The organism is Pseudomonas onubensis (genome assembly GCF_965653655.1).
In the GTDB taxonomy this organism is placed as follows: Bacteria; Pseudomonadota; Gammaproteobacteria; order Pseudomonadales; family Pseudomonadaceae; genus Aquipseudomonas.
Genome location: NZ_CBFHAZ010000011.1, coordinates 1 through 55324, shown reverse-complemented (window position 1 = coordinate 55324; position 55324 = coordinate 1). Strand labels below are relative to the sequence as shown.

General features: G+C 60.6%; 55 protein-coding genes (1 of these 55 cut by a window edge). 27 read left to right on the top strand and 28 right to left on the bottom strand.

The genetic code is table 11. The features are described from left to right. On the bottom strand, positions 1–432 hold the beginning of the coding sequence (locus ACTD9P_RS06240; RefSeq protein WP_438867067.1) for a LysR family transcriptional regulator. It extends 477 nt beyond the left edge of the window; only the first 432 of its 909 coding nucleotides appear in the window; the start codon lies at positions 430–432; the stop codon falls past the left edge of the window. A gap of 102 nt (positions 433–534) precedes the next feature. On the opposite strand from ACTD9P_RS06240, the gene tam reads away from it, so the two are divergent. Further along, the gene (tam, locus tag ACTD9P_RS06235) at positions 535–1296 is read left to right on the top strand and encodes a trans-aconitate 2-methyltransferase (RefSeq protein WP_438867066.1); all 762 of its coding nucleotides are present in this window, start codon (positions 535–537) and stop codon (positions 1294–1296) included. Between the two features lie 20 nt (positions 1297–1316). Here the strand turns inward: tam and ACTD9P_RS06230 are convergent, their stop codons facing one another. Continuing rightward, entirely contained in the window at positions 1317–1880 is a 564-nt protein-coding gene (locus tag ACTD9P_RS06230) for a cysteine hydrolase family protein (protein WP_438867065.1), read from the bottom strand. Between the two features lie 249 nt (positions 1881–2129). Here ACTD9P_RS06230 and ACTD9P_RS06225 point away from each other — a divergent pair, with 249 nt between their 5' ends. Both ACTD9P_RS06225 and ACTD9P_RS06220 read left to right on the top strand, forming a co-directional pair. Further along, positions 2130–3239, top strand: coding sequence for a DUF3182 family protein (locus ACTD9P_RS06225; RefSeq protein ID WP_438867064.1), 1110 nt, complete (start codon positions 2130–2132; stop codon positions 3237–3239). After that, positions 3229–3984 (top strand): alpha/beta hydrolase family protein, encoded by a 756-nt coding sequence (locus ACTD9P_RS06220; RefSeq protein ID WP_200432050.1) that lies wholly within the window; start codon positions 3229–3231, stop codon positions 3982–3984. The genes ACTD9P_RS06225 and ACTD9P_RS06220 overlap by 11 nt, the downstream gene beginning before the upstream one ends. 126 nt (positions 3985–4110) lie before the next feature. Here ACTD9P_RS06220 and ACTD9P_RS06215 read toward each other — a convergent pair whose 3' ends face one another. The 3 genes from ACTD9P_RS06215 to ACTD9P_RS06205 are packed head-to-tail and all read right to left on the bottom strand — an operon-like array spanning position 4111 to position 7095. Then, positions 4111–5067, bottom strand: a complete 957-nt coding sequence (locus ACTD9P_RS06215) for a lysylphosphatidylglycerol synthase domain-containing protein (RefSeq protein WP_438867063.1) — start codon at positions 5065–5067, stop codon at positions 4111–4113. After that, the gene (gene clsB / locus ACTD9P_RS06210) at positions 5057–6319 is read right to left on the bottom strand and encodes a cardiolipin synthase ClsB (protein WP_438867062.1); all 1263 of its coding nucleotides are present in this window, start codon (positions 6317–6319) and stop codon (positions 5057–5059) included. Before clsB ends, ACTD9P_RS06215 begins: the two co-directional genes overlap by 11 nt. After that, positions 6316–7095 (bottom strand): endonuclease/exonuclease/phosphatase family protein, encoded by a 780-nt coding sequence (locus ACTD9P_RS06205; protein ID WP_438867061.1) that lies wholly within the window; start codon positions 7093–7095, stop codon positions 6316–6318. The genes clsB and ACTD9P_RS06205 overlap by 4 nt, the downstream gene beginning before the upstream one ends. A 241-nt stretch (positions 7096–7336) precedes the next feature. Here ACTD9P_RS06205 and ACTD9P_RS06200 point away from each other — a divergent pair, with 241 nt between their 5' ends. Next, positions 7337–9445, top strand: a complete 2109-nt coding sequence (locus ACTD9P_RS06200; protein WP_438867060.1) for a mechanosensitive ion channel family protein — start codon at positions 7337–7339, stop codon at positions 9443–9445. Between the two features lie 120 nt (positions 9446–9565). Here ACTD9P_RS06200 and ACTD9P_RS06195 read toward each other — a convergent pair whose 3' ends face one another. After that, positions 9566–13813, bottom strand: a complete 4248-nt coding sequence (locus ACTD9P_RS06195) for an Lhr family helicase (RefSeq protein WP_438867059.1) — start codon at positions 13811–13813, stop codon at positions 9566–9568. A 167-nt stretch (positions 13814–13980) separates the two neighbouring features. Between ACTD9P_RS06195 and ACTD9P_RS06190 the strand changes: the two genes are divergently transcribed. Further along, positions 13981–14865, top strand: coding sequence for a sugar nucleotide-binding protein (locus ACTD9P_RS06190; protein ID WP_438867058.1), 885 nt, complete (start codon positions 13981–13983; stop codon positions 14863–14865). A gap of 112 nt (positions 14866–14977) precedes the next feature. On the opposite strand, the gene ACTD9P_RS06185 is transcribed toward ACTD9P_RS06190, so the two are convergent. The 5 genes from ACTD9P_RS06185 to ACTD9P_RS06165 form a co-directional block, all read right to left on the bottom strand. Beyond that, positions 14978–15676, bottom strand: coding sequence for an OmpW/AlkL family protein (locus tag ACTD9P_RS06185; RefSeq protein ID WP_017135983.1), 699 nt, complete (start codon positions 15674–15676; stop codon positions 14978–14980). Between the two features lie 233 nt (positions 15677–15909). After that, positions 15910–16431 carry a DUF3299 domain-containing protein gene (locus ACTD9P_RS06180; RefSeq protein WP_056861907.1) on the bottom strand — a complete coding sequence of 174 codons (522 nt, stop codon included), beginning with the start codon at positions 16429–16431 and terminating at the stop codon, positions 15910–15912. Positions 16432–16521: 90 nt separating this feature from the next. Continuing rightward, the gene (locus ACTD9P_RS06175) at positions 16522–17787 is read right to left on the bottom strand and encodes an ABC transporter permease (RefSeq protein ID WP_438867057.1); all 1266 of its coding nucleotides are present in this window, start codon (positions 17785–17787) and stop codon (positions 16522–16524) included. Between the two features lies 1 nt (position 17788). Further along, entirely contained in the window at positions 17789–18499 is a 711-nt protein-coding gene (locus tag ACTD9P_RS06170; RefSeq protein ID WP_169987430.1) for an ABC transporter ATP-binding protein, read from the bottom strand. A gap of 6 nt (positions 18500–18505) precedes the next feature. Then, entirely contained in the window at positions 18506–19117 is a 612-nt protein-coding gene (locus tag ACTD9P_RS06165) for a DUF2796 domain-containing protein (protein ID WP_438867056.1), read from the bottom strand. Between the two features lie 131 nt (positions 19118–19248). On the opposite strand from ACTD9P_RS06165, the gene ACTD9P_RS06160 reads away from it, so the two are divergent. Continuing rightward, complete coding sequence (locus ACTD9P_RS06160; RefSeq protein ID WP_438867055.1) at positions 19249–19590, top strand: hypothetical protein; 342 nt, start codon at positions 19249–19251, stop codon at positions 19588–19590. On the opposite strand, the gene trxA is transcribed toward ACTD9P_RS06160, so the two are convergent. The 4 genes from trxA to ACTD9P_RS06140 all read right to left on the bottom strand — a co-directional run bounded on the left by trxA (position 19587) and on the right by ACTD9P_RS06140 (position 22903). Next, positions 19587–20459, bottom strand: a complete 873-nt coding sequence (gene trxA / locus ACTD9P_RS06155; protein ID WP_438867054.1) for a thioredoxin — start codon at positions 20457–20459, stop codon at positions 19587–19589. The genes ACTD9P_RS06160 and trxA overlap by 4 nt on opposite strands. A gap of 73 nt (positions 20460–20532) precedes the next feature. Beyond that, positions 20533–21534 carry an Abi family protein gene (locus ACTD9P_RS06150; protein WP_438867053.1) on the bottom strand — a complete coding sequence of 334 codons (1002 nt, stop codon included), beginning with the start codon at positions 21532–21534 and terminating at the stop codon, positions 20533–20535. Positions 21535–21797: 263 nt separating this feature from the next. Beyond that, a complete protein-coding gene (locus ACTD9P_RS06145) occupies positions 21798–22451 on the bottom strand; it encodes a class I SAM-dependent methyltransferase (protein ID WP_438867052.1) in 654 nt (217 codons plus the stop codon). Beyond that, the gene (locus ACTD9P_RS06140) at positions 22448–22903 is read right to left on the bottom strand and encodes a YbaY family lipoprotein (protein ID WP_138813653.1); all 456 of its coding nucleotides are present in this window, start codon (positions 22901–22903) and stop codon (positions 22448–22450) included. Before ACTD9P_RS06140 ends, ACTD9P_RS06145 begins: the two co-directional genes overlap by 4 nt. 140 nt (positions 22904–23043) lie before the next feature. Between ACTD9P_RS06140 and nrdR the strand changes: the two genes are divergently transcribed. The 11 genes from nrdR (at position 23044) to ACTD9P_RS06085 (ending at position 31257) form a co-directional block, all read left to right on the top strand. Next, positions 23044–23514 carry a transcriptional regulator NrdR gene (gene nrdR / locus ACTD9P_RS06135; protein WP_015886108.1) on the top strand — a complete coding sequence of 157 codons (471 nt, stop codon included), beginning with the start codon at positions 23044–23046 and terminating at the stop codon, positions 23512–23514. Next, positions 23511–24647 carry a bifunctional diaminohydroxyphosphoribosylaminopyrimidine deaminase/5-amino-6-(5-phosphoribosylamino)uracil reductase RibD gene (gene ribD / locus ACTD9P_RS06130; RefSeq protein ID WP_438867051.1) on the top strand — a complete coding sequence of 379 codons (1137 nt, stop codon included), beginning with the start codon at positions 23511–23513 and terminating at the stop codon, positions 24645–24647. Before nrdR ends, ribD begins: the two co-directional genes overlap by 4 nt. A gap of 47 nt (positions 24648–24694) precedes the next feature. Continuing rightward, positions 24695–25369, top strand: a complete 675-nt coding sequence (locus ACTD9P_RS06125; protein WP_438867050.1) for a riboflavin synthase — start codon at positions 24695–24697, stop codon at positions 25367–25369. Between the two features lie 15 nt (positions 25370–25384). Then, a complete protein-coding gene (gene ribBA / locus ACTD9P_RS06120; protein WP_219269456.1) occupies positions 25385–26476 on the top strand; it encodes a bifunctional 3,4-dihydroxy-2-butanone-4-phosphate synthase/GTP cyclohydrolase II in 1092 nt (363 codons plus the stop codon). A gap of 88 nt (positions 26477–26564) precedes the next feature. After that, positions 26565–27041 (top strand): 6,7-dimethyl-8-ribityllumazine synthase, encoded by a 477-nt coding sequence (gene ribH / locus ACTD9P_RS06115; RefSeq protein WP_003176356.1) that lies wholly within the window; start codon positions 26565–26567, stop codon positions 27039–27041. Then, a complete protein-coding gene (gene nusB, locus ACTD9P_RS06110) occupies positions 27038–27538 on the top strand; it encodes a transcription antitermination factor NusB (RefSeq protein ID WP_219269455.1) in 501 nt (166 codons plus the stop codon). Before ribH ends, nusB begins: the two co-directional genes overlap by 4 nt. A 16-nt stretch (positions 27539–27554) precedes the next feature. Then, complete coding sequence (gene thiL, locus ACTD9P_RS06105; protein WP_438867049.1) at positions 27555–28520, top strand: thiamine-phosphate kinase; 966 nt, start codon at positions 27555–27557, stop codon at positions 28518–28520. Between the two features lie 57 nt (positions 28521–28577). Then, positions 28578–29303 carry a substrate-binding periplasmic protein gene (locus ACTD9P_RS06100; protein WP_438867048.1) on the top strand — a complete coding sequence of 242 codons (726 nt, stop codon included), beginning with the start codon at positions 28578–28580 and terminating at the stop codon, positions 29301–29303. Positions 29304–29432: 129 nt separating this feature from the next. Next, positions 29433–30050, top strand: coding sequence for a GTP cyclohydrolase II (ribA, locus tag ACTD9P_RS06095; protein ID WP_438867047.1), 618 nt, complete (start codon positions 29433–29435; stop codon positions 30048–30050). Beyond that, positions 30047–30466, top strand: a complete 420-nt coding sequence (locus ACTD9P_RS06090; RefSeq protein WP_438867046.1) for an MFS transporter — start codon at positions 30047–30049, stop codon at positions 30464–30466. Before ribA ends, ACTD9P_RS06090 begins: the two co-directional genes overlap by 4 nt. After that, positions 30463–31257 (top strand): cobalamin-binding protein, encoded by a 795-nt coding sequence (locus ACTD9P_RS06085; RefSeq protein WP_438867045.1) that lies wholly within the window; start codon positions 30463–30465, stop codon positions 31255–31257. Before ACTD9P_RS06090 ends, ACTD9P_RS06085 begins: the two co-directional genes overlap by 4 nt. Here the strand turns inward: ACTD9P_RS06085 and ACTD9P_RS06080 are convergent. From ACTD9P_RS06080 to ACTD9P_RS06055, 6 genes are all read right to left on the bottom strand, one after another. Then, positions 31254–33149, bottom strand: coding sequence for a TonB-dependent receptor domain-containing protein (locus ACTD9P_RS06080; RefSeq protein WP_438867044.1), 1896 nt, complete (start codon positions 33147–33149; stop codon positions 31254–31256). The genes ACTD9P_RS06085 and ACTD9P_RS06080 overlap by 4 nt on opposite strands. 157 nt (positions 33150–33306) lie before the next feature. Further along, positions 33307–35205: a 1-deoxy-D-xylulose-5-phosphate synthase gene (dxs, locus tag ACTD9P_RS06075; RefSeq protein WP_438867043.1), complete on the bottom strand. Its 1899-nt coding sequence runs from the start codon at positions 35203–35205 to the stop codon at positions 33307–33309. 110 nt (positions 35206–35315) lie between these two features. Then, positions 35316–36203, bottom strand: a complete 888-nt coding sequence (locus ACTD9P_RS06070) for a farnesyl diphosphate synthase (protein WP_438867042.1) — start codon at positions 36201–36203, stop codon at positions 35316–35318. After that, positions 36200–36442 carry an exodeoxyribonuclease VII small subunit gene (locus tag ACTD9P_RS06065; protein WP_003176346.1) on the bottom strand — a complete coding sequence of 81 codons (243 nt, stop codon included), beginning with the start codon at positions 36440–36442 and terminating at the stop codon, positions 36200–36202. The genes ACTD9P_RS06070 and ACTD9P_RS06065 overlap by 4 nt, the downstream gene beginning before the upstream one ends. Before the next feature lie 150 nt (positions 36443–36592). Continuing rightward, positions 36593–36961: a MerR family transcriptional regulator gene (locus ACTD9P_RS06060; protein ID WP_438867041.1), complete on the bottom strand. Its 369-nt coding sequence runs from the start codon at positions 36959–36961 to the stop codon at positions 36593–36595. Beyond that, positions 36900–37544 carry an NAD(P)H-dependent oxidoreductase gene (locus ACTD9P_RS06055; protein WP_438867040.1) on the bottom strand — a complete coding sequence of 215 codons (645 nt, stop codon included), beginning with the start codon at positions 37542–37544 and terminating at the stop codon, positions 36900–36902. Before ACTD9P_RS06055 ends, ACTD9P_RS06060 begins: the two co-directional genes overlap by 62 nt. 207 nt (positions 37545–37751) lie before the next feature. Between ACTD9P_RS06055 and ACTD9P_RS06050 the strand changes: the two genes are divergently transcribed. Further along, a complete protein-coding gene (locus ACTD9P_RS06050; protein WP_099547563.1) occupies positions 37752–38783 on the top strand; it encodes a PDDEXK nuclease domain-containing protein in 1032 nt (343 codons plus the stop codon). 59 nt (positions 38784–38842) lie between these two features. On the opposite strand, the gene ACTD9P_RS06045 is transcribed toward ACTD9P_RS06050, so the two are convergent. Beyond that, entirely contained in the window at positions 38843–42013 is a 3171-nt protein-coding gene (locus ACTD9P_RS06045) for a type III effector HrpK domain-containing protein (RefSeq protein WP_438867039.1), read from the bottom strand. 616 nt (positions 42014–42629) lie between these two features. On the opposite strand from ACTD9P_RS06045, the gene ACTD9P_RS06040 reads away from it, so the two are divergent. From ACTD9P_RS06040 to ACTD9P_RS06005, 8 genes are all read left to right on the top strand, one after another. After that, positions 42630–43211 (top strand): YjfI family protein, encoded by a 582-nt coding sequence (locus tag ACTD9P_RS06040; protein ID WP_438867038.1) that lies wholly within the window; start codon positions 42630–42632, stop codon positions 43209–43211. A gap of 17 nt (positions 43212–43228) precedes the next feature. Beyond that, positions 43229–43927, top strand: coding sequence for a PspA/IM30 family protein (locus ACTD9P_RS06035; protein ID WP_438867037.1), 699 nt, complete (start codon positions 43229–43231; stop codon positions 43925–43927). Positions 43928–44140: 213 nt separating this feature from the next. Then, complete coding sequence (locus ACTD9P_RS06030; protein ID WP_438867036.1) at positions 44141–44701, top strand: rhomboid family intramembrane serine protease; 561 nt, start codon at positions 44141–44143, stop codon at positions 44699–44701. Positions 44702–44773: 72 nt separating this feature from the next. Beyond that, positions 44774–45808, top strand: coding sequence for a potassium channel family protein (locus ACTD9P_RS06025; RefSeq protein WP_438867035.1), 1035 nt, complete (start codon positions 44774–44776; stop codon positions 45806–45808). After that, a complete protein-coding gene (locus ACTD9P_RS06020) occupies positions 45795–46469 on the top strand; it encodes a DUF2491 family protein (RefSeq protein ID WP_438867034.1) in 675 nt (224 codons plus the stop codon). Before ACTD9P_RS06025 ends, ACTD9P_RS06020 begins: the two co-directional genes overlap by 14 nt. 15 nt (positions 46470–46484) lie before the next feature. Next, positions 46485–46913, top strand: coding sequence for a DUF350 domain-containing protein (locus ACTD9P_RS06015; RefSeq protein WP_056861936.1), 429 nt, complete (start codon positions 46485–46487; stop codon positions 46911–46913). Positions 46914–46931: 18 nt separating this feature from the next. After that, a complete protein-coding gene (locus ACTD9P_RS06010) occupies positions 46932–47645 on the top strand; it encodes a DUF1190 domain-containing protein (protein WP_438867033.1) in 714 nt (237 codons plus the stop codon). A gap of 12 nt (positions 47646–47657) precedes the next feature. Further along, complete coding sequence (locus tag ACTD9P_RS06005) at positions 47658–48815, top strand: glutathionylspermidine synthase family protein (RefSeq protein WP_438867032.1); 1158 nt, start codon at positions 47658–47660, stop codon at positions 48813–48815. Between the two features lie 139 nt (positions 48816–48954). On the opposite strand, the gene ycaC is transcribed toward ACTD9P_RS06005, so the two are convergent. After that, positions 48955–49587 (bottom strand): isochorismate family cysteine hydrolase YcaC, encoded by a 633-nt coding sequence (gene ycaC, locus ACTD9P_RS06000; protein ID WP_099547568.1) that lies wholly within the window; start codon positions 49585–49587, stop codon positions 48955–48957. A 451-nt stretch (positions 49588–50038) separates the two neighbouring features. Here ycaC and ACTD9P_RS05995 point away from each other — a divergent pair, with 451 nt between their 5' ends. Further along, complete coding sequence (locus ACTD9P_RS05995) at positions 50039–50275, top strand: DUF6124 family protein (protein ID WP_438867031.1); 237 nt, start codon at positions 50039–50041, stop codon at positions 50273–50275. A 64-nt stretch (positions 50276–50339) separates the two neighbouring features. Here the strand turns inward: ACTD9P_RS05995 and fic are convergent, their stop codons facing one another. The 5 genes from fic to ACTD9P_RS05970 all read right to left on the bottom strand — a co-directional run bounded on the left by fic (position 50340) and on the right by ACTD9P_RS05970 (position 55058). Further along, on the bottom strand, positions 50340–51461 hold the full coding sequence (gene fic, locus ACTD9P_RS05990; RefSeq protein WP_438867073.1) for a protein adenylyltransferase Fic: 1122 nt from the start codon (positions 51459–51461) through the stop codon (positions 50340–50342). Positions 51462–51960: 499 nt separating this feature from the next. After that, on the bottom strand, positions 51961–52731 hold the full coding sequence (locus ACTD9P_RS05985; RefSeq protein WP_438867030.1) for a LexA family transcriptional regulator: 771 nt from the start codon (positions 52729–52731) through the stop codon (positions 51961–51963). A gap of 215 nt (positions 52732–52946) precedes the next feature. Further along, entirely contained in the window at positions 52947–53474 is a 528-nt protein-coding gene (gene ppa, locus ACTD9P_RS05980; RefSeq protein WP_003176323.1) for an inorganic diphosphatase, read from the bottom strand. A 93-nt stretch (positions 53475–53567) separates the two neighbouring features. Beyond that, complete coding sequence (locus ACTD9P_RS05975; protein ID WP_438867029.1) at positions 53568–54398, bottom strand: M90 family metallopeptidase; 831 nt, start codon at positions 54396–54398, stop codon at positions 53568–53570. A gap of 6 nt (positions 54399–54404) precedes the next feature. After that, on the bottom strand, positions 54405–55058 hold the full coding sequence (locus ACTD9P_RS05970; protein ID WP_056861943.1) for a DedA family protein: 654 nt from the start codon (positions 55056–55058) through the stop codon (positions 54405–54407). Positions 55059–55324 lie beyond the last annotated feature (266 nt).

The window sequence follows — 55324 nt, the reverse complement described above, 5'->3', positions numbered from 1 at the left end:
ATCCAGTTTTTCCTGCACCAGCGCGTCCAGCAGTTCGCCGGTTCCCGCTTCTTCCAGTACCACCGAGACCCCCACAAAGGCCTCGCGAAACCGCCGCAGCACGCTGGGCACAAACGGGTGCAACGCCGCCGAGCTGGTAAAGCCGATAGCGAGTCGGCCCCGTTCACCCCGCGCGGCACGGCTTACCACATCCGCTACACCCTCGGCCCGCGCCAGGATGTCACGCGCCTCGTCCAGCAACGCGAGGCCTGCCGTGGTTGGCCGCACGCCGCGGGGCAGGCGCTCCATCAGCACCACGCCTAATTGCGTTTCAAGACTTTGCAGCAAGCGCGTCAACGGCGGTTGCTGCATGCCCAGGCGTTCTGCGGCGCGGGTGATGTAGCCTTCCTCGGCAATAGCCACGAAGGCTTTAAGCTGGCGAAGCTCCAACATAGGGATACTTTCAAGGTATGGGAGGATGCCAATCCTGGCATTTGTTCTCATGGCTCACAAGACTTAGGCTGTGGCCATCTCTAACAAAGAAGGAACACCGCGATGACCTGGTCTGCCAAGCAATACACGATGTTTGAACAGCAACGTACGCGCCCGGTCCGTGACTTGGTCGCGGCCATTCCCAATACCGATGTGCGCAGCGCCGTCGACCTGGGGTGCGGCCCTGGCAATTCCACTGAAGTGTTGGCCGAGCGTTTCCCGCAGGCGCACGTTACAGGCATGGACAGCTCCGACGACATGCTGGTCGACGCCCGCAAGCGTTTGCCGAAACTGAATTTCGAGCTGGCAGACATCGGCGCCTGGAACCCAGGGCAGACATTCGATGTGATCCTCGCCAACGCTTCCCTGCAATGGCTACCTGACCACGCCACGCTCTATCCGCACCTGGTCGACCAACTGACACCCGGCGGCACCCTCGCCGTACAAACCCCGGACAACCTCGACGAACCTGCCCACCGGCTGGCCCGCGAAGTGGCGGCCGATGGCCCGTGGGCGGCAAAGATCGGAGCGGTCAAACACAATGAGAGGCACACCGCGAGTTACTACTACGAGCTGCTGAGCAAACATTGCAGCACCGTCGACGTGTGGCGCACCACCTATCAACACCCGCTGGCCGATCACGGGGCGGTGGTGGAGTGGTTCAAGGCATCGGCATTGCGGCCGTTTCTTGCGCCGTTGACCGACAGCGAAAAAACCGCATTCCTACAGCAATACCAGGCGCGTATTACCCAGGCTTACCCGGCCCTGGCTGACGGCACTGTATTACTGCCTTTTCCGCGTCTGTTCATCATCGCAACCCGCTGAGGGCCGTAAACAAGCGGTGGTCATTGCGCCGCCGCTTGCGCCTTCAAGTATTCATCCGTCGACACCACGCTGGCGTATCCAAAGGCCAGCGATGCCATATAAGCGCCATGCACCTGCGCCGCCGCAATCACCTGGCCATTGAATACCTGGTCGCGCGTTGCGCAGGCGTCGTGAATCAGCGTGACCTTGTAGCCCAGGTCCGCCGCAGCCCGCACCACGGCGTCGATGCACATATGGCTCATGTTGCCGACTACCACCACGTCAGTGATGGCGCGTTGTTCCAGCACGGTGCGCAGGTTTGTCCCGCGAAACGCATTCACAAAGTGTTTAAGCACCACCGGTTCGTTGCCCTGGTTCAGCACCTTGGCATGCAGGTGCGCGCCCTCGGAGCCTGGCGTGAAGAAGGGCGCGTCTTCGGCGGTGAACTCATGGCGCACATGGACAACGGCGTTGCCCGCCTGGCGAAACGCCTGCAGCAGTTGCGCAGCCTTGTCCGCCGCGGCCTCCACGCCATCGAGCGGCCACTTGCCCTCGGGGAAGTAATCGTTCTGGATATCGATGAGGATGAGCGCTTGCTTGGCCATGGGTGTCCTTATGATGGTTGGCAGTGCCTTGCATCTTAGCTGGCCCGTCGCCATCCACGCAGCTGCTTTGATGGAGGCGTCGTGCAGAACACCGTCCGTTTAAACCCCTGTCGTGCAGAATAAAACAGGCTTAGTGCCATCGCTGTGTCAGTAACTGTTTGATTTAACGGCCATCCTCCCCAGCCTTGCCTTGGCGTGATCCATGCAACCTTCCTCGCACACACATGGCAGGATCGCCAAGGGGGACGCATGACCCCGATTCAACGCAAAAAACGCGTAGTCGCCCACTCCACAAGAGAAGGGGCGCCGCAGCATGAGGTCGAAACCAATCGCGCCCTCGCGCGCTGGCTGGCGCAGATCCTTGGGCTTAAATTCGGCGGCAGCTATGACCCGCAGTTACACGCCGGCCTCGACTTGTACGTGTTGCCCACCCAAACCCTGGTCGGCTCCGACCAGGCGCGGGCGCTCAATGTCAAAGGGCCGGGCGATCTGTGGGGCGGTTATGTCGATCACGCATTCATCTGCACCAAAGCGATCACCCATGGCCTGTTAAGCCCTGACGCCACCGCGCCCGAAGGCTGGTCGCCGGCGTTTTGTGAGTGTGTGCGTACGGTCGTTCTCGACGGGCTCAGCGTGTTTGCCCTTGAAGACGCACTGCCTGCCGCCACGCGCTTGCTCTACGGCGGGCCGATCCGCATGAAACCGGTGCATGCCTGCGCCGGGCGCGGCCAGGAAGTTATCCATAGCCTCGACGAGTTCGAGGCCCTGCTGGCGCGGCCGCAAGCGGCGCAGTTGTTCAGTGATGGCGTGGTGCTGGAGCAGGATCTGCACGACGTCACTACCCATAGCGTGGGCCAAAGCTTTATCGGCGATCACGTGTTCAGCTACTGCGGCGAGCAATACCTGACCCAGGACGGGCGCGGTGAAGAGGTTTACGGCGGCTCGAGCTTGCTCGCAGTGCCCGGTGGCTACGACGACCTGCTCAAGCTCAATTTGCCCGACGATGTGCGCGAAGCGATCCAACAAGCCCAGGTTTTCGACAGCGCCGCCGATGAGGCCTACCCTGGTTTCTATGCCTCGCGGCGCAATTACGATATTGCCCAAGGCCTGGACAGTGACGGCCAACGTCGTAGCGGCGTGCTCGAACAATCCTGGCGCATGGGCGGGGCCAGCAGCGCGGAAGTCGCGGCGCTGCAGAGCTTTATCAATAACCCGGGCCTGCGGGCGATTCAGGTGTCTTCAGTGGAGACTTACGTGGATGAGCCACTGCCGGCGGACGCCATCGAGGTGTATCGCGGTCCGGCCGAAAACAGCGACTTTCTTCTCAAGTATGTGACGGTTGAATCTTATGACGGCTAGAAGCGAAAGCATTGCGATCGATATCGACGACGAACAGATGAGCGGCACCTTCCTGAGTCCCAAATCCAAAGTCCCCGGCGTGTTGTTTGTGCACGGCTGGGGCGGCAGCCAGGAACGCGACCTGGAGCGCGCCAAGGGCATCGCCGGCTTAGGCTGCGTGTGCCTGACCTTCGACCTGCGCGGCCACGCCGGCACCGGCATTCCCTTGTCGCGCGTCACCCGTGAAGACAACCTGCGCGACCTGCTGGCGGCCTACGACCGTCTGCTCTCACACCCCGCCATCGACACCTCGGCCGTGGCCGTGGTGGGCACCAGTTATGGCGGCTATCTGGCGGCGATTCTCACCTCATTGCGCCCGGTACGCTGGCTGGCGCTGCGCGTGCCGGCGTTGTACCGCGACCAGGAGTGGCTCAAGCCCAAGCGCGAGCTGGATAAGGCCGACCTGATGGATTACCGCAGCACCCTGGTACACGCCGAGACCAATCGCGCCCTGCATGCCTGTGCCAAGTTCAGCGGTGACGTGCTGATCGTCGAATCCGAAACCGACGACCATGTGCCCCATGCCACCATCATGAGTTACCGCGCGGCCTGCCAGAACACCCATTCGCTGACCCATCGGATCATCGATGGCGCCGACCACTCGTTGAGTGATCCGGTGTCACAGCAGGCCTACACCTCGATCCTGGTGGACTGGATTACCGAGATGGTGGTGGGGGAGCGGTTGAGCATTATTCAGTCACGCTGATGCAGCGCACTTTAGGCCGCTTTCGCGAGCAAGCCCGCTCCCACATTTGACCGAGTACATCCTTGAAATAGGGTCACCTGTGGGAGCGTGCTCGCTCGCGAAGGCGTCAGACCAATCACCCCAAATTCAAGCCGGTGTCTTCTTGACCCGCAACGCCTTGGCCTTGGCCTCCACCACCAGATACATCACCACCGCCACCAACAGCGGCAAAATAAAGTAGATCGCCCGGTAGGCAATCAGCCCTGCAAGCAAACTACCCCGCGACGCCTCATGCTGCATCAGCGCGATAAACACCGCCTCCAGCACACCCAGCCCGGCCGGGATATGGGTGATCACCCCGGCAATCGCGCTGATCAGCAGCACGCCCAGTACCAGCGGGTAATCCAGCTTGGCAGGCAGCAACGTAAAGATCACCGTCGCCATCAACGACCAATTCAACGCACCGAGTGCCAGTTGCAAACAGGCCATGCGCAACGACGGCAAGTTGATCTCGATGCCCTTGATCGACCACGCGCGTTTCTTTGCAAACTGGCAGGCCGCCAGATAACCCAGGCTGGCCAGCACCAACACCACGCCAATGCCTTGCAACGCGCCGCTGCTGACCTTCCAACCCGGCGGCATGCTCACTAAACCGCTGGTGAACACCACACCGGCCACGGCCATATAGCCAAACCAGTTGGTGGCCAGGCTCAGCCCAAGAATCTTGGCGATATTGCTGGTGCTCACCCCGAGCCGCGAATACAGCCGATAGCGCATGGCAATGCCGCCAACCCACGCGCTCAGGTTGAGGTTGAAGGCATAGCTGATGATCCCTACCGGCAGGATCTGCTTCCAACGCAAATCCTGGCGAATGTAGGTGCGGCCGATCAGGTCGAAGCTGGCGTAGACAAGAAAACTGCACAACGTCAGCCCGCCGGCGATCAACAGCGTGCGCAGCTTGAAGTCCGCCAGCGTCTGGAGCACTTCGCTCCAGTCGATGCGCCGCGCGAGCAGGGTGAACAGCACAATCAGCAGTACAAAGAACGCTATCGTCAGCGGTTTCTTCCAGCGTTTGAGCCGCGAGCCGCCGCTTTCAGTGCTCATGGGCCTGGCTCTCGAATGGCTTGAGGCGCGGTCTGTGTGCCGGCAGCCAGCCCGTCAGCGCGGGGAAGTGCCGCATCACATGGAACACCAAAAAGCCCACGGTCAATCGCCATAACCACAGGCGCGGCTTGCGCTTTTCCGGCATGGTCTGGCAATGATTGCGCGCCAGTGTTTCCAGGCTTTGGTACAGCTGTTGATTGAACGCGTGGTCACGAATCAGCACGTTGGCTTCCAGGTTAAGCGACAGGCTCAAGGGGTCCAGGTTGCTTGAACCCACGGTGCTCCAGTCGTCATCCACCAAGGCCACTTTGCCGTGCAACGGGCGCTGGCAATACTCGTGAATCACCACGCCATCCTTGAGCAAATAGTCATACAGCATGCGCGCCGCGAGCTTGGCCAGCAGCACATCGGGCTGGCCCTGCATGATCAATTGCACCTGCACGCCACGCCGCGCGGCATTGCGGATTTCACGCAGCAGGCGATAGCCGGGGAAGAAGTAGGCGTTGGCAATCACCACGCGTTTTTGCGCCTTGCTCAAGGCGTGTATATAGGCCTCTTCAATGTCATCACGGTGTTGCAGGTTATCGCGGTAAATCAGCCGCACCAGGCCGTCGTCGGTGTGCGTAGGCCACACCGATGGCCGTTGCTGGCGCCGTCGCCAGCCGCGTCGCGTGCGCACCTGGCGGCCACTTTGGGCGAGGGCGAAATGATGCAGGTCCGCCACGGCCGGGCCGCTCACTTGCACGGCATAATCCTGCTTGGCTTCGGGGCCGAAATCAGCCAAGTGGTCGGCAGAAAAATTGATCCCGCCGATAAACCCCACGGCGGCGTCCACCACCACAATCTTGCGGTGCAGACGACGGAACCAGTTGGTGCGAATGCCCACTATCTTGGCTGCCGGGTCAAACATTTGCACCGTCACCCCAGCCTCGGCCAGTTCACCGAGAAAGGCTGGGCTCAGCTCGCCGCAGCCAAACCCATCGAGGCTGACGATCACCTTTACGCCACGCTGCGCCGCCTCAATCAAAATGCCTTGCAGTTCGTGGCCAACCTTGTCTTCGAACAGAATAAAGGTCTCCAGCAAGATCTCCCGCTGCGCCTGGCGCATGGCCTCAAAGACGGCGGGAAAGTACGCCTCGCCGTTCTCCAGCAGCTCAATGCGGTTGCCCGGTTGCCAGCCGTAATCCAGGTCGCGGGCCTTGGCATCATCCGGCGGCTGGTCGGTGGCGATGTGTTCCACGGCGACACTCATAGCTCAATCTCCACCGACAGCGGCACGTGGTCTGACAGATGGGACCACGGCCGCGTCGTCAGCGCCTTGGGGTTATGCACCTTGAGGTTGCGCACATAGATGCGATCCAAAGGCAGCAACGGCAAGCGCGCCGGAAAGGTGCGCGCCGGTTTGCCATGGGCCTCGATAAACACCTCCCTGAGCCCGCTCTGGCTCAGGTCGGCCTTCTGGCGCCAGTCATTGAAATCACCGGCGACGATCAGCGGCGCGTCAGCCGGAATCTCGGCGATGCGCTGCTCCAGCAGACGCAATTGCTGCTGGCGATGCACTTCGCGCAGGCCCAGGTGCATACAGATCGCATGCACCTCCTGGCCGCTGCCCGGCAAGCGCAACACGCAATGCAGCAGGCCACGGCTTTCATGGCCGCTTTGGGAAATGTCGAGGTTGTCGTAGCGGATGATCTGGAATTTGGACAGCAGCGCGTTGCCGTGGTCGCCATGCGGGTAAACCGCGTTGCGGCCGTAGGCGAACTGCGGCCAGATGCTGTCGGCCAGAAACTCATATTGCGGCATCTTCGGCCAGTCGCTGTAACGCTGCGGGTGCCGCTCATGGGTGCCGTGGATTTCCTGCAGGAACACCATGTCGGCACCCACGCTGCGCACCGCCTCACGCAACTCGGGCAGGATAAAGCGTCGGTTCAACGCGGTGAAACCCTTATGGATATTCACCGTCAGCACGGTGAAGCGGGTGATGGCGGTGCTGGGCGTAACGGGCACCCAGTCGGCAATCGCAGCCATGATCGCTCCTGTGGATAAGTAAAGGGTGAAGCCTGTTTTATTGGCTGATGTTATTGGCTGACTGCGGGTGTTGGGAGAAAGTTTCGAGTGACCTACAGGCGGTGCTGTTAACCGATCGTTCCCACGCTCCGCGTGGTAACGCCGCCCGGGACGCTCCGCGTCGCTTGAACGCAGAGCGTGGGAACGATCAGCGCTCAAACCCGTCAGTTCCTTACAGACCCTGCTGAAGGAGCCCGGTGTTTTGCTGAATCTAAAGACTGCATTACTGCTCGTCGCGCTGTTGGTGTGTGGCAACGGCGCGCTGCAAGCCGCGGCCGCGGCGCCTGCGGCAGCTGAGGCTCCAGCCAAGCCGGAGTTGCTGGTCGAAGGTGGCCTGCTCGGCGCCATCAGCTCCAGCATTGACGATGTGCAAGACAAACTCGACCTCAACCAGAACCTCATCGACGCCTGGCGCCTGCGCGCCGACCGAGCGGCGAATGAGGTCGGGCGGCTGGTCGATCAAACCGCCCAACGTTCGCCGTGGAGCGTGGCCGGGGACTTCCTGCTGCTCTCTGGGGTGTGGGTCGGTGCCTTTGCGGTACTCACGCTGCTCGGGCGTTTTAGCGTGCAGCGCCTCGGTCGGCGGCGTTTCGTTGCACAGCGCGAGCGTCTGCAAGGCGTACTGGGCTACGTGGTGCCCTACACGATCCCGGCCCTGATCTGCCTGCCGCTGACGCTTTACGTCAGCCACTTCTTACCCAGCTCCGTAGGCCGTGCGCTGGCGCTGTGTTTTGCCTATGCCACCAGCAGCGGCATCTTCTCCACGTCGATGCTGTTATGCGTCATCGTCATGTTTAACGTCGGCCACAAACGCCCGGCTGTGCAGATTATTCGTAATTATTGCCCCAAGCCGCTGTTCCTGATTGGCTTTCTGGCCGCCCTCAGCGACGCGTTGACCAGCCCGCAAATCGCCCGGCAGTTGGGGGGCAATATCACCAGCAGCATCGCGGTGTTTACCGGCCTGTTCGCAGCGGTGATTTTCGGCGTGCTGGTGGTGCGCCTGCGTCGTCCGGTTGCGCATCTGATCCGCAACCGACCGCTGGCCCAGCGCCTCAAGCACCCGGCGCTGCAGCAATCGCTGCGGGTGTTCTCCGGGTTGTGGTATTGGCCGATTCTGTTGATGGTGCTGGTCTCGGCGATCAACCTGATCGGCGCTGGCGATGACAACCAGAAGGCCCTGCGTTGCGCGCTGTTCACTACGATTCTGTTGATCGGGACGGTGTTTCTCAGCACGGTGTTGCAACACCTGTTCAAGTCCCGCAGCCAGGTGGCGATCCAACGCAGCAGCGCCTACAAGGAACGCTTCCTCAGCCTGTTGCACGCGATACTGCGCATCGCCATGGCCATCGCGTTTATCGAAGTTCTTGGGCGTATCTGGGGCATCTCGCTGTTCGAGTTTGCCCAGCGCAACTCGGTGGGTCGGGCGATCAGCGATTCCCTCAGCAGCATCGGCCTGATCCTGCTGGTGACCTGGTTGTTCTGGGTGGTACTCGACACCGCAATCCAGGAGGCGTTGAAACCGCCGGTGAACAAACGCTCCAGCCGCCAGCCCAGCACGCGGGTAAAAACCATCCTGCCGTTGCTGCGCAATGCAGTGAAAATCGTGCTGGTGGTGATCTGCGCGATCACCACCATGGCCAACTTGGGCATCAATGTCGCGCCGTTGCTGGCGGGTGCCGGTGTGGTCGGCCTGGCCATCGGTTTTGGCTCCCAGCAATTGGTGCAGGACGTGATCACCGGCCTGTTCATCATCATCGAGGACACGCTGTCGATCGGCGATTGGGTGGTGCTCGATTCCGGCCATGCCGGCACGGTCGAAGGCCTGACCATCCGCACCCTGCGCCTGCGTGACGGCAAGGGTTTTGTGCACTCGGTGCCGTTCGGGCAGATCAAGGCGGTCACCAACCAGTCGCGGCAGTTTGCCTATGCGTTCTTCTCGGTGCAGTTCACTTACGACACCGACGTGGACAAGGCTGTGGAACTGATCCGTGAGGCGGGGCAGTCGATCCGCGACGATGTGTTCCTCAAGTACAACCTGCAAGGTCCGCTGGAGGTGTTCGGGGTCGACAAGATGGACCTCAACGGCGTGGTGCTGACGGCGCAGTTCCGTACCGTGTCGGGTGGGCAATATGCTGTGAGCCGGGCATTTAACCAGCGCCTGAAAAAGCTTGTGGATAACTGTGATGAGGTGCACTTCGCGCAAACTTATCCACAGCAGGTTTGGCTGCCCAAGCGTTCGGCGCATGTGGATGAGGCGGGGGAACAGGTGCCGGGACCTGTGGTGTTGACCGAGCAGCCGCGTACCCAGTGATTGATGTTGTCTGGGCTGACGCCTTCGCGAGCAAGCCCGCTCCCACATTTGATTGTGTTCATAGATCAACATGTGGGAGCGGGCTTGCTCGCGAATAGGCCGTCAAAGTCACCATCTCTTTCAGCGCCTGATCAACTTCTCCTGCACCGCCTGCGAATCCTCCTCCAGCAACACCTGCTGCTTACCCGCAACCATCACAGCCGCCGGCAAGCCATCGCGATACACAATTCGATTGCCGCTCACCGCCGGCACTTTGCTGCCCGGCAACAAGGTGCCTACCAGATTCAACGGGTCCGCTCCACACACCGCAATCAAACTGCCGTCATGCGGCCGGCGCCTTACCTCACGCAGCAACGGAATCGCCTCCGGCAGCGCAAACTGTTCCCCCGCCAAACCACTCACAAACCGCCCGCCGCGAATCTCGCCCCGCGCCTCCAGGCGATGGAAGGTGCGCAGCAATTCGCGCCAGCTAGGCAGCCAGTCGGCCTCCCGCTCCAGCAACCGCCAGAACACCACGCCATAACGGCGCAGCAAGGTCATCGCCACATGCTCGAGGGTCTCGGCCGAGTGCGGCCCGGCGGCGCTGGGCGAGCGGCGCACCAAGGCCCAGCGACCGGCGTCGTCCATACCACCGATAAACGCCCCGCGCCCACGCCGGCTGCTGCGTGCCTGGCGTTTGCTGGCGGGCGTGGTCAAGGCCCGCAGCCCGGCAAAGCTGTCGGCATTCACCAGGCCCGCGCCCACCAGTTCCTGCAAGGCCGTTTCCAGTTCGCTGCGCAGCAGGTGGGCTTCATGCACCAGTTCGTCGAAAAACAGCGCGCCGTGCTCACGCAGCGCCAGGTGGACTTTCTGCGCCTTGGGCGACAGCGTGGTGCTGTCGGTCGGTTCGGTCAGCCCGCTCCACAACGGCACCTGGCTGCGCGGCAATAACACCACCGGCGTACTGCGCAATGCCAGGGCGCCGGCCTTGTTGCTCAGGCGCGTCCACACCAGTTTGCCGCTGCGGCACAGCTCGTCGAGCCAGGTGGAGGAATAGTCCTTGAGCCGCGCACTGAGCAAGTCGCTGTCCCAGGCCGAGGTGGCGGCGGCGTAGCCTTCGAACTGCCCGACGATCTGCGGCAACATTGCGCTGCCCTGGCCGCGGGTGCTGTCGGACAGGTGCTGCCAATCGAAAAGAAAGCGCATGAAGTCCTGCAGCGCCACCGGCTCGATTTCCCGGCGCAGGCGTTTGACTGTGTAGCGATGGATACGCGCGAGCAAATGCCGCTCGCACCATTGTTCCTGGGTGGCGCCGGGGCTGAAACGGCCGCGCAGTACGTAGCCTTCCCGCTCCAGGCGCGCGAGTGACTGGCTGATATCCGCGGCTGACAGGGCCAACGGCGTAGCGATCTCGGCCAGGGTCAATGGGCCGAAACCGCCGAGGCGCGCGCGCAGCACTTCGGCCAGTGCATCGTCAAAGGTCCAGGGCTCATCGAAGCCCGGCAATAACGGCAAGCCATTCGGATAGACCGCTTGCAGGCAACTCAGGCGTTCCACCGCCACCCACAGGCCATTGTCCAGTTGATAGGCGCGCCCGCCGTTGGCCAAGGCGTGCAACCACTCGGCCCATTGCGGCGTGACTTCGTTGCTGGCGATACACGCCAGGCTCATCAACGCCTCATGCATTTCATCCAGTCCATGGGGCGCGGGCCATGCTTCTTCACGCACGCCGGCAATGGCCTCGGCGTCCAGCGCGCCAAGGTCGTCGGTACTGTGCGGGTCGCTCCAGCGACGGTTGAGCACGGCCTGGGTGCGGCGTTCCTCCAGCGGTGCGTCGTCGAGAAAGGTGTAGGGGCGTGCGCTGAGAATCTCGGCGGCCATGGGCGAGGGCGCGGGCAGGTCGCGGCTGATCAGGCGCACTTCGCCACGCTCCATGCGCCGCAACAGCGTCAGCCAACCCTCGCTATCCATGGCTTCGTGCAGGCAGTCGTCGAGGGTTTGCTCAACCAGCGGGTGTTCGGGGACTTCGCGCTCGCCGGCAAGGTTTTCCAGGCAGGCAATCTGGTCGGGAAACACGCTGGCGATCAGGTCTTCGCTTTTCATGCGCTGGATCTGCGGCGCCACCTTGCGCCCGCCGGTATAGCGCGGCAACGCGAGTGCCACACCGGCATTCCAGCGCCAGCGCACGCCAAACAGCGGTGCATCCAATACGGCCTGGATCAGCAGGTGCTCGGCGCTGTTGCTGTGCACATAGCGCCACACTTCATCCAGCTCAAAACTGTGGCTGGTGGACAGCGACAGCACGATTGCATTCTCACTGGCCGCCGCCTGCAATTCAAAGTTGAACGTGCGGCAAAAACGCTTGCGCAGTGCCAGGCCCCAGGCGCGATTGATGCGGCTGCCGAACGGCGTGTGGATGATCAGTTGAGTGCCGCCGGACTCATCGAAAAACCGCTCCATGATCAATGTGTCCTGGGACGGCAAGGCGCTCAGCGCCAGGCGCGCGCGGGCCAGGTAATCAAGGATCTGTTCGGCGCTGGCGCGGTTCAGGCCAAGGCTGTCGGTGAGCCAGTCTTGCGCGGGTTGCAGGTTGCCGGGCGTGGTGCTGAGCAGGGCGTCCAACTGTCCCTGAAAACGCGCGACTGCCGCCGATAACTCATTACTGCGCCCCGGCGCTTCACCCAGCCAGAACGGGATGGTCGGCGGCTGGCCGTGGGCATCTTCGACCCGCACTTTGCCGCTTTCTACCCGCAAAATTCTGTAGGACGTATTACCGAGCTGGAAGATATCCCCGGCGATGCTTTCCACCGCAAAGTCTTCGTTGACGCTGCCGATGTTCAGGCTCTGGGGTTCCAGCAATACGCTGTAGTCGGCGTTGTCGGGGATGGTGCCGCCGCTGGTCACGGCGGTCAGTTTGGCGCCACGGCGGGCGCGCAGGGTGTGGGTCACGGCGTCACGGTGCAGGTAGGCGCTGCGGATGCCTTGGCGGCCGTTGTAGCCGTCGGCGAGCATGTGCAGCAGCGCCTGATAGTGGCGTTCATCGAGTGCGGCATAGGGTGAGGCGCGGCGGATGAGGTCCAGCAGCGCCTGCTCTGGCCATTCGCGGGCGCTGACTTCGGCGATGATCTGTTGAGCCAGCACGTCCAGCGGGGCAATGGGGCTGTGCAAGGTGTCCAGCTCGCCGCGCCGCACGCAGTCGAGCAGGGCGGCGCATTCGATCAAATCGTCGCGGGTGGTGGCGAACAGTCGCCCCTTGGGCGTGCCGCCGACATGGTGACCGGAACGCCCGACCCTTTGCAGAAAACCGTTGATGGAGCCGGGCGAGCCGATCTGGCACACCAGGTCGACCTCACCGATATCAATCCCCAACTCCAGCGACGCGGTGGCGATCAGCACTTGCAGCCCACCGGCCTTGAGCCGTTGCTCGGCATCCAGGCGCAGCTCTTTGGCCAGGCTGCCGTGGTGCGCGGCTACGGCGGTCTTGCCCAAACGCTCACTCAGGTGCCGGGCCAAGCGTTCGGCCAAGCGCCGTGTGTTGACGAACACCAGCGTAGTGCGGTGTTCGCGGGCCAGTGTGGCGAGGCGGTCGTAGACCAATTCCCACACATCGTTGGCCATCACCGCCGAGAGCGGCACCGGGGGTACTTCGATATCCAGGTCGCGTGGGCGCGCGTGGCCGATATTGACGATGGCGCACTCACGGCCTGTGCCGACCAAAAAGTGCGACACCGCCTCGATAGGCTTTTGCGTGGCCGACAGGCCGATACGGGTGAGCGGCTCGCTGCATAACCCTTGCAGGCGCTCCAGGCTCAGGGCCAAGTGGCTGCCGCGTTTGCCGGCGGCGATGGCGTGGATTTCGTCGACGATCACCGTGCGCGTGCTGGCCAGCATCTGCCGACCGGAGTCCGAGCCCAGCAGCACGTAGAGGGATTCCGGCGTAGTGACGAGGATATGCGGCGGCCGTTTGCGCATTTGTGCGCGGTCTTTTTGCGGCGTGTCGCCGGTGCGCACGGCCGTGCGGATAGTCAGCGGCGGCAAGCCCTGCGCCTGTAATTGCGCGGTGATGCCGGCCAGCGGGTTCTGCAGGTTGATCTGGATGTCGTTGGACAGCGCCTTGAGCGGCGACACATACACCACCAGCGTCTCGTCCGGCAGTTGCCCGCCATTGGCCAAGCCTTGGTGCACCAGGTCATCGAGCACCGCGAGGAACGCGGTCAGGGTCTTGCCGGAGCCTGTGGGCGCGGCGATCAAGGTTGAGCGGCATTGGCGGATCAGCGGCCACGCCTGGGCCTGTGCGCCGGTCACCGAGGGGAAAGTGCTGCCAAACCAGGCACTGACGGCGGGGTGGAAGCCGTCCAATGCCGTGTCGGTTGATTCGGGAAGGTTCATCTAGTGATTGATACTGCCCATTCCAACAAGTTGCAATCAGGTACTTTGTCCGTGACGGTTGCGCTACAAACCCGCAAAATGCAACGATTCTGGCAACAACCTACGGCAAGGCGCACACGCCTGCCGATAATAACCATCGTTCCAAACAGACCGGGCCTGCTCAATCTATGCGAATGCGCCTTATGTTACTGGGCGGCGGGAATGCCCTCGGGCAGGCGCTGATTCGCCTCGGTGCAGAGGAAGACATCGGTTTCCTCGCACCTAAACCGCCCCAAGACGGCTGGGATGCCGCGAGCCTCACCCAATTGCTCGACGACACCCGTCCCGATGCGCTGATCAACCTCGCCTACTATTTCGACTGGTTCCAGGCCGAAGCGGTCAGCGAAACACGTCTGGCCGCACAGGAGTTCGCCATCGAACGCCTGGCCGAACTGTGCCAGCACCACAACATCACCTTGCTGCAACCGTCCAGCTACCGCGTGTTCGATGGCTCCCGCGCCACCGCCTACAGCGAAAAAGACGAGCCGGTGCCACTGGGCCTGCGCGGCCAGGCGCTGTGGCGGATCGAGCAGAGCGTGCGCGCCACTTGCCCGCAACATGTGCTGCTGCGCTTTGGCTGGCTGCTGGATGACAGTGTTGACGGCACCCTCGGGCGCTTTCTGGCGCGTGCCGAGAAACCCGATGAATTGCTGATGGCCGATGACCGGCGCGGCAACCCGACGCCGGTGGACGACGCGGCGCGGGTGATCATCTCGGTGCTCAAGCAACTCGATTGCGCGGCGCCGCTGTGGGGCACCTATCACTACGCCGGCCACGAAGCGACCACGCCGTTGGCGCTGGGCCAGGCGATCCTTACCGAAGCGCGCAATTTTCACCCGCTGGCGATCGAGGCGCCCACCGCCCAGGCCCACGCGGCCCGGCCGGATGCGGCGGACGAGCCGCAGCACGCGGTGCTGGCCTGCAAAAAAATCCTGCACACCTTTGGCATCAAGCCACGGGCGTGGCGGGCGGGGTTGCCGGCGTTGCTGGATCGGTTCTACCGGCATAGCTGACACCGCACAAAACCCAATGTGGGAGGCAGGTTTTGTGTGGGGAGGCTCTACCGCCAAAGCTGACACCCTGCAAAACCAAAATGTGGGTTATGCAGTGGTGCTTGAGCCGGGATTAGAACTTGTAACCAATACCCACCATGTAAACCATCGGGTCAACATCCACATTGACCTTGGCACGTGTGCCTTGGCCCAGCGCATTGTTATCCACCGTCGCCTTGGTGCTGATGTCGATATAACGCGCCTGGGCGTTGATCATCCACTTGTCGTTGATCATGTAGTCGGCGCCGATCTGCGCGGCCCAGCCCCAGGAGTTTTCGGCCTTGAAGTTGCTGAAACCGGCTTGTTCGGCGCGGCTGCCGACGTGCTCGTCGTAGATCCAGGTGTAGTTGATACCGGCGCCTACATACGGCTGGAACGCGGACTTGTTGTCCAGTGGGTAGTAAACGACGCTCAAGGTTGGCGGCAGGTGCTTCAGCGTACCGAGCTTGCCATTGGCGGCGCCCAGGGCGGTGTTCTTGATCTTCACGTCATGCTCGAACGGCGTGGCGGCCAGCAGTTCGATGCCGATGTGGTTGGTGATCATGTAGGCGAAGTTGAGGCCCAGTTGGGTGTCGCTGCTCATGGTTGCCTTGCCGCCCAGGTTGGTGCCGGCCAATGGCCCCTGGTCAACCTTCACATGGCCGCTGTCTGCTTTCGGGTTCACGGTGATTGCACCGGCACGAATCAGAATGTCGCCCGCTTCGTGAGCGTGTGCGACAGGGGCGGCGAGGGCAAGCGCGAAGAGGGACGCGCCGAGCAGAGACTTGTTCATGGGAGCTCCAAAAGGACGTTAAAAGTTGTACGTCCAATGGTAAAGATCGTTCCGTCCGATCTTTTGACTCAGCTCAATGAAAGCTCGATCAATCACTTGCACCACTGATCAAAAATGTGGGAGCGGGCTTGCTCGCGAAAGCGGTCAGTCAGTCGATGAATCGGTTGACTGACACAGCGCATTCGCGAGCAAGCCCGCTCCCACAGTTGATCCTGGGTGTTCCTGGGAAGGCGTTATTCCTGCAGTTCGTAGACGTAAATCTTCTCGGCATCCATCTGGTAACCGGCATCGGCCAGCTCACTGGAAGACGGCTTGACCTGCATCGCGCCTTCGATCCAATACGGCTGATACAGCTCATCAAGCTTCACGCCGACTTCGCTTTTCACATGCACGATCTGGTTCGACGGCGGCGGCGGTACGTGGATGCACGCGCCGAAATACGGCACCAGCAGAAACTCGGTGGTGCGGCCTTCTTCGCTGACTTCCAGCGGCACGATATAGCCCGGCAAACGGATGTGCTTGCCGTTAAGGCTCTGCACCACCGGCGCGTTGGGCAGTTCCTGTTTGGCCGCAGGCGCCGCTTCCACCGAGAGCGCATCGGCCATGTTCGACAGGTCGTGCAGCGGTTTCATATTGGGGATTTCTGGCGGCGCGTCCGGCGGGATCATTTCCTGCCACGACAGGTCCTTGGGCTGCTCGTCGGCCCAGGCGGGCACCACCACCAGCAGCAACAGCGCAAACAGGGCACGACGCATAAAGACTCCTTAGTTGCTAGCTGAAAGCGGCAAGCATCAAGTAAAAGCCGCTTCGCTTGCGGCTTAGCGCTTGAAGCCTGCAGCGGCTGTTTACAGCCTGATGGACAGGCCATCGGCCAAAGATTGCCTATAGGCGCGCCACGCGGGCACGCTGCCCATCAACAGCGCTGCGGCGAGGATACCGGCGAGCAAGGTCCATTCATATTCACTCGGCCACGACATCGGCAGGTCCAGGCCGTAATTAGCCTGTAAATAACCCCGTGACGCCGCGATGCACAGGTACAGCAGGCCCACGCCGACCACTACGCCAGACAAGGCCAGCGCGAAGGCTTCGAAGATCAGCAGTGTCGCAATGTGCCACGGCCGTGCGCCCACCGAACGCAAAATCGCCATCTCGCGGCGGCGTTCATTGAGGCTGGTGAGAATCGCCGTAAGCATGCCGATCAAACCGGTCAGCACCACGAACAGCGAGATCACGAACAGCGCTTTTTCGGCGGTGCCCATCATGCTCCACAGCTCTTGCAGCGCCACGCCGGGCAGGATCGCCAGCATCGGCTCGCCACGGAACTCATTGATCTCGCGTTGCAGCGCAAAGGTGGAAATCTTGTTGTTCAGGCCGAGCATAAACGCAGTGATCGCCTGCGGCGTGAGGTCCATGTTGCGTGCCTGGTCGGCACTGATACGGCCTTTGCCCTGGGCCGGCACGCCGTTGTGCCAGTCGATATGAATCGCCTCCATACCGCCGAGGCTGATGTGCAGCGTGCGGTCCACCGGCGTGCCGGTGCGCTTGAGAATGCCGACCACGGTAAACGGTTTGTCGTCGTGCTTGACCAGACTGACCACTGCTACGCCGTGGGCCAGTACCAGCTTGTCGCCGAGCTTGTAGTGCAGCGCATCCGCTACTTCGGCGCCGAGCACCACTTCAAACGGGTCGGTGGCGAAGGCGCGGCCGCTGGCCAGTTCGAGGTTTTGCTTGCGGCCGTATTGGTAATGCTCGAAGTAGGATTCGTTAGTGCCCATCACCCGGTAGCCACGGTGCGAGTCGCCGAGGGAAATCGGGATCGCCCATTTCACCTGCGGGCTGGCGGCGAAGTGCTCGAAGCTGTCCCAGCGGATGTTATTGGTGGCGTTGCCGATGCGGAATACCGAGTACAGCAGCAAGTTGACCGAGCCGGAGCGGGCGCCGACGATCAGGTCGGTGCCGCTGATGGTGCTGGCGAAACTGTTGCGCGCCTCGACACGCACGCGTTCCACTGCGAGTAACAGGCACACCGAAAGGGCGATGGCGAAGGCGGTGAGAATTGCGGTGAAGCGGCGGTTAGCCAGGCTGGCCATGGCTAGACGGAACAGATACATCTCAAACCTCTGCGGGCGTGGCGGCGCGATTGAGTTCGGCCAGCGACAGGTGGCGGTCGAACAGCGGCGCGAGGCTCTGGTCATGGCTGACAAACAACAGGCTGGCACCGGCTTCGCGGCATTCGGCAAACAACAGCCGGATAAACGCTTCGCGGGCGTCGTAATCCAGGGCCGAGGTGGGTTCGTCGGCGATCACCAGTTCCGGTTGGCCGATCAACGCACGGGCGGCGGCCACGCGTTGTTGCTGGCCGATGGACAGCGAGTCGGCGCGGCGTTCCAGCAGGTCTTTGTCCTTCAAGCCCAAATGCGCCAGCAAGGTCGCGGCGGCCTGGTCGACGCTGCCGTGACGCTGAGTCGCCCGCTGCGCACGCAGCCTGGAAAAGTGGCACGGCAGCTCGACGTTCTCACGCACTGAGAGAAACGGCAGCAGGTTGAATTGCTGAAAGATGTAACCCGTGTGATCAACGCGGAAGCGGTCGCGGGCACCGGCCGAGAGTTCGGTCAGTTCCTGGCCGAGCAGGCGAATGCTGCCACGGCTGGGTTTCTGCACGCCGCCCAACAGCCCGAGCAAGGTGGTTTTGCCACTGCCGCTCGGGCCTTTGAGAAACAGGGTTTCTCCCGCTTCCAGGCGGAACGCTGGGATGTCCAGCAACTGCGGGTGGCCGGGCCAGTTAAAGCCCAGGTCAGACAGTTCGATCAGTGCTTGGGTCATGTGAACTCAGAATTTCAGGGTGGCTGCGGTGGCCGTCGCTTCAACACCTTGCTGGCCGCTTGGGCCGATCAGTTGTACCTGAATCTTCTGGGTGGCAGGGAAGGTCTTGAACACTTGAGTCAGGTCGAGGTTGCTCAGAGCCGTCGGTGTGGCGCAGGTGAACTGGTAGTGGGCGTGGATTTCGCTGTGGTCGTGATGATGTTCGTGGGCGGCGGCGCCTTTGCCATCGGTGGCGTGGTCGTCATCGTCTTCATCATGATCGGCTTCAGGCTTGTCGCCGAACAATGGGCTGTTGAGTTCCTGGGTGCTGATCACGCAGCCGGCAGCTTTAGGCAGGTTGAACAGAGTCGATGGGTTTTCCAGTTGTTTACGTGCGGCGGCGACTTTGGCTTTGTCGGCTGGCGTGGTGGCCTTGTGTTCAAAGCCCACAAGGTTCATGGCCGGGCTGTCGAATTCCAGCTCAAGCGCCTGGCCGTCGAGTACCGCATTGAGGCGACCGACACCATGCTCATGGGCACCGAGGCTGCCGTGTTCATGCTCATGATCGTGTTCATCGGCGGCGTGGGCGATGGCCAGTGGCAGCAGGGCAAACGGCAGGGCAAGCAGCAGACGGCGCATGAGAAGGCTCCATAAGATGAAAGTTTTGTTATGTGATCTTATAACAATATTCACACCAGTTTGAACGCCTGCTTGGCGTTGCGCAAGTCGCGTGGGAGCATGCGGGTTGGAAAACTGCGGGAGTAAGTGCGATGTTGCGAATTCGTGGAACGGTCGGCGACTTGCCGGTGGATTTGACCCTGGAACTCGATGACGGCGACTGGGCGCGCCTGGGCGCCCACTTGCAGGCAACACCGGCACCGAGCGCGCCCGCTGTTGCGCCGGTCAAACACAATGATGACTTATGGCAGAACGCCCAGGACTTGCTGCGCAAGGCCGGGCAACTCAATGGGCTTGAGTTGCTTGATCAGCTTGAGAGCTTGGCGGGCGATGCGGCGTCAGGCAAACGCCTGCTGGTACGCCTGCGCCACAGTGCCCGTGTAAAAGTGGCCAGCGGCGGGGATACGCCGCTGTACAGCTGGATCGGCGATTAATACAGCGCGGCGAACAACTTGCGACGGTACACCGTGACCAGCGGGTGGTCATTGCCCAGCAGTTCGAACACTTGCAGCAAAGTCTTGTGCGGCAGGCCTTCGCTGTAGCTGCGGTTGCGGATAAACAGCTTGAGCAAGCCTTCCAGCGCGGCGTCGTATTGCTGGCGCGCCAGTTGCTGAATCGCCAGTTGGTAGGCAGCTTCATCGTCCTGCGGGTCTTGCGCCAGGCGGCTTTTCAAGTCGGCGGCATCCGGCAGGTCGGCAGCCTGGCGCAGGAAGGTGATTTGCGCCTTGGCGCCCGCGAGGGCGGCTTTGTGGTCGTCGCTTTTCACCGCGTCGAGCACGGTTTGGGCTTCGCCCAGCTCGCCACGTTCTGCCAGGCAGCGGGCGTACAGAATCAGCGCGGCGGCGTTGGTGTTGTCTTCACCCAGCAGCGCCACCAGCACCGCTTCGGCATCGCTGATACGGCCTTCGGCAAACAACGCCTGGGCCTGTTCCAACGGGTCAGCCGCTTTCGGTGGCGGCATCTTCACGTGCGGCTCCAGCATCGCTAGCACGACCGACTCCGGTTGTGCCCCGGCAAACCCGTCCACCGGCTGGCCGTCCTTGAACAGCACCACCGTGGGCAGGCTTTGAATGCCAAAACGCGCAACGATATCCTGCTCGGCTTCGCAATCGATTTTGGCCAACAGCAACTCGCCCTGATAACTCTCGGCGATTTTCGCCAGCATCGGCATCAGCGCCTTGCACGGCGCGCACCACTCGGCCCAGAAATCCACCAGCACGGGTTTTTCGAATGAGTTCTGAATCACTGCCTGGTCGAACGTAGCAGTGGTGGCGTCGAAGATGTACGGCGTGGGCTCACTCATGGGGCGTCTCGAATAAAGCGGGAATGGGGCAACTATAAGGGCTGGCGAGGTTGACCGGAAGCTGCACGGGGAGTCAGACGTGAGGCGTGTGCCAAAAAGGGTCTTGATGCCAGTCGTGAGGAAAACCCATCGCCTTTAAGTTGACGTCCGGAAATTCGCTGATCAGTTGATACAAATGTTGGCCCCAGCGAGTGTGCGGACTTACTTGACGCATCAGATGATTCAGAATGCAGAGTACCGAAAACATGCGGCTATGTTGCCCAGGTTGAAACAGATGTTGAGGCCACAAAAAACTGGCTTTCTTCGGTAATTCGGGGCGAATTCCCAATTCCCGGTTCCACATTCTTGAATGATGGGCGCAAATGTTTCGGATGGTCGTCAGGGTGTGCAGCCACGACTGCATAAGGGGTGCCGGCAGCATCAGGCGTCTGGCAATGGCCTTCTTATCAGCATCCTTGGCCAGACCTTTGTAAAGGTGGGAGAGGTCACCCAGTGTCAATTCCTCCAGCATCGCCCAGCCCGGCATCAGGGATGGATGGGCGTAGGTCACTGGATAATGACGGGCATAGCTTTCTTTCGCCCTTTGGCGTTTAAGAAGATCCTTTCTGTTGTTGCTGGCGTGGGATCTATCGATGCGCTCGCATTCGCGATGGTAGTCACGTGCTGCCGTGGTTTGCTTGTTGGACAGCATTGTCAGCAGTCGTTGATGATCAAATGCCGGGTGAAATATCTGTGGATTGATATACCAATGGCTGCCATGGGTCGGCCCCATGTGGTTGCTGATGACTGAGCGTGATGCAATTTCGACTCGCTCAAGGGCATCCATGGTGAGTAAGCGCAGCCTCCGGTCGAAGTCGTAGAGCCGCGTCAGTTGGCCCAACTGGCTACCTTCACGAAAGTGATGATCACTGTCTTCCGGTCGTTGGAAAGGTCGCATGTATGGGCTGAGTCGAAAAAAGCTCACTGATTGCAAGAAGCGTTCTGCACGGGCCTCATTGTGAATAATCAGTCCGCGTAGCTTGAGCAGTTCCAACTGTGCAGGAACGTCGATGGCAGGTTTGCTGAACGCCCTCATGCTCAAAAAGTACCGGGCATAAAAAACCCGCACAATTTGTGCTTGGTTGCTGACGCAACCAGAGGCATGGCGGGTGTATTGCGACGAAGGTTAGGCAGATACCTGGCTATTTGCAAGGCTTCTGCCCGCAAGCCGATAAGCAAAACTGTGTGCAAAGGCATACGGGTTGATTGTCCACGGCGTGTGTGAAGGGACAATATTCTCCATGGCCTGTTGCGCTCTGTCTTAGTCGATCTATTGCTGAAAATTTGTAACGCTGAGCCTTAACGCCGCGAATGGTACAGGCTCACCTTGCGAAACTCCCAAGGCTCGGCCAGGTCCGGCAGCGTCAGCGCATCGAGGATGTCCAGGCGCTGATAAGCCGGGTGCTGGAAGTCACGCACCCGTGAGTCGGCCACCAGCGCTTCACGGCCACGTGTCAGGAAGTGGTCGAGCAGCGGCAGGTTGGCGCGGTCGTAGAGTACGTCGGCCACCAGGATCAGGTCGAAGCGGTCGGCCTCGGCAAAAAAGTCGGCTGAATAACTCAGCGCTACACCATTGAGTTCGGCGTTTGCCCGGCACGCGGCCAAGGCCAGCGGGTCGAGGTCGCAGGCCACCACTTCCAGCGCGCCGGCTTTAAGCGCAGCAATCGCGGCCACGCCGGAACCGGCGCCAAAATCCAGCACGCGTTTGCCCACCACCCACTCGGGATTCGCCGCCAGGTAGCGCGCCAGCGCCAATCCGCTGGCCCAGCAAAAACTCCAATATGGCGGTTCATGCAGGATGCGCCGGGTCTCCTCCTGGCTGAAGGCACGGTCCATGTTGTCCGCATCCAGCAGCCACAACGACAGCTCGGTGCCCGGCAGCGGGCAGGGCACCAGTTGCGCGTCGCCGATCAGTTCGCTCAGGGCGCGTTGCAGGCCCAGCGGTGGCGTCATGGTGCCGGGACGAATTGCAGCGGGCCGGTGGTCTGGGTGATCGCCTGGGTGATGCGCACCGCAGGCAAGTGCAGGATCAACTGGCCGGACTGGCTGGCGCGACCGCGCAGTTCAACCCGTGCACCGGCCGGGAACGCTTCTGGGTTGAAACGCAGACGGAAAGCCAGGGGCTTGCCGTTGCCGCTGAGTACGCTGCTGGCGAGCAGTTGTTGCGGGCGGTTGCGCTCGTCGATCACCAGCAGGGCCAGTTCGACTTCGGCGTTGGCCGGCACGCCATTCAGGGTGCCGTTGATTTCCCGCTGGTAAGCCGGCAAAGGGCCGAGGTCTTCAATGCCCGGCACTTTTTTCTCTTGAACGGGCGTCGGTTGCGGTGTCGATGGTTTCGGGGCTTGGCTGCTGCAGGCGACCAGAAAACTGAACAGGGCGAGTAAAACAAGTGGTCGTAACTGCATGTACGGCTCCAGAAAGGACAAAATCCGTGGCTTAAAAAATATGAAACATAATAGTCAGCCTATATACCGTAAACGCTATGGCTTGTCTTGCCACGGGGATGCGCTACCATGGCCCTCCCATTTTTTGTTGCCTGCCAACCATGCACTGTCCCTTCTGCGGTGCCAACGACACCAAGGTCATTGACTCGCGTCTGGTCGCCGAGGGCGATCAAGTACGCCGCCGGCGCGAATGCCTGGCCTCTGGCTGCGGTGAACGTTTCACCACCTTCGAAACCGCCGAACTGGTGTTGCCACGTCTGATCAAGTCCGACGGCAGCCGCCAGCCTTTCGACGAAGAAAAACTGCGCGCCGGTATGCAGCGTGCCCTGGAAAAACGCCCGGTGAGCGTCGAGCGGCTGGAGGCGGCGCTGGTGCATATCAAGCACAAGCTGCGCGCCACCGGCGAGCGCGAGGTCAAGAGCCTGGTGGTTGGAGAACTGGTGATGGGCGAGCTGCAAAAGCTCGACGAAGTCGCCTATATCCGTTTCGCCTCGGTGTATCGACGCTTCCAGGACCTCAATGAGTTCCGCGAAGAAATCGACCGCCTGGCCCGTGAGCCTGCCAAAGAATGAACCCTCCGTCTGCCGAACAAGCCGTCCTCGACGCCCATTACATGGCCCGCGCCCTCGAACTGGCGCGCAAAGGCCTGTACACCACCCACCCCAACCCACGGGTGGGCTGCGTGATTGTGCGGGATGGGCAGATTGTCGGCGAAGGCTGGCATGAACGCACCGGCGAGCCCCACGCAGAGCCGAACGCCTTGCGCGCCGCCGGTGACAAGGCCCGTGGCGCCACGGTGTACGTGACCCTCGAACCGTGCAGCCACCATGGGCGCACGCCGCCCTGCGCCGATGCACTGGTGACCGCCGGTGTGGCACGCGTAGTGGCCGGGATGCAGGACCCGAACCCGGAGGTCGCCGGGCGCGGCCTGCAGCGCTTGGCTCAAGCTGGTATCGAAACCCACAGCGGCGTACTCGAACAACAAGCGCGCGCGCTGAACCCCGGCTTCCTCAAGCGCATGGAGCACGGCCTGCCGTTTGTGCGGGTCAAGCTGGCCATGAGCCTGGACGGCCGTACCGCGATGGCCAGCGGCGAAAGCCAATGGATCACCGGGCCGGCTGCCCGCGCCGCCGTGCAGCGCCTGCGCGCCGAGGCCAGTGTGGTGCTGACCGGCGCCGACACGGTGCTGGCCGATGGTGCGCGCCTGACCGTGCGCGCCGCCGAGTTGGGCCTGGACGCCGAAACCACCGCTCTGGCCATGTCGCGCCCGCCATTGCGCGTGCTGATCGACGGCCGCCTGCGGGTGCCGCTCAACGCACCGTTCTTCAAGGCTGGCCCGGCGCTGGTCATCACTTGCGTCACCCCGGAAAACCAGTTCCCACGTGGCCCTGAATGCCTGGTGGTGCCGGGCGTTGAAGGGCAGGTCGACCTGCGTTCGGCCCTGGTGGCGCTGGCTGCCCGTGGTGTTAACGAGGTGTTGGTAGAAGCCGGCCCAAGCCTGGCGGGCGCGTTTGCCCAGCAAGGCCTGGTCGACGAATACGTGATTTTCGTCGCCGGTAAGTTCCTGGGCTCCGCCGCCCGGCCTTTGCTGGACTGGCCGCTTGAGAAACTGGCGGATGCCCCCCAACTCAAGATCACTGAAATGCGCGCTGTAGGCGATGACTGGCGAGTCACTGCCATCCCTTTGCCAGCAGCGAGCGTATAATTCTGACCGGGCGCTCAAGCGCCCGCACCGTTTTCCAGGAGAAGGCCATGTTTACCGGCATTATCGAATCCATCGGCAGCATCCGCGCCATGACCCCCAAAGGCGGCGACGTGCGCCTGCTGGTTGAAACCGGCAAGCTCGACCTCGGCGACGTCAAACTGGGCGACAGCATCGCCGTCAGCGGCGTGTGCCTGACCGTCATCGAGTTGCCGGGTAACGGCTTTGCTGCTGATGTCAGCCGGGAAACCCTGGACTGCACCGCGATGAATGACCTCAAAGCCGGCAGCCCGGTCAACCTGGAAAAAGCCCTGACCCCGACCACCCGTTTGGGCGGCCACCTGGTCAGCGGCCACGTCGACGGCGTCGGCGAAGTGGTTGCACGCAGCGAAAACGCGCGCGCCGTGGAATTCCGTATCCGCGCGCCGAAAGAGCTGGCCAAGTACATCGCCCACAAAGGCTCGATCACTGTCGACGGCACCAGCCTGACCGTGAACGCCGTGAATGGCGCCGAATTCGAACTGACCATCATCCCGCACACCCTGAGCGAAACCATCATGGCGTCGTACCAGCCAGGTCGCCGGGTGAACCTGGAAGTCGACTTGCTTGCCCGTTACCTGGAGCGCCTGCTTATGGGCGATAAGGCAGCTGAGCCTGACTCTTTACAAGGGCGCGGGAACATCACTGAAAGCTTTCTGGCCGCTAACGGCTACCTGAAACCCTGACCAAGGGGGTGCCGCGTGGCGCTCAATAGCATCGAAGAACTGGTTGAAGACATCCGCCAAGGCAAGATGGTCATCCTGATGGATGACGAAGATCGCGAGAATGAAGGCGACATCATCATGGCCGCTGAGGCGTGCAAGCCCGAGCACATCAACTTTATGGCCAAGCACGCCCGTGGGCTGATCTGCATGCCCATGAGCCGCGAGCGCTGCGAGCTGCTCAAGCTGCCGTTGATGGCGCCGCGCAATGGCTCGGGTTTCGGCACCAAGTTCACCGTATCGATTGAAGCGACCACCGGCGTCACCACCGGTATTTCCGCCGCCGACCGTGCGCGCACGGTGCAAGCCGCTGCGGCCAAAGACGCCAAGGCCGAAGACATCGTCAGCCCGGGCCATATTTTTCCGCTGATGGCCCAGCCGGGCGGCACCCTCGCGCGTGCCGGCCACACCGAGGCCGCCTGCGACCTGGCGCGCATGGCCGGTTTTGAGCCGAGCGGGGTGATCTGCGAAGTGATGAACGACGACGGCACCATGGCCCGTCGCGCCGAACTCGAGGCGTTTGCTGCTGAGCACGGCATCAAGATCGGCACCATTGCCGACCTGATTCACTACCGCATGATCCACGAACGTACCGTTCAGCGGATTGCCGAGCAGCCGCTGGACAGCGAACTGGGCCAGTTCAACCTGGTGACCTACCGTGATTCAGTCGAAGGCGACGTGCACATGGCCCTCACCTTGGGGCATATTTGCGCCGAAGAGCCGACCCTGGTGCGCGTGCATAACATGGACCCGCTGCGCGACCTGCTGATGGTCAAGCAGCCGGGCCGCTGGAGCCTGCGCGCCGCCATGGCCGCGGTTTCCGAGGCTGGCAGCGGCGTGGTGTTGCTGCTCGGCAACCCGGTGGATGGCGATGTATTGCTGGCACATATTCGTGAAACCGCCGAGCACACTCAGGTTAAAACACCGACCACCTACAGCATCGTCGGTGCCGGTTCGCAGATCCTGCGTGACCTCGGTGTGCGCAAAATGCGCCTGATGAGCGCACCGATGAAATTTAATGCGATATCCGGATTCGATCTGGAAGTTGTAGAATACGTGCCCTCCGAATAAAGGCCGGCGTTTTCTGCCCCTTGTTCGCGGTTAAATCATCACTGAGGGACGCATTTTTCGCGTCCCGGCTCTTTAAGAGATTTGTCGAATGACCCTGAAGACCATCGAAGGTACCTTCATCGCCCCCAAAGGCCGCTATGCCCTGGTGGTTGGCCGCTTCAACAGCTTCGTGGTTGAAAGCCTGGTAAGCGGTGCCGTGGATGCCCTGGTTCGCCACGGTGTGAGCGAGAGCGACATCACTATCATCCGCGCCCCTGGCGCCTTCGAAATTCCACTGGTTGCGCAAAAAGTTGCACAGCAGGGTGAATACGCGGCGATCATCGCCCTGGGCGCGGTCATTCGTGGCGGTACTCCGCACTTCGAATACGTGGCTGGCGAATGCACCAAGGGCCTGGCCCAGGTGTCCATGGAGTTCGGCGTGCCAGTCGCTTTCGGCGTACTGACCGTAGATTCCATCGAGCAAGCCATCGAACGTTCCGGCACCAAGGCCGGTAACAAGGGCGCTGAAGCTGCCTTGTCCGCACTGGAAATGGTCAGCCTGCTGTCGCAGTTGGAGGCCAAGTGATTTCCGACGAGAGCGATCGTTTCAACCCACGTGACGAGCGTCCAGCCGACGCCGGCAAGCCTTCGAAAAGCGAAAAACGCCGTGCTGCCCGTCAGCTCGCCACCCAAGCGCTGTACCAGCGCCACATGGCCGGTGCTTCGCTGAACGAAATCGAAGCGCAGTTCCGCGTCGATAACGACTTCACCTTCGCCGACCAGAGCTATTTCCACGACATCCTGCACGGTGTTCCGGCCAACTTGACCGAGATCGATACAGCGCTGGCACCATGCCTGGACCTGACCATCGAAGAACTCGACCCGGTTGAACTGTGCGTATTGCGCCTGTCCACCTGGGAGCTGCTCAAGCGCGTCGACGTGCCGTACCGCGTGGTCATCAACGAAGGTATCGAACTGGCGAAAGTCTACGGTTCCACCGACGGCCACAAGTTCGTCAACGGTGTGCTCGACAAGCTGGCCCCGCGCCTGCGTGAAGCCGAAGTAAAGGAACACAAGCGCTAAGTCGCTTGAGTCCCGAATGGGTGAGTTCGAGCTGATCCGCAACTACTTCGCCGCCGCGCCCTGTGCGCAGGGCGGCGAAGGTATTGCCCTGGGGATCGGCGACGACTGCGCCTTGCTGGCGCTCCCCGCCGGGGAGCAACTGGCAATCTCCACCGATACGCTGGTGGCCGGCGTGCACTTCGCCGACCCGTGTGACCCGTTCCTGCTCGGCCAGCGCTCGTTGGCCGTGGCAGTCAGCGACTTGGCCGCCATGGGCGCCCACCCGCTGGCCTTCACCCTCGCACTCACCACACCCACCGTCGATGCCGATTGGCTGCAACGCTATGCCCAGGGTTTGAACGCCATGGCGCAGAGCTGCGGCGTGGGCCTGGTGGGCGGCGACACCACCCGCGGGCCGCTGAGCCTGACCCTGACCGTGTTTGGCCGTGTGCCGGCCGGGCAGGCGTTGACCCGCAGTGGTGCGCAGCCGGGTGATCTGCTGTGTGTGGGCGGCGAACTGGGCAACGCCGCCGGTGCTTTGCCGCTGGTGTTGGGGCAGCGTACGGCTGACTCGGCTATCGCTGATCCGCTGCTCGCCCATTACTGGTCGCCGCAACCGCAATTGGCACTGGGCCTGGCCCTGCGAGGTAACGCGACAGCGGCCATGGATATCTCCGATGGCCTGTTGGCCGATTGCGGGCATATCGCCAAGGCCTCGGCTGTCAGGCTGCTGATTGAGCGGGAGAAGCTGCCGTTATCCCAGGCGTTGCTCGCGTTTGTTGGCGATGACGAGGCCCGTGTGGCGGCATTGAGCGGCGGCGACGACTATGTGTTGGCGTTCACCCTGCCACCGGCCAAGCTGGCGCCGTTGTTGGCGGGCGGCTGGCCGATTCACGTGATTGGCCGGGTTGCGGCAGGGCAGGGCGTGACGCTGCTTGGCGCCGCCGGGCAAGACATCACCCCAGCCGTGCGCGGCTACCAGCATTTTCGCGACACGCCGTAAGCGACAGACCTGCGCTACCCTCTATACGGTTCCCCCAGTGCAGGAGAGGTTGTCACCATGGGTGTGCGCCGTTGGCTGCTGATAGTGTTGTGCGCCTTGGCATCCCAGGTTCTGGCGGATGAAGCCTCGGTGCCTGGCAAGATCATGCTGGCCAGTGAGCAATGGAGCGACTACACCAACAAAGACGGCACGGGTTTGGCCTGGGATGTGTTACGCCAGATCTTCGAGCCGGTGGGCATTACCGTGCAAACCCGCAGCGTGCCCTATACCCGTTCGGTTGGCCTGGCCCAGCGTGGCGAGGTGGATGGCTGGGTCGGTTCCTATCGCGATGAGGCCACTGGCGTTCTGTACCCGCACTGGAACTTCGATTCCGACCACATCTACGCCCTCGGGATGGCAGCCACACCTGCGCCCAGCGTCGCCACGCTGGGCAATTACCGCCTGGCCTGGGTGCGCGGCTACAAGTACGAGGAGTATTTGCCGAATGTGCGCCGCTTCAACCAGATTGAACGTCGCGACGGCATCCTGCCAATGCTGCAGCACGGCCGCGCCGACTTCTACATAGATGCCCTCGCCGAAGCCAAATACGTGCTCAGCCAGTCGGATGACCCGGCGCAATTCAAGCTCACTCATATAGCCGAACTGCCGCTCTACATAGGCTTTGCCGACACCGAGCGGGGCCGGGCGCTGATGGGCGTGTACGACCAACGCATGGCTGTACTGGTAAAGAGCGGCGAGTTGAAACCGATTTTCGAACACTGGAAGCAGCCGTACCCGTTCTGACCTGCATAGAACCAGGACGAAGGCCAATCGAACCTATTGATCTTTATCAGCGATAATTCAGCTTAAGCGTCTGTAGGAACCTGCTGTTACAATGACGCCCTCTGTGAAATCTGAAATCAGGAGCACACGGTGCCCGTCGTTTTCGTCGCCGCTTCCAAGCTGCCTACCCCCTTTGCCACGTTCACCATGAACGGCTTTCTCGAAGAAGCCACCGGCCGCGAGCACGTTGTGCTCAGCCTGGGGGACATCGCCGACGGCGCGCCAGTGCTGGGCCGCGTGCATTCCGAGTGCCTGACCGGCGACGCCTTGTTCAGCCAGCGCTGTGACTGCGGTTCGCAACTGGAAGCGGCCATGCGCGCCATTGCCCGTGAAGGCCGTGGCGTGTTGCTGTACTTGCGTCAGGAAGGCCGTGGCATTGGCCTGATGAACAAGATCCGCGCCTACGAGCTGCAAGACGGCGGCGCCGATACCGTCGAAGCCAACGAGCGTCTGGGCTTTGCCGCCGACCAGCGTGACTACGCGATCTGCCTGCCGATGCTGGAGCATTTGGGCATCAAATCCCTGCGTTTGATGACCAACAACCCGCGCAAGGTCAAAGCCTTGACCGAGATGGGCATTACCGTGGCCGAGCGCGTGCCGCTGCACACCGGGCAAAACCCGCACAACAAACTCTACCTGGCGACCAAAGCCAGCAAGCTCGACCACATGATGGGCAACGAGCATCAGGGCGAGGTCGACCGAGCGTGACCCGTGGCCAGGTGAAACGGCGACTGTCCTTCAATTGGTGGCAGTACCTGGCCCTGGCATTGCTCCCGCTGTTCGTGCTTAACCTGGTGTTTGGGCAAGCCCAATCCCTGCTTCCTGTGTTGGCCATGCCGTTCTTTATTGCCGGCGTGGCCTCGATGTTTCTGAGCCTGCGTTATTTCCATGGCTATAAACACGCACTGATCGCGACTTCCAAAGCGCTCGATACGCCCGAAGAACCGGCTGCCTGGATCACCCTCGCGGCCCGTCGGCGTGCGGCTTTGCTGGTAGCCGCGCTGCCGGCGTGGATCGGCGCGTTTGCCGTATTTGTCGGCCTGGAAGCGGTGCCACTGTGCCTGCTCGCGTTATCGACGCTGGTGCTGTTCTATCTCTACCGCATTCCGCGTCAGTTGGGATGATGGGTTTTTGGCTGTCGCTTCTGGTGCTGGCATTCAGTACCCAGGCGGTTGCGGTTGAACGTGTCGTGAGCCTGGCGCCGTCTCTCTCCGAAATCGTGGTCGAACTGGGCGCCGCCGACTTGCTGGTGGGCGTGCTCGACGGTGGCGAGCGCCCGGCGGCATTGGCCCAAGTGCCGTCGGTTGGGCAGTACGGCCAACTGAATATGGAGCGTCTTCTCAGCCTCAAACCCGACCTCATTCTGCTCTGGCCCGGCAGTGTCGGCCCGGCCCAGCGCGAGCAATTGCAGCGCCTGAACATCCCCGTTTATGTAGCTGAACCCCATAGCCTTGAGCAACTGACTGCCCAGGTACAAGCCATCGCCCAACAACTGGGTCGCGAAGCGGCGGGGTGCACGCTGGCCGGGCAGTTACGCCAGCGCCTGGCCGAACTACGCCAGCGCTATCAGCGTGCCGAGCCGTTGCGCGTGTTTTACCAGGTGTGGAACCAGCCGCTGTACACCGTGGGCGGTGGGCAGATCATCAGTGATGCGCTGACTGTGTGTGGGGCGCGCAATGTGTTCGATGACCTGAAACTGCCCGCGCCCCAGGTCAGTATTGAGGCGGTGCTGCAGCGTAATCCCGAGGTGATTCTGGCAGGGGATCAGCCGCAACTGGACGAATGGAAGGCCTGGCCCCAGATCAGCGCCGTGGCGCAGAAGCGCTTGCTACGGGTGCCGGACAAGGGATTGGAGCGCCCCAGCGGGCAAATGCTGGAGGCCGTCGCGCGGTTGTGTGAGGTTATTGCGCGTTAGAGTTCCGGCGTCCAGGTCACGCCGAACAACAGCGCCCGGCCTTCTTCCCGGTAGCCATATTGCTGGCCTTGATACTGATACAGCGCCCGGCTGTAGTTTTTGTTAAGCAGGTTATCGACCTTCATGTTCAGCGAAACTTCACGGTTCACTGCCCAGCTGGCGCGAAGCCCCAGCAGCCCGTAACCGCCCAACCGTTGCTGGTTGTTCGGGTCGTCGTAGCTGCTGCTTACCGCTTGCCAACTGGCGCCGACGCCAAACTGATCGAATTGGCGATCCAGATCCAGACTCACCGTGCGTCTGGCGCGGCGTGCCAAGGTACGCCCGGTGTCGCGGTCGCGTGGGTCGATCAACGCCAGCCCAAGGCTGCCCTGCCAACCGAGCAGCTCTTGCTTGAGCGCGGCTTCAAAACCATTGATGCGGGCCGAGCTGACGTTCTGCGGGCCGTCGCTGCCGAACACAATGGCGTCCTGAATATCGGTGCGATACAGCGAGGCTTCCAGGCGGCTGGTGTCGCTGAGCTGGCTGCGCCATTGCAGTTCATAGCTTTTGGAGGTTTCGGGCTTCAGGTTCGGGTTGGCGTTTTTAAAGCCGTATTCGTCCGGGTAGTAAAGGTCGTTGAACGTCGGTGCGCGGAAGCCTTCGCTGTAACTGAACAACAGATCGTTATCCGGGTTCACCGGCAGGGTGAGGGTGCCGCTCCAGCTGTTGTGACCGCCGAATTGTTGGTTCTGGTCGCGGCGCAGGCCCAGTTCGGTGGAAAAATACCGCGCTTCAAAGCGGTGCTGGATAAATGCGGCACGGTTCCAGCGGCTGTCTTCTGCGAGCACTGTGCTGCTGTTGACCCGGTCTTCGTACCAGTCGCCGCCCAGGATCAGGCTGTTCTGGTCATTGAGGGTCAAGTCGTTCTGCCAGTTCAGCGAGTCGCGGTAGGTGTTGAACACGCTGCGGTCGTCGCTGAGCTTATCCAGGGTTTTTTCGCGGTTTTCACTGTGGCCCAGCTCCAGGCGAGACTTCCACGCATCGTTGAGGCGCGCGTCGACATAACTGCTGACGCTGCTGACGGTGAAGTCTGTGTAGGGTTTTTGCTGGAAGCTCTGGTACGTGAGCGAGTCATAGCGACCAAAAGGGTTGTCGAATTCGCTTTTGCCACGGTTATCCAGCACGTTCACGCCAGCGTCGATGTCATCGGTGAAGGCATGGCTCAGGCTTAAACTGATGGCCTGGTTGCGATAGGCATCATGGTCGCCATCGCTTGGGTACGAAGTATGTGTGCGGTTGATCCCTGCCGTGTCATCCAGGCTGGCGCCGAGGCTGAAGCGCGTTTGCTGGTCGCCTCCGGACAGTCCCAAGCTACGTTCCCACGTCAGATTGCTGCCAAAGCCCAGGTGCAGGCGAGGTTGCAGGCCAGAGTCGTTGTTGCGCCGGGTGAAGATCTGAATCACCCCGCCAATCGCATCGCTGCCGTAGATCGCCGAGCGCGAGCCGCGCAGCACTTCTACGCGCTCGATCTGGTCGATGTTGAGGTATTGCAGGTTGCTGGTGCCGGTGGTGGAGCTGCTGATGCGCTGGCCATCCACCAACACCAGGCTCTGGGCGGTGGAAGTGCCGCGCACATACACGTTGGTCACGCTGCCACGGCCGCCACTTTGTGCCACCTGCACGCCAGGCACACGGTTGAGCAAGTCGCTCACGCTGGTGGGCTGCAAACGGTCAATGTCGTCGCGGGTGAACACGCTGTTGGCGGCACTGCTGTCGTTGCGCGCCTGCACCTGGCGGTTGGCGCTGATCACCACGTCGGAGAGTTTGAGCGCGTCGTCGCGCTCGAAGCTGTCGGCCAGCACGTCAGTGGCGGGGAGCAGCAGCAGGGGCAAGGCAAAGCGAAGGCGATTCATGGGCCGTCCATAGCGTTTGAAAATGGCATAAAGCCAATGTGGGAGCGGGCTTGCTCGCGAAAGCGGTGGCACATTCAACATCTTGGTTGACTGACACTCTGCATTCGCGAGCAAGCCCGCTCCCACATTTAGTCCAGGTTTCTACCGGGAGACGGGGTTACAGGCCCAGCAGCGCCATGCGCGCACGCACCGAAGCCTCGATCCCGGCTTCATCCAAGCCACATTCGGCCAGCATTTGCGCCGGTTTGGCGTGTTCCACATACACATCCGGCAAGCCCAGGTGCAGTACCGACTTGAGGATGTTCTCTCGCGCCAGGAACTCACTGACTGCCGCACCGGCACCACCCATGATGGCGTTTTCTTCGACGGTTATCAGCAGTTCATGGCTGGCGGCGATTTCACGCACCAGGGCCTCATCCAGCGGTTTGACGAAGCGCATGTCGACTACGGTAGCGTCGATTTTCTCAGCGACCTTCAGGGCTTCGGCCAACTGCACGCCAAACACCATAAACGCGGTTTTGCTGCCCTGGCGACGTACGATGCCTTTGCCAATCTCGATCGGCTCCAGGTCTTTCTCGATCAGCGCATTCGGGCCATTGCCGCGCGGGTAGCGCACGGCAGCCGGGCCGTTGTACAGGTGCCCGGTGCTGAGCATCTTGCGCAGCTCGTTTTCGTCGCTCGGGGTCATCACCAGCATGCCGGGGATGCAGCGCAGGTAGGACAAATCGAAGCTGCCGGCGTGAGTCGGGCCGTCTTCGCCGACCAAACCTGCGCGGTCGATGGCGAACAGCACGTCGAGGTTCTGCACCGCCACATCGTGAACAAGCTGGTCATAGCCGCGTTGCAGGAAGGTGGAGTAGATCGCCACCACCGGCTTGGCGCCTTCACAGGCCATGCCGGCGGCGAAGGTCACCGCGTGTTGTTCGGCAATCGCCACGTCGAAGTAACGCAGCGGGAAACGCTCGCTGAACGCCACCAGGTCGGAGCCTTCCTTCATCGCCGGGGTAATGCCCACCAGGCGTGGGTCGGCGGCGGCCATGTCGCACAGCCATTCGCCAAACACGCCGGAATACTTCGGCCCGCTGGCTTTTTTCGGCGCAGCGGCGGGCGCATCCACAGGTTCGAGCTTGGTGATGGCGTGGTAACCAATCGGGTCGACTTCTGCCGGAGCGAAGCCTTTGCCTTTCTTGGTGACGATATGCAGGAACTGTGGGCCCTTGAGGTCACGCATGTTGCGCAGCGTGGCGATCAGGGTCGGCAGGTCATGGCCGTCGATCGGGCCGATGTAGTTCCAGCCCAGCTCTTCAAACAGTGTGCCGGGCACCAGCATGCCCTTGGCATATTCTTCGGTACGCCGGGCAATTTCCCACGCGCCGGGCAGGCGCGAGAGCACCTTCTTGCTGCCTTCGCGCATGCTGGCGTAGGTGCGGCTCGAAAGGATTTTTGCCAGGTAATTGGACAGGCCACCCACATTGCGCGAAATCGACATGTCGTTGTCGTTGAGGATCACCAACATGTTGGCGTCCACTTCCGGCGCGTGGTTCAGTGCCTCAAAGGCCATGCCGGCGGTCAGCGCGCCATCACCGATCACCGCGATCGCCTTGCGATCGCTGCCTTGCAGGCGGGCGGCAATCGCCATGCCCAGCGCGGCGCTGATGGAGGTGCTGGAGTGGCCGACGCCAAAGGTGTCGTACTCACTTTCGGAGCGGCGCGGGAAGGCGGCCAGGCCGTCCTTCTGGCGCAGGCTGCCCATGCGCTCGCGGCGGCCCGTGAGGATTTTATGCGGATACGCCTGATGGCCCACGTCCCACACCAGCCGGTCGTCCGGCGTGTCGAACACGTAGTGCAAGGCGATGGTCAGCTCGATGACGCCCAGCCCGGCACCGAAATGCCCACCGGTCTGGCCGACCGTGTAGAGCAATTCCAGGCGCAACTCATCGGCCAGGGTTTCCAGCTCGGCTTCACCCAGTCGACGCAGGCCGACCGGCGTGACAGCACGGTCGAGCAGGGGCGTGGACGGGCGCTTGCGGGGAATCTCTTGAAACGTCGTGGGCATCAGGCGAATCGTTATAGGTATAGAAGAGGCGGCAGTTTACCTCAAGCGGTGCAAACTGCCCACGCAGGGCGCCGAACTTGGCCGATATGCGGCGCGAAAGGCCGCGGTTATCAGTGGCGGCGTTCGACGATATACCGCGCCAGGTCGCGCAGCGGCTCGGCTGCCGCGTCGAAAGGTCGCAGGGCATCCAGGGCCTGGTCACGCAATTCCAGGGCGTAAGCCTTGGCAGCATCAAGGCCCAGCAACGCCGGATAAGTCGGTTTGTCCCGGGCGATATCCGCGCCTTGGCGCTTGCCCAGGGTGGCGGTGTCACTTTCCACGTCGAGGATGTCGTCCTGCACCTGAAACGCCAGGCCGATGGCCCGGGAATAGGTCTGCAGGGCCGCCAATTGCGCAGCTTCGGCGCGGCCACTGGCCAGGGCGCCCAAGTGTACGGCGGCTTCGATCAGCGCGCCGGTCTTGTGACGGTGCATATGTTCGAGGGCTTTTTGGTCGAGCTTGAGGCTGACCGAGCCCATGTCGATTGCCTGCCCGCCGACCATGCCAGCCGGGCCTGCGGCCATGGCCAGGGCCGTGACCATGCGCAGGCTGATCTCGGCATTCACGCTGTTCAGGCGCGGGTCCAGCAAGGCGCTGAACGCCAGGCTCTGCAAGCCGTCACCGGCGAGGATCGCGTAGGCTTCGTCAAAGGCTTTATGGGTGGTGGGCTGGCCGCGACGCAGATCGTCATCGTCCATGGCCGGTAAATCGTCATGCACCAGCGAATAGGCATGAATCAGCTCAACCGCACATGCCGCGCCATTGGCCTGCTCGGCCGGCGCGCCCAGGGCTTCACAGGCCGCATACGCCAGCAACGGGCGCACACGCTTGCCGCCATTCATCACGCTGTAGCGCATGGCTTCATACAAGCGCTGCATTTGCGCGCTTGGCGCCACGAACAAGGGTTCGAGCGCCGCGTTTACCCGGGCTTGGCTGCTGGCCTGATACGCGTCGATCATTCGGGTTGTTCCGCATCGAAAGGTTCTTCGGCCAACTCCCCGTCACGCTCCAGCAACACTTGTACCTTCTGCTCTGCCTGCGCCAGCGCGCTCTGGCAGTCGCGCGTCAGGCCGATGCCTTGCTCAAACGCCGTCAACGAGTCTTCCAGCGACAACTCGCCGTTCTCCAGACGCTCAACCAGAGTTTGCAGGTCGGCGAGGGATTGTTCGAAATCGAGTGCAACTTTTTTGCGGGCCATGGCGGCTAATCCGGTAGACGGTAAACCGGCGCGACACTAGCAGACATGGGGATTCTGGGCAAATGAGCGGGGCTGTCACTTGTCTGCCGTTGAGCCGAATAAAACGCTTATTCGGCTCATTTCGTGAGCCGATTAGGCATTTTATTCGGCTCAGCGCATACCGGAGCATTGCCCCTGTGCGTCCTTGAGCTGCGCTTCAAATGCCATCAACCCGGCCTGCATTTTCTGCAGCCCGGCAATCTGCCCGGCCAGTTCGCACTTCTTGCTGGCGATGGCCTGGTCTGCCCGCTCCCAAGGCAACACATCGCCCTCGTGCCCGTGCAAAATTCCCTGCAACTCCTTGAGCTTGAACCCCAGCTGCTGCGCGCATTTGATCAGCGTCAGCAACTCGACATTCTGCGCCGAGTAAACCCGATAACGTCCCGCGCGCTGTGGCGCTGGCAGCAGGCCAATTGCTTCATAATGACGAATCGCCTTGATGGTCGTGCCCGACAACTGCGCGGCTTTGCCGATGTACATGAAAACTCCTTTTTTCAAATAGTGCGCCGACCTGTTTCAGCCACTTGTCGCGCTGCGTTGCTGTTGATTCCAGTACAGGTCCGAACATCAGCGTCTTGGTCGGCTTGATGCCGCAAAAGGCCAGGGTCGTGCTGTGCATCTGATGAATGCCCGGCATGCGATAGACCCAGCGGTAATACCACGGCGGCGTATCCAGGGTCACCAGTAAATGGGCGGTGCGGCCCAGCAGCAACTTATCCGGGAATGCCTTGCCCTTGCGGTATTTGAAGGCAAAACCGGGTAGGAAAATCCGGTCGATAAAGCCTTTCATCAACGCAGGGATGCCGCCCCACCAGATCGGGAAAACCCACGCCAGATGAGTCGCCCAGAGGATATCGGCTTGGGCGTTGACCAAATCGGGTTCCAAGGCTTGGGGCTGGGTGTAGCCGTTATGCAGGACCGGGTCGAAAGCCAGTTCGCCCAAGCGCAGGACGCGGACTTCGTGGCCGGCGATTGTAGCCGCCTCAATGTAGGTGCTTGCGATGGCTGAGCAGAAACTGGTACTGGAGGGATGGCCGAGAATGAGCAGGATGCGCTGAGTCATGGTGACGGAGCCTGAAAGTGGGTCTTTCAGCGTAGGGTGTGCTGTATAGGGGAGAGTCAAGGCGTGGCGTTGCAATGCGCCGATTTGCAAAGGCCAGCAGGACGTTTCTGTGATCTGTGCAAGGCCCTTCCTGAACCGTTTGCGGCCCCTTGTGACAGTAAAAACCACTGACTAGCCTGTGCCCTTCCAGTCAAGAGTGAAACGGGCATGAGTGAAACCTCTATCGGCTTGATCACGCCTCCTGTGGGCTACAGCGACTGGCTGAGCGACCTTAAACTGCGCATCCATACGGCCCAGCAGCGAGCGACGCTGGCGGTGAACCGCGAACTGGTGCTGCTTTACTGGCAGATCGGCCACGATATTTTGACCCGCCAGGCCGCGCAGGGTTGGGGCAGCAAGGTGGTTGATCGCCTTGCCCAAGACTTGCGCGCGGCCTTCCCCAAGATGAAGGGTTTTTCGCCGCGCAACCTTAAATATATGCGCGCTTTTGCCGAGGCGTGGCCAGACGCAGAGTTTGTGCAAGGGGTGCTTGCACAATTGCCTTGGTATCACCAACTGGCCCTGCTGGACAAACTGCCCGGCCCCGAAACGCGCCGTTGGTATGTCGCCCAGGCAATCGAACACAACTGGTCACGTAACACCCTCGTGATGCAAATCGAGCATCGCCTGCTGGAGCGCAGTGGCAAGGCCGTGAGCAATTTTGAACATCATTTGCCCAAACCCCAATCCGACCTGGCGCGCGAATCGCTCAAGGATCCTTATCGCTTCGACTTCCTTAGCCTGGCTTTGGATGCGCAGGAGCGCGATATAGAAAACGCGCTAATCAAGCACGTCACCGACTTCCTGCTCGAGTTGGGCGCCGGTTTCGCCTTTGTCGGGCAGCAGGTGTTGCTGGATGTTGGCGGTGATGAGTTTTTCGTCGACCTGCTGTTCTATCACCTGAAGCTGCGCTGCTATGTAGTGATCGAACTCAAGACCGGCAAATTCAAACCAGAACACCTCGGCAAGCTGAGTTTTTACCTGTCGGCAGTGGATGCCCAGCTTAAACACCCGCAGGACGGGCCCACCATCGGCCTGTTGTTGTGTAAAAGTAAAAATGAAGTGGTGGCTGAATATGCATTGCGCGACAACAACCGGCCGATCGGCGTGGCGGAATATCAGTTGGTGGAATCTTTACCGGCAGAGCTACAAACCAGTTTGCCAAGCATTGAGCAGATTGAGCGGGAGCTGGCGGGTTAGGTGCGTTTAACCGTTACAGCCTGCCGTTCAGGCAGGCTGCAAACGTTGAACGGATAAAATCAGGCCCTTTCCTGCTTGCCCGCATCCATGTCCGTGCTACCCCAAGGCCGCCAGTCATCGGTATGTCGTTCACTGCCATGGGGCCCGCTGGAGCTGGTGCCGCCGGCCAGGAATTTTTCCCACAGGTTCTTGCTGTCGGGGTCGCTGTCCTTGTGCAAGTGGGGCGCCAGCCGTGCCAAGGAGCTGCCTTTTTTGTCTTCGGTTTCCTTGAAGTGTTTCCATTCGTCCGACTGGTACTCGAACATCGATTTGTCGTCCGGGGTGTCGCGGCCGCCGTACATATAGGTGGCATAACGCGCGTATTCGAGCTTGTCGCCCCAGTCGTCCTTGGTTACGCCGGCAGCGGCGAGGTCTTTGAAAAACTTGCCTTGGGAGTCTGTGAGTTTTTGCATTTTGGCATGCTCGACCGCCTCTGCGATCAAGGTGCCTGCCACCCCGAAGATCACACCGGCCACGGCGAAAACCGGGCCCGCAATACGGGCGCCGATGGCCAGCCCGCGTACCACGGTGGCGGCAACATCACCGGCCAATTTGCCGGCCAGGTGCGCGCCTTTTGGGGCGAACATCGCGATGGTATTGGCAATCGCCATACCGGTACCGGATGCACCACCGCCCAGGGTGAAGGCCGCGTCGGTTTTTTCCAGTGCGGTCTTGGCGTTTTTGAGTTTGCGTGCGCCGGAAACGATGTCCATCACGCCACCGGTCAAATCCAGGCCGGCGCCGCCCATAAAGCGCAGAAACGAGCGCCCGGAGGCGATGGCAATCTCGGATTTTGACGCCGGGCTACCTTTGCCGGGAATGTCCTTGACGCCCATGTGTTCGCCAAGGGATTTGGCGGCGTTGTCGTACTCCTTGACCTCATCGGCCGACAGGTTGCCCACGTCGAGTTTCTTGAGGGTTTCGGACGACTCTTTGACCCGGGTGCTGATAGAGGCGGCCAGTGCGTCGGATTTTTCGGTGGATTTCTTGCCCCAGATATCCGGCAGGTTCTCGTCGATCAGCCCCAGCCATTCAGTGGCTTTGATTTTTGCCGGGCCTTTGCCGTCTTTATCCACGTCAGGTTCATAGGGTTTAGTGCCACCCAGGGTTTCCACAATGTTCGAACCGAACTTGAGGAAGTCGTTGGTAAAGCTCAAGCCGGCGACCAAGTCTTTGGCGGCGGCAATTTTCTGGTCGTCGGTCATGTTGCCGCCGCCATTGGCCAACTGCAGGGCGCCGCTGACCAGGTTCATCGTGCCCGCCATGGCACTCAGCCCGCCGGTGGAACTGGCGGTGTGCAACACCGTCTTCAGGGAGCCGGCGGCCGCCTCGCGATTGGCGCCCAAGCCCTTCAATTGGGTGTCGACCACCTTGTCGATAGCTTTCGGGTCGCCGCTGGCCGCAGCCAGGCGAATGGCCGCTGCGATCTGTTTGTTTTCTGCCGGGCTCAGCCCTTTGATATGGCCGTCGAGGATGTCGATCTCATCCTTCATCTTTTTGTACATGTCGTAGGCTTTGTCGCCCTTGTCCAGGCCACCGAGGGCGGCGTTGATGCCGCCCTTGATCATCGTGAACGAGGCTTTCAACCCGCTTTCGGCATTTTCCGGCGAAACCTTGTCGGGGTTCTCCATGTAGGTGTTGAGCTGGTGCGTCATCATGTTCTGGTCGAAGGTCTGACGACGTGCGGTGTAGCTGTCCGGCTCAAGGATGCGCAGCGACTCAAAGTAACGGTCTACATCGAGTTCGGCGGTTTCCGACTTTTTCGGATCGCCGGAGTCGTTCATGGCAATCACATACTCTTCAAAGTTCAAGTTGGCATCACGCGTGCCGTCTTTGAACAGTGCCGGGAACACTTGCTCGCGAACTTCATTCAAGCGATCTTCCGACAAGCTGCCGACACTTTTCTTAAGTTCTATGTCGTAACGGTCTTTAATGCCTTCTTTGCCCATGAGTGTGGAAATTTCTTTGGCGAGTTTGTCCTCGTCGACCATCTCCTTGACGTCCCTGCCGTTCAACTTGGTCGGGCTCTTATCCGTTTCACGGTAGGTGCCGCTGCCCAGGTTGATACTCTCGGCGTAGCCGTACAGGTCATAGCCACTGTCGAGTGCGGCCTGGGCGTCCATCAGCTTGACGATCTTGGCTTCATCCGAGTCCTCGGTCAGCTTGCCGCTCTTGATGTCATCGCGGATGCCCTGCACAAAGTTCTCGGCCGTCTGGCCGCCCACGGTCTTGTCGTTGGGCAACTCCATGTCCATCAGCCCTTCTGCGCCGAAGGTGGGGATGTTGTATTTGTCGCGCAGGGCCTGCACGTCCTGTGGCTCATCGGGCGGCGCGGCCTTGTCGGAATGGGTTGCGTCCTTGACGTGCATCAGGTCGCCCTTGAGGCTTGAGTAGCCGTACTTGCCGAAATCCTGCAAGCGGCCGGCCTCGGTACCGTGCCGGGCTTCTTTGTCTTTGGTGAAGCCATCAATGCTGTCGTTGTCTTTGTTGCGGGCGTCATAACCGGTCAGCAACTTGCCGTTTTCATCGATGCTGACCACATGTTCCAGCACCTGGGTAGCGCGGTACGCGGCGTCGGCGTCGGTCTCGAAGTCGCCCACTTGCTTCTTGAGGTTGTCCTTCACATCGCTCTGGTTGCCGAGGTTTTTCAGCAGGGGCGTGGCGTCGATAATCTCTTTTGCCGAACGCGTGTCACCGTCGGGGCGCTTCTGTTTGTCGCCCAGGTCCGACTTGACCACTTCGCCGCGCAGGCTCGAATACCCGTATTTGCCAAAGTCCTGCAAACGGCCCGCCTCGGTGCCATGCCGGGCTTCGCCGTCCTTGGTGAAGCCGTCGATGCTGTGGTTGCCGACCTCCTTGCCATCGGTGAGCTTGCCGTCTTCGTCTATATATTCCACGTGCTCCAGCACCTTGGACGCGCGATAGGCGGCATCTGCGTCTTTCTCAAAATCACCGACCTGCTTTTTAAGGTTGTCCTTCACTCCACTTTGGTTGCCCAGTTGGGCGAGCAGGGGCGTGTCATCAATGATTTGCTGGGCCGAGCGCGTGTCACCTTCGGGGCGCTTCTGGCCTTTGCCCAACTCATCTTTGGGCGCGGCGGCGGCTTTTTTTACGGACTTTTCCCAGGCAGCGACAGAGCTCTTATTAGTGACCGCGGCGTCCTTTGGGGTCGTTTCTACCTTCGCTACCATGGTTATTCTCCTGATGTAAGTGTGGCCCGGCTGCCATTAAAGCGCGCAGGGCCGTACAACTTCCTGGTTAACTAACCGAGGCTGTTTATTTGATAACAAGAGGGCGGCCTTAGTTGGGTGGCCGCTGTGCATGAATGCTGTGAACTGTAACGTTACGCAGCAATGTCACAGAACTTAGCACGGAGTTTTGGCTGATTCGCAACGCCTTCACAACAATTCACAACGCCAAGATGATTTCGGAACATTTATGCAGTAAGGCCAGCGCCTGAAAAAAAGCCCGATGTGCGCGGTACGCTTGCGCTAGAGCATGGTGAGCTATGTATGGGCGCGTCAACAACGGCCATTTAACCGTTCATCAGATTTGAAAAAGGAGTCTTAGCCTAAGCATGGCGCTCCTAGGCCTTGCGGGAAAAGTGATACAAAAAATCTCACGCGTGAGCTATTGAGCCTGACGAAAATAGCGCGTAGATTTTCTCACGCGTGAGATTTTCACAACGAGGTCAGTACCATGAAAAGCAGCTCTCCATCGAGCCCGCCCGCAGAGCCCGATACCGATTCGGCAAACCGCAAGGGAGAGCGCTTGAAACCGCCGGTTAAAAAGCCGTCGAGCTTTTACATGAAGCAGATGCGCGCGGGCCTGGCGGCCGCCGGTTATGTGAAACACGAGACTTGGGTGCTTCCCGAAAACCGAAGCCTGCTCAAGCAAATGGAGAAACAGCTTCGCCAACCGATTCTGGCTGGCTCATTTATGTCGGAGAATTTCATGAGCGCAGGTACCAACTGGAACATCGACCGCCTCTTCAGCGCGCTTCAGGCCCTGGACGAAGTGGTCGCCAAAGACATTACGCTTTCTCTGGTTCAAGGTTCCGAGTCCAGCATCAAGCTGGAAATGAACGACTTCGGTGGCTTGCCGATTTACATCGCGGTGGTGGGCGAGCAGATCATCGTCGATACCGTGCTGGTTGACGTCGAGTCGATCAAGGACGTAACGGCCTTCAATGACGCCGTGCTGCGCAGCCGGGAAATGTTCCCGTTGTCGTCGATCGGCATCGAGTCCATGCCGAACGGCCAAGTTGTTTACAACATGTTTGGTGCGCTGAGTTCCGACTCCAGCCTGACCAACATCGTGACCGAGGTGAAAACCCTGGTCGATAACGTGCAGCGCGCGAGCGAAGCCTTCGAACGTTTCTTCAATTAAGTATTCAGGAGTATCCAATGAGTCAGTCCATCTGGAGCAAATTGTTCACCGCGCTGCGTGGCGGTGCCAGCGAAGTCGGCGAATCGATCGTCGACCAACAGGCCCTGCGCATCCTTGATCAAGAAATTCGCGACGCCGACACCGCACTGGCCAACGCCAAGCGTGAGCTGGTGAGCATCATGGCCAAGCACAAGCTGGCGGCGGATCGCGTGGGCGAGTACGACGCCAAGATCAAAGACCTTGAGTCCAAAGCGATGGCCGCTATCCAGGCCAACCGTGAAGACCTGGCCCTGGAAGTGGCAGAAGCTATTTCGACCCTGACCAACGAGCGTGACGCCGAGCAAAAGCAGACCGCCGAGTTCGGTGGCTACGCCGACAGCATGCGCAAGGACATCACCAAGGCCGAAAGCCGGATCAAAAGCCTGCGCCAGCAAGTGGACATGGCCAAGGCCCGCGAAAGCGTGCAAAAGGCCCAGGTCAGCGCGTCCGTCGCCAGCGGCGGCGCCAACGGCAAGCTGGAAACTGCCGTCGGCACACTCAACCGCCTGCAGGCCAAACAGCAGCAACGTGCCGCTGAACTGCAAGCCCAGGACGAACTGGCCGAGGCATCGACCGGCACCGACCTGGAGCGCAAACTGCGCGACGCCGGCATCACGCCGGACACCGGCAGCGCTAATGCGATTCTGGAGCGCCTGAAGCAAAAGTCAGCTGAGTAAACAACGCCGAAGCAGGCCGGGCAGTTAAGTCAGCGAAATGCTCAAGGCAGCGAAGATCAAATGTGGGAGCGGGCTTGCTCGCGAAGGCGTCAGCCCGGCAAACATGGATGTTGACTGACCCACCGCTTTCGCGAGCAAGCCCGCTCCCACAGGGGGCTTGCGCTTAGCCGAGCGGCAATAAGGTCTGCCCTTCTTTTTTACCTCGAGGTCAGGATGGACGCCCTGAAGGGTTTCAAGACAATCGCAGGGCTGGCCGTGTTCATGGTCGCGCTGCAACTGCTCAATGTGGCCACCGGCTACAGCCTCATGGCATTCGGGCTGATTCCGAGGACCATGCAGGGCCTGTTCGGCATCCTCACCTCGCCGTTTCTGCACGCCTCCTTTGCCCACCTCAGCGCAAACCTGATCGCCTTTGTGGTGCTGGGCACCCTGGTCATGGCCGAAGGGCTCAACCGATTCGTCACCGTGAGCGCGATCATTATCCTGCTGGGTGGTTCGCTGGTCTGGCTGTTCGGGTTTAGCGGCGTACACGTCGGTGCCAGCGGCTGGGTCTTTGGGCTATGGGCCTACCTGTTGTCACGCGCCTGGTTCCACAGGAGCTGGAGCAACCTGTTAATCGCAGGTGTCGTGGCAGTGTTTTATGGCGGGTTGATCTTGGGGTTCCTGCCGCGCCAGGGTATTTCCTTCGAAGGGCATCTGTTTGGTGCGTTCGCCGGATTTATTGCTGCCAAGGTACTTCTCTCTGCACCGCGCAGCAGGTTTAATGCCGGGTGAACGCACTTGAGCCTACAGACGCTGAGGCGATGGCGTCATCAGGATTCAAGTACCCAGGGAGCCAGGGACGAAATGTCGATTTTCCTTTTGTTGCGCATGTACGCCTCCTCGCTCTTTCACCGCTTCGGCTGGGCAGGCTTGATCATTGCCCTGGGCGTACACCTGAGCACGGCTTACCTGGGCCTGGTGCTGTTGGGCGAACAACATCTCACTGCCCTCGCCACGTTTATCTACTTCTATCTCACCACCACGCTCACCGTCGGCTACGGCGACCTCGCCCCGCAGACCTCGGCAGGGCGCATTTTCGTGGCGGCCTGGGTGATGCTCGGGGGCATTGCGCTGCTCACAGCGGCTATCGGCAAAACCACCAGCAGTGTTATCGATGCATGGAGAAAAGGCATGAAGGGCAAAGGTGATTTCACCGGAAAGGTCGGCCATACGGTGCTCATCGGCTGGGAAGGCGCGTCCAGTGAGCGGGTCATTGAGTTGTTGCTTCAGGACGAAACCTCGAACGACAACCTGATCGTGATTTGCGATTGCACCCTCGAAGAAAACCCGATGCCGGGTAAGGCCGCGTTCATCCGCGGTGAAAGCCTGTCCTCCAGCGCGCTGTTACTGCGTGCCGGTGTGCCCGGTGCCGAGCGTGTGCTGGTGCGAACCCCGTCTGACGACCTGACGCTGGCCACGGTGCTGGCGGTGAATCAACTGAGCCCCGTCGGCCATGTGGTCGCCCACTTCAATGAAAGTGAAATTGCCGCACTGGCCAGCTCCTACGCTCCGCGCCTGGAGTGCACGTCCAGCATGGCGATCGAAATGCTGGTGCGCGCCTCTCAGGATCCGGGCTCATCCGTGGTCATCAATGAACTGTTGTGCGTGGGGCAGGGCGCCACTCAATACCTGATGAAATTGCCCGAGGCCTTCGAAGCCACCTTCGGCGATCTGTACACCCGGATGAAAGAACACCACAACGCCACCCTTATCGGCTATCGCGCCAAAGGTGCCCAGCAACCGTCGATCAACCCGCCCAGTGCCACGCGCGTTGAAGGCGGCGAGCTCTTCTACATTGCCTCCACCCGCCTCAAGGAAATCTCCAATGGGATGGTTTAAACAGTTGATGGGGCTCGAGGCCCCGAACGCGAATCCACAATCGAACCGGCCCGCCGCCGAACCCGTGCCCACCACCGGGCCGCTGGGCCTGGCGCCGGGCAAAGGCGTGATGTTCGACACCACCCTGAAATTGCTGCTCGATGGGAAAACCTCGGTGGTTATCCCTGGCTCCCAGGAAATCTGGGCCAACGGCACCGTTGATCTCGGGCAGTCGACCTGGCTGTCGCGCTACTACATGAACGACGAAGATTACTGGCTGCAGGTGCACACCACCGGCGACATCGCCGGGCAAGTCGAGTCGGTGATCCTGTTTAACTACTTAAGCTATGTCACCATCAGCAGCGAAGCGGAACTGCGTCGGCTGGCAGGCCCACAAAGCTTGATCGGGCTGCCGACCTACACCCACAACGGCGTCGAGTACGCCCGCGTGTGGGGCGGCGAAGCCGGCCAGACCGAGCTGGTGGCGATGAGCGAGCGCGTGATAAACCCGGAAGATGCCTACAACGTCGAGCACCGTTCGATGCTGTACGCCCGCGACACCGGGTTGACCGATCGCCGCGAGTTCCTGCTGTTTTCCGTCGAAGAAGATGCCGAGGGTGGCATCAGCCTGAGCACGTCGCTGGGCATTTCGCTGTACACAACCGACCTGACTGCGCTCTAAAAAAGGAAGCCATCCATGCTAGAAGCTCTCTCCATCTCCCTGAACAAAGCCGCTGTGCTCGGCTTTGTCATCTACATCCTGGGGGCTGCGGTGCTGTTCGCGCTGTTCCAGTTCATCTACACCCGCATCACCCCGCACAAGGAGTTCGAACTGATCCGCGCCGGCAATGTTTCGGCGGCGGTCGCCCTGGGCGGCGCGATCATTGGCTTCGCCATTCCGGCCAGTAACGTGATTGCCTACTCCATCAGCCTGCTGGATTTTGTCGTCTGGTCGGTGATCGCCGCCGTCGTCCAACTGCTGGCATTTCTGCTGACCAGCCTGGTGCTCAAAGGCACGTCCGAGCGCATCAAGAATGGCGAAGTTGCGGCCGGCATCTACGTGGCCGCCGTGGCTATCAGCGTCGGCATGCTGAACGCCGCGTGCATGACGCCCACCCAGTACTGATTGCGCACGGAGCTCTCGATGAAACGAAGCAAGTACGTCCAGCTGTCGCTGGCAGCGTCGGTCGCCATGGCGATATCCGGCTGTGGGCCGACCGAAAAAACCTACGATTTGCAGAAAAAGTACAACTTCCAGTCGGTCCAGCAATGCGCCGATGAAAAGCTGCCGGTCGACGTCTGCTCGGACGCCTACATGACCGCCATGGCCGAGCACCGCCGCATTGCGCCGGTGTACGACAGCCAGACCGATTGCGACGCCGACTTTGTCGCCGACTGGTGCCAGCAAGACTCCATCGGCAAGTTCATCCCGAGGCTCGGCGGTTTCGAACTGACCGCCGAAGGCCGGGTGACCCAATCCCAGGTCGACGCGGCCAATGCCCAAGTCGCCGGCTCGCAAGCCAACAGCGGTGGCTCTGGCTTCTCCACCAGCAGCCTGCTCACCGGCCTGTTGATCGGCAACATGCTCAGCAGCAATCGCAACAGCTACCGTTCCGAGCCGGTGTACCGCTACCGCGATGATCGCGGCAATTACGGCAACTCAACGCTCAACCAGCGCGTCTCCAACGGGGCAACCTTTGGTCGTTCCAACCAGGCCCGATACGGCAGCAGCAATTACTCCAACACGCTGCGCTCCTCCAGCAAGCCGGTGAACGTCGCATCCTCCACCTCCCGTGGTGGTTTTGGCAGCAAAGCCAGCGCCCGCAGCGGCTGGGGCGGCGGTGGTTCGAGCAGTTAAGGAAGCCAGGCCATGAAGAAGATCCACTGCGCAGAACGTCATGACTGGAAACAGACCGCCGACAGCCTCGGCTTCCTGTTCCACACCATCGACGGCGAACCCTACTGGGACGAAAGCGCGTACTACCAGTTCACGCTCGCGCAAATCGAGCGCGACCTCGAAGACCCGACCACCGAGATCCATGACATGTGCATGGACCTCGTGGCCCGCGTGGTGCACAACGAGGAGCTGCTGGAGCGCCTGAGCATTCCCGCGCCGTTCTTCGACATGATCCGCACCTCATGGCTCGAAGGCCACCCACACCTGTACGGGCGCATGGACTTTTCCTACAACGGCAGCGGCCCAGCCAAACTGCTCGAACTCAACTACGACACACCCACCAGCCTCTACGAAGCAGCGGCGTTTCAATGGGGCTGGCTTGAGCAATGCATCGAACGCGGCCTGCTGCCCAAGCACGCCGACCAGTTCAACAGCATCGACACCAAGCTGCACCAGGCCTTCGCGCAACTGCAACTGAACCAGCCGTTCTACTTCGCCTCGATGAAAGACTCGATCGAAGACAAAGGCACCACCGACTACCTGCGCCTGGTCGCCGAAAAAGTCGGCATCGAGTCCCGCCACATCGACATCGAAGACATCGGCCTTACCAGCGAAGGCCGCTTCGTCGACATTGAGGATCGCTGGATTCCCCACCTGTTCAAACTGCACGCCTGGGAATTCATCTTCCACGAACCCTTCGGCGCCGCGATTGCCCAGAGCGACACCCAGTTTTTCGAGCCAGCGTGGAAAGCCATCCTCTCCAACAAAGGCATCCTGCCGCTGCTGTGGGAGTTCAATAAAGGCCACCCGAACCTGCTCGCCTCCCACCTGGACACCGACCCCGGCAAAGCCGTGCCAAAGGGCTGGGTACGTAAACCGTTCTTCTCCCGCGAAGGCGCCAACATCGAACTGCAAACCGCTGAAGGCCTGATCGTAAAAGAAGACGGCCCCTACACGGACGCGCCGTTTATCCTTCAGGAATTCGCGCCGCTGCCACGCTTTGGTGACAGCTACACACTGATCGGCTCATGGGTCATCGCGGATCAAGCCGCAGGCATCGGCGTGCGCGAAGACAACAGTTTGATCACCAAGGACTCAAGCCGGTTTCTACCGCACCTGATCCTCGACTGAGCCACCCCGATCGCAAAGCAACAAAGATCAAATGTGGGAGCGGGCTTGCCCGCGATGACGGTATGTCAGTCACCAAATGCATGACTGATCCACCGCCATCGCGGGCAAGCCCGCTCCCACAGATTAAAGCCGCTCAACCTCAGCCCTGACGCGCTGCCAGCACCGAATAGCTGTTCATCAAGTTCCGATAGTTAGGAATCCGCTGCGACAACAAATTCCCCAGCCCCTCAATATCGTTGCGCCAGTCACCCTGCAACTCACACGCCACCGAAAACCAATTCATCATCTGCGCCCCCGCTTGCACCATCCGGCTCCACGCCGCCTGCTGCACCGTCGTATTAAACGTGCCCGACGCATCCGTCACCACAAACACCTCAAACCCCTCTGCCAGCGCCGACAACGTCGGGAACGTCACACACACATCCGTCACCACACCCGCAATGACAATCTGCTTACGCCCAGTCGCCTTGACTGCCTTGACGAAATCCTCGTTATCCCACGCATTAATCTGACCAGGGCGAGCGATGTACGGCGCCTGCGGGAACATCTCCTTCAACTCCGGCACCAACGGGCCGTTAGGGCCTTGCTCGAAACTGGTGGTGAGAATGGTCGGCAGGTTGAAGAACTTGGCCACGTCCGCCAGGGCCAGCACGTTGTTCTTGAACTCATTGGGGGAGAAGTCCTGCACCAGCGAGATCAGGCCGGTTTGGTGGTCGATCAGCAGAACAATGGCGTCGTCTTTGTTCAAGCGGCTAAGGGTTGGAGTGCTCATGGTTGAAGTCCTTTTTTGGTTGGGTTGGTTTGGCGTTGCGTTCAACATGGGTACAGATTAATGGGTGGATTGCGGGGGATAAATCGGGTGTGGCAGGTAATACTGTCAACTAGAAGGTGACAATGGTTGGATGGCCAGCAGTACGGATCCCTTTCATTTGCAGGACGTTTCCTAGAGAATCCCAGCCGCTTGCGTCAGCAAAATCTCGCGACTAGGCTGCGTTCCGTCACTGCTTTTTCAGTGATCGGGTTTAGTCGCCCGGACTTCGCTAGGCGCACGCGCCATCCCAAAGCCAGGTGTTTTCTCACCTGCACTTTATGGTGGCTGTGCGCAGGGCACCTTCGGGTGCGCCGGTGCCTAGCGGCCGGTCGACTAACCTGCGTACAGCCGCCACCTCTGCTCGTTTAGTCGCGAAAGGACGGTGGTAGTCACTTACTGCTAGAGGTTTTCTATGGATAACAAAGTTTCGGATTCGCCCTCATCGGCTGCGACCAAGCCTTTTACTGTTAATGAAGAACTGAGCTTTGAAGATGCCTGGGTGCGCGTAGCCGAGCTGTTGCAGTGCGCGGTGGCTACGTCGCAGGCGCTTGGTGAACCGCTGGGCGCGCCGCATCGGGCGGTGATGCATTTGGTGGAGATGGCGAAGATGGTGGCGGATCGGGCTGTGGAGTGTATGCAGCCGAAGTAAGACACGTCGCCTGTTCAGTCTTCACCGTTCAGGCGACTCAATACTCAATGTCCTTCAGTACGGCTCAGGCGTACGTCTTGAAGTCGTTGCTGTCGCGAATCAGTAGCTGCATCAGCTTGGGATGAATGAAGAGCTTTTCCTTGCCAACCTGAACCTCCTGTAGAACGCCAATGGACACTAACTCTTTGAGGTAGCGAGAGGCGGCCTGGCGTTGAGCGATCTGCTTATCGACGACGTTGCTAATGCGGCAGTAGGGTTGCTCGAAAATCACATCCACTAATTCGCGGGTATAGGTTTTTGGCAGACGTTCGCGAACAAACTGGCTTGTGTGCTCGGATAGGCTGCGAATGGCGGCAATTTTGGCACTGGTCCAGCGGGCGGTTTCTTCTACGGCGGTGAGCATATAAAGCAGCCAGGGCTCCCAGGCTTGCTCGCGGGTCACATCAAGTAGCAGTCGGTAGTAATCGGCTCTATGCGCAATGATGAAATGGCTAAGGTAGAGAATCGGTAGATTCAGCAGACCTTCCTGAATCAGATACAGGGTATTGAGTACCCGGCCGGTACGGCCATTGCCGTCGGTGAACGGGTGAATGGCCTCGAATTGATAGTGCGCCACGGCCATTCGTACCAAAGGATCGAGGTCTGTCTCGTTGTGTAAAAAACGTTCCCAATTGGCTAGCAAGTCGCGTAAGCGATCTTCGCCCTCTGGTGGCGTGTAGATGATCTCGCCGGTGCGGTCATTGGCTAGCTGGACGCCTGGTACACGGCGAATGTCCATGTTCACGCCTTTGAGCGTGCGACAGATTTCTACTGCCGTGCCTGTGGAGAGTGGGCGCTGAGCCAACGATTGGTAACCGTTATGAAGAGCCTTGCGGTACCGCAGGGCTTCTTTGGTCGCGGGATCTGCATGGTTGGCCCCATCCTGGGCATGCTGGAAGAGCAAGTCCGTGGTGGTGACGATACTTTCGATCTCGGAGCTGTCTTTGGCTTCCAGCAAGGGGATGGTATTGATCAGCATCGTTTGGTTAGGGATCAGCTCGGCAGCTTGTTTCAATTCGGCCAAGGCTGCGCGGGCTTCAATGCAGCGTTTGAGTACTGCCCGGGTTTCCAGCTGTGCTGACGGCGGTAGTGGCGGAAGCTGGTTGTAAGGCTTATCGGCTTGCCATGGGAAATGATGTGTTGTCATGGATGAAAGTGTGTCCACGAGGTTCATTTATTGGCGAGGTCGCTTTCATAAGCGCCCTCTCATGGCGTCAGTGTAAGCATCTAGGCGTCATGTGTCGCTATTTTGCGATTTTTGCGACATGTCTTGTTCTTGTGTCGCTGGCGACGACACTTTAGCTATGTGCCAACCAGCTAGGCGGCTATTAATTGAGGCGCGCGCTTTAGAATAGAGTTTTTGCGGAGGAAGGGTGATAGCACGCACCGTGCCTACTTGCCGCAGCAGGTACCAATGTGTTTTTGAGGTTAAAAAAGGGCATTAAAAAGCCGGCTTGTGGCCGGCTTCTCGGGGACTGCCTCAGCTTGTTTTTGACAAACCTCACCAGCCTTCAAATCGCTCAGCCCACGTCGAGTCGGGCTGAATAGTAGGGGCATCCGCGGGAACTCCTCCGCATCGCCAGGCAGGATAGGTAGCGCAAAGCCACCCCCTGCCAAATGTGGGCGGCATTCTACCCACATTCACCTCATATGCCTACATCCGGGTCCGATTTAGAGCCTTCCCAGCCCAGCAGGTGTTCGTCCAGCGGCACCGGTCTGCGGTTGTTGAGGGTGGACCACCAGAACACCCAGCCGACGATCTCGAAGTTCTGTTCAAAGCGTTGTTCGTGGGTGAGGTATTCGTCCGGGTGTTCGTTGGCGTTGTGGCTGCGCATGCGCAGGCCGCCGCCCGGGCGGTTGTAGAGGTATTTGATGCGGAGCATGCCGTCGTGTTCGACGGCGTAGATTTCGCCGTCGGTGATTTGGCTGCGGCCGCGGTCGATGGCGAGGGTGGCGCCTTGTTGGATGATGTCGATCATGCTGTTGTCGACCATGTAGGCGCCTACGGCGCGGTCGGGGTTTACGTTGAGGGCTTCGAGGGTGTGCAGGGAGACGCGGATGCGCTCGGTCGAGGTGAATGTGGGGTGGAGGGGGATCTCCACGTCGATTTTTTCCGGGAGACGGGCGGGGCCCGTGAGGTACTTGCCGCTTTCTTCGCGGGTGGCGATGCCTTTCCTTGGGTCCGGGCCTTCCAGCAGGAAGTTGGCCGGTGGGTGTTTGAGGCCTTCGCCGGTGCGCAGCCAACGGCTGGAGACGCAGAGCAGTTCTGCGATCTCGTTGAGTCGGCCCATGGGCACGCCGCGCTTGAACCAGTTGTTCACGTGTTGAGGCGTGACACCACGGTTCTTGGCGAAGTCGGAGGCGGAAAGATGAACTTCCCGCAGTAACGCTTTTAGTCGATCACCTGATGTATTCATAAACGCAGAGTTTACTGGCCGGAAAAATACATCAAATAAACTATGCGTTGAGTTTCGCGTGTAGGGATTTGCTTAGTTGTAGTCTGATATTTCAGTTATCTAACCTTATTAAACGTTTGGAATTAAACATTGAACTTGGCGTTTAATTTTTCCCACAAAAAAAGCCCCGAATCATCGGGGCTTTTTTTGATTGCCAGGGCAATGAGGAGCGGGTGTCAGCCTTTGTAGGCAGCAACCGACTTCATGATCTCGGCGCGGGCGGCGTCTGCGTTGCCCCAACCGTCGATCTTCACCCATTTGCCTTTTTCGAGGTCTTTGTAGTTCTCGAAGAAGTGCTTGATCTGTTCCAGCAGCAGTGGCGGCAGGTCGGTGTATTCCTTTACGTCCACGTACAGCTGGGACAGCTTGTCGTGTGGCACCGCGATAACTTTGGCATCGCCGCCGCCGTCGTCGGTCATGTTCAGGATGCCGACCGGGCGCGCGCGAATCACCGAGCCTGGGGTAACCGGGTAAGGGGTTACTACCAGCACGTCGAGGGGGTCACCGTCGTCAGCCAGGGTATTAGGGATAAAACCGTAGTTGGCCGGGTAGAACATCGGGGTGGCCATGAAACGGTCAACGAACAGGCAGTCGCTGTCTTTGTCGATTTCGTATTTGATCGGCGCGTGGTTGGCCGGAATTTCGATGGCGACGTAGATGTCGTTCGGCAGGTCTTTGCCAGCCGGAATCTTGCTGTAGCTCATTGGGCGGTGCCCCCGTAGTTGGCCATGAAACATGGCCGGATTGGCCTAAAAGTGGCGGCGATTATAGGCATATTCTGACGCCGATGCCATGCGTCAGACGTCGTGTGGCGCCAGCGGTTCAGTCTGGTAACGGGCATCGCTGGTTTGCAGTTGGTGCAGACGGGCCAGCGGGTCCTGGCGATAGAAGCGGCTCAGTTGCGCGTACACCTGGGGATAAGTACCGACCAGTAAATCCGGGGCACTGAAAAAATATTCGCTGGTGACGGCAAAGAATTCCGCCGGGTTTTCGGCGGCGTAGGGGTCGATGTCCGTTTCGGCGTCCGGGTTGGCATCCAGCTGGCGGTTGAGGTCGTCAAAGGCGCTTTGCATCACGCTGGCCCATTCCTGCACGCGCATGTCGTGGTGCAGCGGCGGCAGGCCGTTGGCGTCGCCGTTGAGCATGTCCAGCTTGTGCGCCAGTTCATGGATCACCAGGTTGTAGCCTTCCCACTGGCCGCTGGCCAATACGCCGGGCCAGGCGAGGATCACCGGGCCTTGTTGCCAGGCCTCGCCGCTGTGTTCGCCGTCCCACTCGTGCTCGACGCCGCTGGCATCGCGATGGCGCTGGGGGCTGAGGAAGTCGTCGGGGTACAGCACGATTTCGTGAAAACCCTGATACCAGTCGAGGTCGCCCAGGTTCATCAACGGCAATTGTGCCTGGGCGGCGAGCAGCAGGCGCTGTTCCTGATGCAGCTCGACGCCGGGCAGGGCGGTGAGGTGCTTTTCATTCAGGAACACCACGCAGGCTTCGCGCAGCCACTGGTCCTGCTCGGCGCTGATGCCGTCGAGGAAGGTCAGGTGATGGCGCACCCGCTGCCAGGTGTCATCGGCAATCGGGTGCTTGGCCAGCAGGCGCCGGCGACGCCAGGCGCTGAGGGACCACATTGGCGGTTACTGCGGCTTGGCTTCGGAGCTGCGGCCAAACCGGCTGCGGAACACGCCGATGATCATCGGCACCAGCGACAGCAGGATGATAAACACCACCAGCAGCGAGAGGTTCTTTTTGATAAACGGCACGTTGCCGAAGAAGTAACCCAGGGTGACCAGGCCGCCAACCCACAGGATGGTGCCGAACACGCTGAACCCAAAGAAGCGCGGGTAAGGCATTTTGGCGATACCGGCCACGAACGGTGCAAAGGTGCGCAGGATCGGCAGGAAGCGCGCCAGGGTCACGGTTTTGCCGCCGTGCTTGTCGTAGAAGTCGTGGGTTTTTTGCAGGTAGTCGCGGCGGAAAATTTTCGAATTCGGGTTGCTGAACAAGCGTTCCCCGGCCGTTCGTCCGATCACGTAGTTGGTACTGTCGCCGAGGATGGCTGCCAGCATTAGCAGGCCGCCCAGCAGTACTGGGTCCATGCCGCCGCCTGCGGCGATGGCGCCGGCGATAAACAGCAAGGAGTCACCGGGCAGGAAGGGCATGACCACCAGACCGGTTTCACAAAAGATAACCAGGAACAGAATGGCGTAGATCCACACTCCGTAGTTTCTTACCAGCATGTCGAGGTACACGTCGAGATGCAGGATAAGGTCGAGCGGGTTGAAATCCATGGATGGCACCTGTGTGAATGGCCCGGCTCAGCAGGCCTGTGCGGAAGCTACGGGTAAGTTAGGCTACAAGCTTATGTCGCGATTCTTACAGCTCTGAGAGGTCCGCATTATACGGATTGAGAGGTGAAAAGCGTGTTGGTTTTGTAGCGGGGAGTGTCGCTGGAATCAAGGCTATACAACGATCCAAATGTTGCTTAGATGTAAATGTGGGAGCGGGCTTGCTCGCGAAAGCGGTAGGTCAGTCGAATCTTTATTAACTGATACAC

Coding starts and splice junctions, on each gene's coding strand:
- ACTD9P_RS06045 (WP_438867039.1), bottom strand. CDS start 42,013: ATGGTAGCGAAGGTAGAAACGACCCCAAAGGACGCCGCGGTCACTAAT.
- ACTD9P_RS06030 (WP_438867036.1), top strand. CDS start 44,141: ATGGACGCCCTGAAGGGTTTCAAGACAATCGCAGGGCTGGCCGTGTTC.
- ACTD9P_RS06050 (WP_099547563.1), top strand. CDS start 37,752: ATGAGTGAAACCTCTATCGGCTTGATCACGCCTCCTGTGGGCTACAGC.
- trxA (WP_438867054.1), bottom strand. CDS start 20,459: ATGAGTGAGCCCACGCCGTACATCTTCGACGCCACCACTGCTACGTTC.
- ACTD9P_RS06040 (WP_438867038.1), top strand. CDS start 42,630: ATGAAGCAGATGCGCGCGGGCCTGGCGGCCGCCGGTTATGTGAAACAC.
- ACTD9P_RS05985 (WP_438867030.1), bottom strand. CDS start 52,731: ATGAATACATCAGGTGATCGACTAAAAGCGTTACTGCGGGAAGTTCAT.
- tam (WP_438867066.1), top strand. CDS start 535: ATGACCTGGTCTGCCAAGCAATACACGATGTTTGAACAGCAACGTACG.
- ACTD9P_RS06060 (WP_438867041.1), bottom strand. CDS start 36,961: ATGTACATCGGCAAAGCCGCGCAGTTGTCGGGCACGACCATCAAGGCG.
- thiL (WP_438867049.1), top strand. CDS start 27,555: ATGGGTGAGTTCGAGCTGATCCGCAACTACTTCGCCGCCGCGCCCTGT.
- ACTD9P_RS06070 (WP_438867042.1), bottom strand. CDS start 36,203: ATGATCGACGCGTATCAGGCCAGCAGCCAAGCCCGGGTAAACGCGGCG.
- ppa (WP_003176323.1), bottom strand. CDS start 53,474: ATGAGCTACAGCAAGATTCCGGCTGGCAAAGACCTGCCGAACGACATC.
- clsB (WP_438867062.1), bottom strand. CDS start 6,319: ATGAGTGTCGCCGTGGAACACATCGCCACCGACCAGCCGCCGGATGAT.
- ycaC (WP_099547568.1), bottom strand. CDS start 49,587: ATGAGCACTCCAACCCTTAGCCGCTTGAACAAAGACGACGCCATTGTT.
- ACTD9P_RS06020 (WP_438867034.1), top strand. CDS start 45,795: ATGGGATGGTTTAAACAGTTGATGGGGCTCGAGGCCCCGAACGCGAAT.
- ACTD9P_RS06145 (WP_438867052.1), bottom strand. CDS start 22,451: ATGACGCCACCGCTGGGCCTGCAACGCGCCCTGAGCGAACTGATCGGC.
- ACTD9P_RS06025 (WP_438867035.1), top strand. CDS start 44,774: ATGTCGATTTTCCTTTTGTTGCGCATGTACGCCTCCTCGCTCTTTCAC.
- ACTD9P_RS06190 (WP_438867058.1), top strand. CDS start 13,981: ATGCGAATGCGCCTTATGTTACTGGGCGGCGGGAATGCCCTCGGGCAG.
- ACTD9P_RS06225 (WP_438867064.1), top strand. CDS start 2,130: ATGACCCCGATTCAACGCAAAAAACGCGTAGTCGCCCACTCCACAAGA.
- ACTD9P_RS06180 (WP_056861907.1), bottom strand. CDS start 16,431: ATGCGTCGTGCCCTGTTTGCGCTGTTGCTGCTGGTGGTGGTGCCCGCC.
- fic (WP_438867073.1), bottom strand. CDS start 51,461: ATGACAACACATCATTTCCCATGGCAAGCCGATAAGCCTTACAACCAG.
- ACTD9P_RS06035 (WP_438867037.1), top strand. CDS start 43,229: ATGAGTCAGTCCATCTGGAGCAAATTGTTCACCGCGCTGCGTGGCGGT.
- ACTD9P_RS06170 (WP_169987430.1), bottom strand. CDS start 18,499: ATGACCCAAGCACTGATCGAACTGTCTGACCTGGGCTTTAACTGGCCC.
- ACTD9P_RS05970 (WP_056861943.1), bottom strand. CDS start 55,058: ATGGATTTCAACCCGCTCGACCTTATCCTGCATCTCGACGTGTACCTC.
- dxs (WP_438867043.1), bottom strand. CDS start 35,205: ATGCCCACGACGTTTCAAGAGATTCCCCGCAAGCGCCCGTCCACGCCC.
- ACTD9P_RS06160 (WP_438867055.1), top strand. CDS start 19,249: ATGTTGCGAATTCGTGGAACGGTCGGCGACTTGCCGGTGGATTTGACC.
- ACTD9P_RS06015 (WP_056861936.1), top strand. CDS start 46,485: ATGCTAGAAGCTCTCTCCATCTCCCTGAACAAAGCCGCTGTGCTCGGC.
- ACTD9P_RS06220 (WP_200432050.1), top strand. CDS start 3,229: ATGACGGCTAGAAGCGAAAGCATTGCGATCGATATCGACGACGAACAG.
- ACTD9P_RS06100 (WP_438867048.1), top strand. CDS start 28,578: ATGGGTGTGCGCCGTTGGCTGCTGATAGTGTTGTGCGCCTTGGCATCC.
- ACTD9P_RS06085 (WP_438867045.1), top strand. CDS start 30,463: ATGATGGGTTTTTGGCTGTCGCTTCTGGTGCTGGCATTCAGTACCCAG.
- ACTD9P_RS06165 (WP_438867056.1), bottom strand. CDS start 19,117: ATGCGCCGTCTGCTGCTTGCCCTGCCGTTTGCCCTGCTGCCACTGGCC.
- ACTD9P_RS06125 (WP_438867050.1), top strand. CDS start 24,695: ATGTTTACCGGCATTATCGAATCCATCGGCAGCATCCGCGCCATGACC.
- ACTD9P_RS06005 (WP_438867032.1), top strand. CDS start 47,658: ATGAAGAAGATCCACTGCGCAGAACGTCATGACTGGAAACAGACCGCC.
- ACTD9P_RS06195 (WP_438867059.1), bottom strand. CDS start 13,813: ATGAACCTTCCCGAATCAACCGACACGGCATTGGACGGCTTCCACCCC.
- ACTD9P_RS05995 (WP_438867031.1), top strand. CDS start 50,039: ATGGATAACAAAGTTTCGGATTCGCCCTCATCGGCTGCGACCAAGCCT.
- ACTD9P_RS06230 (WP_438867065.1), bottom strand. CDS start 1,880: ATGGCCAAGCAAGCGCTCATCCTCATCGATATCCAGAACGATTACTTC.
- ACTD9P_RS06080 (WP_438867044.1), bottom strand. CDS start 33,149: ATGAATCGCCTTCGCTTTGCCTTGCCCCTGCTGCTGCTCCCCGCCACT.
- ACTD9P_RS06140 (WP_138813653.1), bottom strand. CDS start 22,903: ATGCAGTTACGACCACTTGTTTTACTCGCCCTGTTCAGTTTTCTGGTC.
- ACTD9P_RS06055 (WP_438867040.1), bottom strand. CDS start 37,544: ATGACTCAGCGCATCCTGCTCATTCTCGGCCATCCCTCCAGTACCAGT.
- ribD (WP_438867051.1), top strand. CDS start 23,511: ATGAACCCTCCGTCTGCCGAACAAGCCGTCCTCGACGCCCATTACATG.
- ACTD9P_RS06185 (WP_017135983.1), bottom strand. CDS start 15,676: ATGAACAAGTCTCTGCTCGGCGCGTCCCTCTTCGCGCTTGCCCTCGCC.
- ACTD9P_RS06150 (WP_438867053.1), bottom strand. CDS start 21,534: ATGAGGGCGTTCAGCAAACCTGCCATCGACGTTCCTGCACAGTTGGAA.
- ACTD9P_RS06215 (WP_438867063.1), bottom strand. CDS start 5,067: ATGAGCACTGAAAGCGGCGGCTCGCGGCTCAAACGCTGGAAGAAACCG.
- ACTD9P_RS06010 (WP_438867033.1), top strand. CDS start 46,932: ATGAAACGAAGCAAGTACGTCCAGCTGTCGCTGGCAGCGTCGGTCGCC.
- nrdR (WP_015886108.1), top strand. CDS start 23,044: ATGCACTGTCCCTTCTGCGGTGCCAACGACACCAAGGTCATTGACTCG.
- ACTD9P_RS06065 (WP_003176346.1), bottom strand. CDS start 36,442: ATGGCCCGCAAAAAAGTTGCACTCGATTTCGAACAATCCCTCGCCGAC.
- ribH (WP_003176356.1), top strand. CDS start 26,565: ATGACCCTGAAGACCATCGAAGGTACCTTCATCGCCCCCAAAGGCCGC.
- ACTD9P_RS05975 (WP_438867029.1), bottom strand. CDS start 54,398: ATGTGGTCCCTCAGCGCCTGGCGTCGCCGGCGCCTGCTGGCCAAGCAC.
- ACTD9P_RS06175 (WP_438867057.1), bottom strand. CDS start 17,787: ATGTATCTGTTCCGTCTAGCCATGGCCAGCCTGGCTAACCGCCGCTTC.
- ACTD9P_RS06205 (WP_438867061.1), bottom strand. CDS start 7,095: ATGGCTGCGATTGCCGACTGGGTGCCCGTTACGCCCAGCACCGCCATC.